50 protein-coding genes and 1 other RNA gene (2 of these 51 running past the window's edge) are annotated in these 57,671 nt (G+C 42.7%); 18 read left to right on the top strand and 33 right to left on the bottom strand.

Annotation, left to right across the window (positions count from 1 at the left end; translation table 11 throughout):
* From AC4EHK_RS07315 to AC4EHK_RS07305, 3 genes are all read right to left on the bottom strand, one after another.
* Positions 1 to 41: the beginning of an NUDIX hydrolase gene (locus AC4EHK_RS07315; protein WP_490978138.1), read on the bottom strand. It extends 448 nt beyond the left edge of the window; only the first 41 of its 489 coding nucleotides appear in the window; the start codon lies at positions 39 to 41; its stop codon lies off the left edge, out of view.
* A 90-nt stretch (positions 42 to 131) separates the two neighbouring features.
* The gene (locus AC4EHK_RS07310; RefSeq protein WP_490978137.1) at positions 132 to 476 is read right to left on the bottom strand and encodes an ASCH domain-containing protein; all 345 of its coding nucleotides are present in this window, start codon (positions 474 to 476) and stop codon (positions 132 to 134) included.
* A 73-nt stretch (positions 477 to 549) separates the two neighbouring features.
* The gene (locus AC4EHK_RS07305) at positions 550 to 1,299 is read right to left on the bottom strand and encodes a class I SAM-dependent methyltransferase (RefSeq protein WP_490978136.1); all 750 of its coding nucleotides are present in this window, start codon (positions 1,297 to 1,299) and stop codon (positions 550 to 552) included.
* A gap of 183 nt (positions 1,300 to 1,482) precedes the next feature.
* Between AC4EHK_RS07305 and AC4EHK_RS07300 the strand changes: the two genes are divergently transcribed.
* Complete coding sequence (locus AC4EHK_RS07300) at positions 1,483 to 2,697, top strand: RtcB family protein (protein WP_490978135.1); 1,215 nt, start codon at positions 1,483 to 1,485, stop codon at positions 2,695 to 2,697.
* Between the two features lie 62 nt (positions 2,698 to 2,759).
* On the opposite strand, the gene AC4EHK_RS07295 is transcribed toward AC4EHK_RS07300, so the two are convergent.
* Both AC4EHK_RS07295 and AC4EHK_RS07290 read right to left on the bottom strand, forming a co-directional pair.
* Positions 2,760 to 3,227, bottom strand: a complete 468-nt coding sequence (locus tag AC4EHK_RS07295) for an NUDIX hydrolase (protein ID WP_490978134.1) — start codon at positions 3,225 to 3,227, stop codon at positions 2,760 to 2,762.
* Positions 3,228 to 3,299: 72 nt separating this feature from the next.
* The gene (locus tag AC4EHK_RS07290; RefSeq protein WP_490978133.1) at positions 3,300 to 4,013 is read right to left on the bottom strand and encodes a nucleotidyltransferase domain-containing protein; all 714 of its coding nucleotides are present in this window, start codon (positions 4,011 to 4,013) and stop codon (positions 3,300 to 3,302) included.
* 290 nt (positions 4,014 to 4,303) lie between these two features.
* Here AC4EHK_RS07290 and AC4EHK_RS07285 point away from each other — a divergent pair, with 290 nt between their 5' ends.
* Both AC4EHK_RS07285 and AC4EHK_RS07280 read left to right on the top strand, forming a co-directional pair.
* Entirely contained in the window at positions 4,304 to 4,621 is a 318-nt protein-coding gene (locus tag AC4EHK_RS07285) for a hypothetical protein (protein ID WP_490978132.1), read from the top strand.
* A 43-nt stretch (positions 4,622 to 4,664) separates the two neighbouring features.
* Entirely contained in the window at positions 4,665 to 6,644 is a 1,980-nt protein-coding gene (locus AC4EHK_RS07280; protein WP_490978131.1) for an ABC transporter permease subunit, read from the top strand.
* A gap of 294 nt (positions 6,645 to 6,938) precedes the next feature.
* Here AC4EHK_RS07280 and AC4EHK_RS07275 read toward each other — a convergent pair whose 3' ends face one another.
* The 7 genes from AC4EHK_RS07275 to AC4EHK_RS07245 form a co-directional block, all read right to left on the bottom strand.
* Positions 6,939 to 7,349, bottom strand: a complete 411-nt coding sequence (locus AC4EHK_RS07275) for a nucleoside 2-deoxyribosyltransferase (protein ID WP_490978130.1) — start codon at positions 7,347 to 7,349, stop codon at positions 6,939 to 6,941.
* Positions 7,350 to 7,555: 206 nt separating this feature from the next.
* Positions 7,556 to 8,335, bottom strand: coding sequence for a VLRF1 family aeRF1-type release factor (locus tag AC4EHK_RS07270; RefSeq protein WP_490978129.1), 780 nt, complete (start codon positions 8,333 to 8,335; stop codon positions 7,556 to 7,558).
* 37 nt (positions 8,336 to 8,372) lie between these two features.
* Positions 8,373 to 8,846, bottom strand: a complete 474-nt coding sequence (locus AC4EHK_RS07265; RefSeq protein WP_490978128.1) for a hypothetical protein — start codon at positions 8,844 to 8,846, stop codon at positions 8,373 to 8,375.
* Between the two features lie 53 nt (positions 8,847 to 8,899).
* A complete protein-coding gene (locus AC4EHK_RS07260; RefSeq protein ID WP_490978127.1) occupies positions 8,900 to 10,069 on the bottom strand; it encodes a hypothetical protein in 1,170 nt (389 codons plus the stop codon).
* Between the two features lie 14 nt (positions 10,070 to 10,083).
* Positions 10,084 to 10,923 (bottom strand): YitT family protein, encoded by an 840-nt coding sequence (locus tag AC4EHK_RS07255; protein WP_490978126.1) that lies wholly within the window; start codon positions 10,921 to 10,923, stop codon positions 10,084 to 10,086.
* 24 nt (positions 10,924 to 10,947) lie between these two features.
* Positions 10,948 to 12,075 (bottom strand): M20/M25/M40 family metallo-hydrolase, encoded by a 1,128-nt coding sequence (locus AC4EHK_RS07250; protein ID WP_490978125.1) that lies wholly within the window; start codon positions 12,073 to 12,075, stop codon positions 10,948 to 10,950.
* Positions 12,076 to 12,090: 15 nt separating this feature from the next.
* Positions 12,091 to 13,008: a cation efflux transmembrane domain-containing protein gene (locus tag AC4EHK_RS07245; RefSeq protein WP_490978124.1), complete on the bottom strand. Its 918-nt coding sequence runs from the start codon at positions 13,006 to 13,008 to the stop codon at positions 12,091 to 12,093.
* Positions 13,009 to 14,342: 1,334 nt separating this feature from the next.
* On the opposite strand from AC4EHK_RS07245, the gene AC4EHK_RS07240 reads away from it, so the two are divergent.
* The 10 genes from AC4EHK_RS07240 (at position 14,343) to AC4EHK_RS07195 (ending at position 24,108) form a co-directional block, all read left to right on the top strand.
* On the top strand, positions 14,343 to 16,400 hold the full coding sequence (locus AC4EHK_RS07240; RefSeq protein ID WP_490978123.1) for a sensor domain-containing protein: 2,058 nt from the start codon (positions 14,343 to 14,345) through the stop codon (positions 16,398 to 16,400).
* 49 nt (positions 16,401 to 16,449) lie between these two features.
* Positions 16,450 to 18,114, top strand: a complete 1,665-nt coding sequence (locus AC4EHK_RS07235) for a sensor domain-containing protein (RefSeq protein WP_490978122.1) — start codon at positions 16,450 to 16,452, stop codon at positions 18,112 to 18,114.
* Between the two features lie 35 nt (positions 18,115 to 18,149).
* Positions 18,150 to 18,851, top strand: a complete 702-nt coding sequence (locus AC4EHK_RS07230; RefSeq protein ID WP_490978121.1) for a LuxR C-terminal-related transcriptional regulator — start codon at positions 18,150 to 18,152, stop codon at positions 18,849 to 18,851.
* A gap of 203 nt (positions 18,852 to 19,054) precedes the next feature.
* Entirely contained in the window at positions 19,055 to 19,378 is a 324-nt protein-coding gene (locus AC4EHK_RS07225; protein WP_490978120.1) for a PadR family transcriptional regulator, read from the top strand.
* Between the two features lie 2 nt (positions 19,379 to 19,380).
* The gene (locus AC4EHK_RS07220) at positions 19,381 to 19,752 is read left to right on the top strand and encodes a DUF1048 domain-containing protein (RefSeq protein WP_490978119.1); all 372 of its coding nucleotides are present in this window, start codon (positions 19,381 to 19,383) and stop codon (positions 19,750 to 19,752) included.
* Between the two features lie 2 nt (positions 19,753 to 19,754).
* Positions 19,755 to 20,096: a DUF1048 domain-containing protein gene (locus tag AC4EHK_RS07215; RefSeq protein WP_490978118.1), complete on the top strand. Its 342-nt coding sequence runs from the start codon at positions 19,755 to 19,757 to the stop codon at positions 20,094 to 20,096.
* An 8-nt stretch (positions 20,097 to 20,104) separates the two neighbouring features.
* Positions 20,105 to 20,866 carry an ABC transporter ATP-binding protein gene (locus AC4EHK_RS07210; RefSeq protein WP_490978117.1) on the top strand — a complete coding sequence of 254 codons (762 nt, stop codon included), beginning with the start codon at positions 20,105 to 20,107 and terminating at the stop codon, positions 20,864 to 20,866.
* Positions 20,867 to 21,616: an ABC transporter permease gene (locus AC4EHK_RS07205; RefSeq protein WP_490978116.1), complete on the top strand. Its 750-nt coding sequence runs from the start codon at positions 20,867 to 20,869 to the stop codon at positions 21,614 to 21,616.
* Positions 21,617 to 22,044: 428 nt separating this feature from the next.
* Positions 22,045 to 22,701, top strand: coding sequence for a potassium channel family protein (locus AC4EHK_RS07200; RefSeq protein ID WP_490978115.1), 657 nt, complete (start codon positions 22,045 to 22,047; stop codon positions 22,699 to 22,701).
* 81 nt (positions 22,702 to 22,782) lie between these two features.
* A complete protein-coding gene (locus AC4EHK_RS07195; protein WP_490978114.1) occupies positions 22,783 to 24,108 on the top strand; it encodes a TrkH family potassium uptake protein in 1,326 nt (441 codons plus the stop codon).
* Between the two features lie 467 nt (positions 24,109 to 24,575).
* On the opposite strand, the gene kdpC is transcribed toward AC4EHK_RS07195, so the two are convergent.
* The 4 genes from kdpC to kdpF are packed head-to-tail and all read right to left on the bottom strand — an operon-like array spanning position 24,576 to position 29,136.
* Positions 24,576 to 25,214 (bottom strand): potassium-transporting ATPase subunit KdpC, encoded by a 639-nt coding sequence (gene kdpC / locus AC4EHK_RS07190; RefSeq protein ID WP_490978113.1) that lies wholly within the window; start codon positions 25,212 to 25,214, stop codon positions 24,576 to 24,578.
* Between the two features lie 12 nt (positions 25,215 to 25,226).
* On the bottom strand, positions 25,227 to 27,323 hold the full coding sequence (kdpB, locus tag AC4EHK_RS07185) for a potassium-transporting ATPase subunit KdpB (protein WP_490978112.1): 2,097 nt from the start codon (positions 27,321 to 27,323) through the stop codon (positions 25,227 to 25,229).
* A gap of 14 nt (positions 27,324 to 27,337) precedes the next feature.
* Complete coding sequence (gene kdpA / locus AC4EHK_RS07180; RefSeq protein ID WP_490978111.1) at positions 27,338 to 29,032, bottom strand: potassium-transporting ATPase subunit KdpA; 1,695 nt, start codon at positions 29,030 to 29,032, stop codon at positions 27,338 to 27,340.
* Between the two features lie 23 nt (positions 29,033 to 29,055).
* A complete protein-coding gene (gene kdpF, locus AC4EHK_RS07175; RefSeq protein WP_490978938.1) occupies positions 29,056 to 29,136 on the bottom strand; it encodes a K(+)-transporting ATPase subunit F in 81 nt (26 codons plus the stop codon).
* A 265-nt stretch (positions 29,137 to 29,401) separates the two neighbouring features.
* On the opposite strand from kdpF, the gene AC4EHK_RS07170 reads away from it, so the two are divergent.
* Both AC4EHK_RS07170 and AC4EHK_RS07165 read left to right on the top strand, forming a co-directional pair.
* A complete protein-coding gene (locus tag AC4EHK_RS07170) occupies positions 29,402 to 32,113 on the top strand; it encodes an ATP-binding protein (protein ID WP_490978110.1) in 2,712 nt (903 codons plus the stop codon).
* On the top strand, positions 32,106 to 32,810 hold the full coding sequence (locus AC4EHK_RS07165; protein ID WP_490978109.1) for a response regulator: 705 nt from the start codon (positions 32,106 to 32,108) through the stop codon (positions 32,808 to 32,810). The genes AC4EHK_RS07170 and AC4EHK_RS07165 overlap by 8 nt, the downstream gene beginning before the upstream one ends.
* Positions 32,811 to 32,888: 78 nt before the next feature.
* Here AC4EHK_RS07165 and AC4EHK_RS07160 read toward each other — a convergent pair whose 3' ends face one another.
* The 3 genes from AC4EHK_RS07160 to AC4EHK_RS07150 all read right to left on the bottom strand — a co-directional run bounded on the left by AC4EHK_RS07160 (position 32,889) and on the right by AC4EHK_RS07150 (position 35,558).
* Positions 32,889 to 33,359, bottom strand: coding sequence for a FixH family protein (locus AC4EHK_RS07160; RefSeq protein ID WP_490978108.1), 471 nt, complete (start codon positions 33,357 to 33,359; stop codon positions 32,889 to 32,891).
* Positions 33,360 to 33,383: 24 nt separating this feature from the next.
* Positions 33,384 to 34,760, bottom strand: coding sequence for a PepSY-associated TM helix domain-containing protein (locus tag AC4EHK_RS07155; RefSeq protein WP_490978107.1), 1,377 nt, complete (start codon positions 34,758 to 34,760; stop codon positions 33,384 to 33,386).
* A 228-nt stretch (positions 34,761 to 34,988) separates the two neighbouring features.
* Complete coding sequence (locus AC4EHK_RS07150) at positions 34,989 to 35,558, bottom strand: DeoR family transcriptional regulator (RefSeq protein ID WP_490978106.1); 570 nt, start codon at positions 35,556 to 35,558, stop codon at positions 34,989 to 34,991.
* Positions 35,559 to 35,805: 247 nt separating this feature from the next.
* On the opposite strand from AC4EHK_RS07150, the gene AC4EHK_RS07145 reads away from it, so the two are divergent.
* On the top strand, positions 35,806 to 36,492 hold the full coding sequence (locus AC4EHK_RS07145; RefSeq protein WP_490978105.1) for a CPBP family glutamic-type intramembrane protease: 687 nt from the start codon (positions 35,806 to 35,808) through the stop codon (positions 36,490 to 36,492).
* A 377-nt stretch (positions 36,493 to 36,869) separates the two neighbouring features.
* Positions 36,870 to 37,739, top strand: a complete 870-nt coding sequence (locus tag AC4EHK_RS07140) for a cation diffusion facilitator family transporter (protein ID WP_490978104.1) — start codon at positions 36,870 to 36,872, stop codon at positions 37,737 to 37,739.
* 13 nt (positions 37,740 to 37,752) lie between these two features.
* Here AC4EHK_RS07140 and AC4EHK_RS07135 read toward each other — a convergent pair whose 3' ends face one another.
* The 4 genes from AC4EHK_RS07135 to AC4EHK_RS07120 form a co-directional block, all read right to left on the bottom strand.
* The gene (locus AC4EHK_RS07135; RefSeq protein ID WP_490978103.1) at positions 37,753 to 38,463 is read right to left on the bottom strand and encodes a hypothetical protein; all 711 of its coding nucleotides are present in this window, start codon (positions 38,461 to 38,463) and stop codon (positions 37,753 to 37,755) included.
* A 283-nt stretch (positions 38,464 to 38,746) separates the two neighbouring features.
* Positions 38,747 to 38,956, bottom strand: a complete 210-nt coding sequence (locus AC4EHK_RS07130; protein WP_490978102.1) for a hypothetical protein — start codon at positions 38,954 to 38,956, stop codon at positions 38,747 to 38,749.
* Entirely contained in the window at positions 38,953 to 39,705 is a 753-nt protein-coding gene (locus AC4EHK_RS07125) for an SDR family NAD(P)-dependent oxidoreductase (RefSeq protein WP_490978101.1), read from the bottom strand. The genes AC4EHK_RS07130 and AC4EHK_RS07125 overlap by 4 nt, the downstream gene beginning before the upstream one ends.
* Positions 39,702 to 41,279: an amidohydrolase gene (locus AC4EHK_RS07120; RefSeq protein ID WP_490978100.1), complete on the bottom strand. Its 1,578-nt coding sequence runs from the start codon at positions 41,277 to 41,279 to the stop codon at positions 39,702 to 39,704. The genes AC4EHK_RS07125 and AC4EHK_RS07120 overlap by 4 nt, the downstream gene beginning before the upstream one ends.
* 169 nt (positions 41,280 to 41,448) lie before the next feature.
* Here AC4EHK_RS07120 and AC4EHK_RS07115 point away from each other — a divergent pair, with 169 nt between their 5' ends.
* Complete coding sequence (locus AC4EHK_RS07115; RefSeq protein WP_490978099.1) at positions 41,449 to 42,759, top strand: hemolysin family protein; 1,311 nt, start codon at positions 41,449 to 41,451, stop codon at positions 42,757 to 42,759.
* A 40-nt stretch (positions 42,760 to 42,799) separates the two neighbouring features.
* On the opposite strand, the gene AC4EHK_RS07110 is transcribed toward AC4EHK_RS07115, so the two are convergent.
* From AC4EHK_RS07110 to AC4EHK_RS07065, 10 genes are all read right to left on the bottom strand, one after another.
* Complete coding sequence (locus AC4EHK_RS07110; RefSeq protein ID WP_490978098.1) at positions 42,800 to 43,729, bottom strand: sulfurtransferase; 930 nt, start codon at positions 43,727 to 43,729, stop codon at positions 42,800 to 42,802.
* Between the two features lie 3 nt (positions 43,730 to 43,732).
* The gene (locus tag AC4EHK_RS07105; protein WP_490978097.1) at positions 43,733 to 47,314 is read right to left on the bottom strand and encodes a dynamin family protein; all 3,582 of its coding nucleotides are present in this window, start codon (positions 47,312 to 47,314) and stop codon (positions 43,733 to 43,735) included.
* A gap of 670 nt (positions 47,315 to 47,984) precedes the next feature.
* Positions 47,985 to 48,743, bottom strand: coding sequence for an SDR family NAD(P)-dependent oxidoreductase (locus tag AC4EHK_RS07100; protein ID WP_490978096.1), 759 nt, complete (start codon positions 48,741 to 48,743; stop codon positions 47,985 to 47,987).
* A 94-nt stretch (positions 48,744 to 48,837) separates the two neighbouring features.
* Positions 48,838 to 50,343 carry a carboxypeptidase M32 gene (locus AC4EHK_RS07095; RefSeq protein ID WP_490978095.1) on the bottom strand — a complete coding sequence of 502 codons (1,506 nt, stop codon included), beginning with the start codon at positions 50,341 to 50,343 and terminating at the stop codon, positions 48,838 to 48,840.
* A gap of 53 nt (positions 50,344 to 50,396) precedes the next feature.
* The gene (locus AC4EHK_RS07090; RefSeq protein ID WP_490978094.1) at positions 50,397 to 52,304 is read right to left on the bottom strand and encodes an ATP-dependent DNA helicase; all 1,908 of its coding nucleotides are present in this window, start codon (positions 52,302 to 52,304) and stop codon (positions 50,397 to 50,399) included.
* Between the two features lie 49 nt (positions 52,305 to 52,353).
* Positions 52,354 to 53,490, bottom strand: coding sequence for a THUMP domain-containing class I SAM-dependent RNA methyltransferase (locus AC4EHK_RS07085; RefSeq protein WP_490978093.1), 1,137 nt, complete (start codon positions 53,488 to 53,490; stop codon positions 52,354 to 52,356).
* 467 nt (positions 53,491 to 53,957) lie between these two features.
* Positions 53,958 to 54,337, bottom strand: an RNA gene (gene rnpB / locus AC4EHK_RS07080) — RNase P RNA component class B.
* Positions 54,338 to 54,384: 47 nt separating this feature from the next.
* Positions 54,385 to 54,678, bottom strand: coding sequence for a cell division regulator GpsB (gene gpsB / locus AC4EHK_RS07075; RefSeq protein ID WP_006829902.1), 294 nt, complete (start codon positions 54,676 to 54,678; stop codon positions 54,385 to 54,387).
* A gap of 65 nt (positions 54,679 to 54,743) precedes the next feature.
* Entirely contained in the window at positions 54,744 to 55,991 is a 1,248-nt protein-coding gene (locus tag AC4EHK_RS07070) for a ribonuclease H-like domain-containing protein (protein ID WP_490978092.1), read from the bottom strand.
* Positions 55,992 to 55,997: 6 nt separating this feature from the next.
* A protein-coding gene (locus tag AC4EHK_RS07065) for a DEAD/DEAH box helicase (protein ID WP_490978091.1) crosses the window boundary here: on the bottom strand, positions 55,998 to 57,671 show its 3' portion. Its footprint extends 597 nt past the window's final position; only the last 1,674 of its 2,271 coding nucleotides appear in the window; its start codon lies off the right edge, out of view — the gene reads right to left on this strand; it ends in the stop codon at positions 55,998 to 56,000.

Genomic DNA, 57,671 nt, shown 5'->3' with positions numbered 1-57,671 from the left:
TTTACTTTTGCTTCTCCCCATTTCACATAAACTGCGTCCATTTTTCGTACCTCCTGTACCAGGTAAGCTTGCTGTTAAGTTCTGTTTTCAAAACTTTAAAAAAAAATTGAAACAAACAACTAAGTAAACGATTACCTAACCAATTGGAACCGAATCGCTAATGCTCCCCATTCCTTTTCCTGCTGCTTCGAATAAATAGCATATGTCTCTTCCATCATCGCTGCCATTGTCCATCCCGCACACCCTAAATCCGCAAAAGAAATGTCTTCAAAGATAGATTGAAAGTTTGGGTATGCCGTAACTTTTGTAACCTTCACTTGAATCTCCTCATTTTTTTCAGGAAGTTCACTAAATTCAATCACATCTCCAATATTTATCTTTTTTCTCTTTTCGTCATTCAACCGAATTTCGATTTGTTTCCTGCCCGTCTTTATTTCTTTGAAGTATTCACTATACAAACCCATTGTATGCTTCATAAGATCCTCCTAAAGGCATTGCTTCGAACGGTTTAATCCTAATTACTTACCAGGTTTAATCGCTTTTTTCAGCTCACTTAACAGCTTTAATTAAAAACCGCTTCGAGTTTGTGCAAATTCCTTTTACCGTTTGGTTGTTTTCGATAAATGCTTTCCAACTTTTCAAGTCTTTATCTTCCTGACCGAAATGAGGAATAATGGGAGTATGCTGCAGCAAAAATAATAGATCTTCCGGTCTTTCATAATATTCCAAAATGTTATAATCATAGGTTTGCACTTTTGAGAATCCAGCATTTTTTAACTCTTGCCGGTATTTTTCTTTTAACGTTCCATCTGCATCAGTGAACGATTGGCCGCGTCCGAATGCGTTTTTGATATTTTGTTTGTCGCCTTCGCTTACTTGCTGGGTCAAAAACATTCCGCCTTTTTTCAATACCCTGGCCACTTCAAGAGAACCAAATGGAGCGTGGCGGCTTGTCACAATATGAAAAGAGTCTGCTGGAAATTGTAACTCTTCAGAAGACATGTGCTGGAAATGCACATTTTTTTGCCCAGATCTCTCCAAATTTTCAATGGCTGAACCAATCATGCCAATCGATAAATCAATTCCGACTGCCTGCTTCACAAACGAGGCAATCTTCAAGAGGTTTTCACCTCCACCCGTACCTATATCCAACAGAGAATCCGTTCTATTCGAAGCTTTAATTACTTCTTCATTAAATTCCCAATCCGCTCGATCAGCCAGGACTCGTACTTGACTAAATTCCCAGCCATTTACTTTTCCCATTGCTTCATAAAATTTCTGATAGTCAAAGTCTTTCATCACTTTTCCACCTTTGGAATAAAGTCGATTCTTTCATTTTTATGCTCTCTTGAAATACTGCTTTCAGTATATTCAATGAAACACAAAATGTATATCCAATTTTTTACACAAGCGAGATAAAAGCTGATATTATGGAATTATCTTGTATGGGCATTTTCCACCAGGAGACATGAGGAGGTTAGAATGTTGAAAATAATTAACGGCAAGTACAGCGATGCGAAGGTGTTTACAACGAATATTGATGACGCGACCGCATTGCAAATTGAGACTTTTTTAAATGAAGAATTGACAGCGGGAGCTCAAGTTCGCATTATGCCCGATTGCCACGCAGGCATAGGAGCAGTCATCGGCACCACCATGAAAGTAAAAGATCGCGTTGTGCCAAATTTAGTCGGCGTGGATATCGGCTGCGGCATGTTGTGCGTAGAAGTCCAAAAACAAGACGTTGATTTTGCAAAACTTGATCTTGCCGTTCAGTCACTGGTTCCTTCTGGCCAATCGATTCGGACCGTACCGCACGACTTTATAAAAAACATAGAACTGGATCGTGTATTAGCCAATTTCTCAAAAGACGCAGCTATTCATTCTCTCGGAACACTTGGTGGAGGCAACCATTTTATCGAAATGAATGAAGCAGAAGATGGCCGTTTGTTTTTGGTTATTCATAGCGGAAGCCGTCATCTGGGTGTAAAAGTGGCGAATCATCACCAAAAGAAAGCCATTGAAAGCTTAAGCAACGACAAAGAAGGACTCAATGAATTGATCGAACAGTTAAAGACAGAAGGCCGCCACAAAGAAATTAACGGCGCCATTAAATCCTATAAATCGGTATTGCCGATCATTCCAAATGATTTGGCTTACTTAACAGGTCCACTCATGGAGGATTATTTTAATGACTTGAAAATTGCTCAGGAATACGCAAAATGGAACCGTGCAGCCATGGTGCAAGTTCTATTAGACGCAATGCAATTTACCGAACTGGGAAGAATCGACACCGTGCACAACTACATTGATCTGGAGCATATGATTTTACGAAAAGGCGCCATTTCCGCGAGAAAAGATGAAATGGTCCTGATTCCGATAAATATGCGCGATGGCTCGCTCCTCGCCAAAGGCAAAGGGAACGATGACTGGAACCAGTCCGGACCGCATGGAGCAGGCCGCATCCTTTCGCGGACAAAAGCAAAAAAACAGCTTCAATTAAATGATTTTACCGACACCATGAAGAACGTCTACACAACGAGTGTCAATCAGGACACGATTGACGAATCTCCGTTTGCCTATAAAACAATGCAGGAGATTATTGATAATACGAAAGACACCATTGAAATAAAATCCATCTTAAAACCCCTGTACAATTTCAAAGCGGCGGAATTTCAAGGTTGGAGAAAAAAATGAGAAAAGAGCAGCAAGCAGCTGCTCTTTTTTAGTCTAAGCTCTATAATAAAATTGCTTTTCTATCATTCGATAATTGGAAGTTTTCGCTTTGATAGCAAATCTTCGATGAACTTTTTATGGTCTGAAAAAATAGCTTGGGGCAATTCATCCAGACTGTAGAATTTATTATTTAAGGATTCCTCATTCTGTTCAATTAGCTCGCCATTGTACTCCTTGCAGGTAAATATAACTTGCATCTGGGCAACTTGATCTCCGTTCCCAAAGGTTTTGTCATAATCCGGACCCGAGTAGATACCAAACAGTTCAAGCTTCTTAAGCCGCAATCCAGTTTCTTCAAAAACCTCTCGTTCAGCTGTTTCTTGAATGGTTTCTTCCAGCTCCATAAAACCGCCTGGAATCCCCCATTCACCCGTATCCGAGCGCTGCTGCAGCAGTACCTGATCTTTTGAATTGAATACAAAAGCTCCAGATATGACCATGATTACTTTTTCGTGGCCCACCATGGCTCTCAAGTGCTTGATGTAATCCATACGTAGTACCTCCTGATGGCTGAACGAGTCACTCTTTCTCAATGAATTTGCTGAAACTATCATTATATAAATTTACTTTCCTGAAGAAAACCCTTGGAACAGTCTTCCTCCGAACGGCTCCAGTGACTCATCCACCAATTTTATAATTTTGCTTTTATCATCCATTTTATAAAAAGCATCAAACGCATCAAAAAAACGACCAGCAAACTCCTCGTCGTATTGCACTAAGGAACGCATTAACCATTTTGCAGTGCCAATCCACTCGTGATTTGTCCGCAATACAAATTCACTGGTTGTTTCTGCTAAGGTACCTGCTATAAAAATTGATTCTGCTCGATCGTTGCAACCGACAAAGTCTTCTAATGTATCTGTAATAAAATAGCGTTTGAAGTTGATTGTTTCGTTTGTCCATACTTTCGGCCCTCTCGCCAGCAACTCTTTCGCTTCATCTTTTATAGGAACAACGAGGTCTTTGCCTTTTATAACAATGCCCTCGGCCATCATGTTAGGCAGTGATGGCCTAGCTCTTTCGCAATCCGTCAAAAAGTAAGATTTGTAAGAACTTAAGTTATGTACAAATACTTCAACTGGCCAGCCAAAATCGATGAATGATTCTCTGTATGAAGCTGAGTACTTTTGATCGAATATGACAATGTCAAGATCTGATGTTTCTGTGTTTTCTCCACGGACTACACTCCCTGCAAGCAAGGCTCCCTGACAATCCGGAAAATATTTTTGAACAAACATTTTTGCTGCATCGATAGCCGGTAGTTTCTTGGTTTGCATTACTCCACATCCTTCCTACCAATTTCTATTCATTCTTTGATTTGGTTTCAATAAGATTTGTAAGCCTTAACTTAAAACCACTTAGCTGCGCAATTCCGGATTTTAAAATAAGTTTATCATTAAAAACCACTAACCTACTGAAAAATACAGTCACGGAAAGAGGATGGTATAGCAAATAACAATTTTAACCATACAATTTCGTTTCTAGTCGAAACCATTCACTGGCACTAACGTATAAATGATAGAAGATAATTAACATTTTATTCAAAAAATATAAAATGGAGGTACTTATGAAAAAGATATTGATTATTTTTCTAACTATTTTACTCTTGGCAATAGGAAACTGGGGAGTGGCATACGCTCTTCAAATGACTTTTCTGGACATTTCGATTCCGTTCGCGGGACTGGCACTAGCTGTGGTTTATTTCTTTAAATCCAAAGGCGGCATGGCCAGCCGGCAGTTGGACATGTCAATTCAGGGTCATACTGGCATTCGGATGGAACAACAAAGTCAGGTTTCTGAAAGATCTTATATTTTTATCGGTTCAGTACTTTATTTACTATTTGTATTTGGGTTCACCTTATTTACTTACTGGGAATATTTTTAACTTCCCCATGAACTCTCTGCCAAAGTGATAAAAGGAGGAAAATATGCGGAAAATAGTGGAGATTTTCATAAAGTTTCTTTCAGGAGTTATTGGAATCGTTTTGGTCAGTGCTGCGCCTGCCCTATTTGGAGGCTCCGTATTTTTTGACTTCCGCTCTTATCTAGCTGCTCTGAAAAATGTTTCAACATCCTTTTTAACTCCTAGTCAGTGGACCTTAAACTATACCGAACCCATGACGTTCGAAATCATTTCTATCTCTTTCGCAGATTTTTTAAGCGGACCTTATTTGTATTCTATGCCAATACTTTTTTTGGCTCTAGGCTTAGCAGGTATAGTTGCCTTTTTGTTGGCTTTGCTCGCACTGGTTGCTAATGGCACTGTAAAACGTCTCTTTTTGCAAGTGGCAAAGTTTCTTCAGTCGTTTCCAGATTTCGCCTTTGTCTTTCTTGTTCAGCTCGTTGTGTTAGCTATCTTTGACTGGACCGGCATCTTGCTTTTAAGTTTTTATAGTTTGGGAGATGAGCAGATCTATCTTGCTCCGATTCTTTGTTTAGCTATCTTGCCAACTCTGCTTTTCTTCAAACTCTTTATTTTGCTTTTCGAAGAAGAGCTGGAATGTCCATATGTTGAATTGGCGCGCTCCAAAGGGTTGGGCCGGTTTGAAGTCTTGTGGAAGCACTGCACCCCCAATGTCTTAAGAAGTACTTTTTATCAATCCAAGTCCATCGTTTGGTTAACACTTTCTTCCTTGCTGATTGTCGAGTACTTATTTGGAATCAACGGAATCCTTTACCACTTGCAGTCTGATTTCAGTCCGAAAGGCATCGCTTTTATTTTACTAACTATTTTTATTCCTTTCTTTCTTTTGTATACCGTAATTGAACTGAGCCTGGGAAAAAAAGAAATCAAACGAAATGCCGTAATGCAGAAGTTCAACTTGAAATTGTTCGATGCGCAAGAAAGTCATGCAAGGTTTACGCAACTTTCAAGAAAACGGCTTAGAAAAGCAGGGTTTTTCTCTCGTATAAAACGACTGCCCCAGTTGCTCATTCCCATGTGTGTTGTCTTAGGGCTTTTAATAATCAGCGTGTTGTATGCTTTGATCACTGGAGATCAGGTAGACCAAGTCCATTACATTTACGACAAGGAAGGGGGAATCGAAAGCAGCTCTCCCCATCCGCCTTCTGCCGAGATAGTTTTAGGGACAGACCCATATGGCTACTCGATTGCTCAACAGTTGTTAGTCGGCATCAAATACACCATCGCCCTTAGTGTGCTGGTTGCCACATTACGGGTCGGCCTGGGTTATGTGCTCGGAATTTTTCATACTTTCGTTCTCTCTACAAAAGTACGAAACATTGCCAATTCTATCGCAGATGGCATGCACTTCTTGCCTTTAACATTACTAGCCCTTGTCTTGCTCATGCCTGTCCTCGTTTCAACTGGAGAATGGAACAGCACTTTGACGGAACGTCTAATTTATCAGGTGCTAATCATGTCGATCATTGTACTTCCTATCACATCCAGTGCAATTGGGAATGAGATGAGTGAAGCTTTGAAAAAAGACTATGTTGCGGGCTCGGTGTTAATGGGTGCATCGTTAAGCTGGATTTTGACAAAACACATCCAGCCACAGCTTTGGCCAAAACTATTATTGATGTGGGTACAGCATATCGTTCAGGTATTGCAAATGTTTGTGCATTTGGGAATCTTGTCTGTATTTGTCGGTGGTGCACTTTATCAGTCTGACTCTCCACGCCTGGTACTTGAAATCTATGAGCTGTCCGGAATGATCGCCATATCCCGTGAAGTTTTTGTCACCAACCAATATTGGATGATTTTACCGCCGTTTGCTATATTCATGCTCTTAAGTTACAGTTTCACCACTATTGCTGAGCACCTCGCTTATAAAAAAGCGATTCCGAGAACGGGTGCACGTGCCTCCATTCAACAAAAAAAGGACACATCACTTGATTCTTTTGCGAGAATCCGTAAATCCCAATTGAACGAGGAAGCAAACTAAAGGTAACTCCTCCCAATACTTTTATAAAAACAGCAAGACGAAAGAATGGTTAGAAGACACAAAGAATAAACCTCACTTATTGCAATTCATTGCAGTTAGATATGTTCATTGAATACGTGAATGGCATCTCAAAGTACAACATGAATAACGAATTAAATATTTTAATTTAATTTTTTCTCAAGTGATTGAATACGCATAAAGCTACGGGTGAACCTTGTACCGAAATCGAGCAAAAAATGCTCTTCTATACTTCAGAAATAATTCAGTCTGAAATCTGATTCATTTGTATTCGTTTTAGCAATTGAATTCACATTGAATATTATTCACTAATTCATCCAATGAGCCATGACATTCTTTTACTTCTGGTAAATGGTAAAAAGTGCTGGTTTCTGCTGGATTGTTAATCGATCCGTCTTGCGAATATAGAAAAATCTTTTTTCCTCGTCCTAACGCAATGCCCATTTCGATGTGGGTTCCTTTTCCTCCTGGCAACAATATAACCACGAAATCTGATTCCATTACGGCATCTTTTTCATGCTGGCCAATTCTCGTCAAGTCCTTTAATGTAAACGATGGTTGTTCTCCTGGAGCTGTATTTTGTGTCCAATCGTATGTATGAAGAAATCCTTTAGCTGTTAATTGCTCTGTAACATAAATAACGGCATTCGAGTTTGTAAGGCCCGATGCCACGTAAAATTTTTTCATATTGTTCTACAATCCTTCCTGACTTTTATTACTATGCTTTTTCTTTATTCCCTTTTACAAGATCTTATTTCAATGTCTCCTCACTTTATCATATCTCTTCGTTAGAAAAGCCATAAATGTGCTGGCTTATACTTTGAGTAAGAACAAAATCTATGCAATGGGAGGCCGCCGACCATTACATAGATTTTTTGCGGTACTTTTAAGTTTTAGTATTCGAAAGTCGCATTCAGCACTTCTTCTTCTGAAGCCCCTCCCATGTTTTTATTGATCGTACGGCTTACATCCACTTCAATTTCGTCCAAAAGCAAGTTCGCCGTTCTTTGGTGTCCAATTATTACCAATTGGTCCCATCCGTATTCTTTATATAAACTTGAAAGTTCGTTTGAAACCTCTCGATAAAATCTCCGGATTTGTTTTTCTTTTCTACTATCGTATTGGTCTGTTTGGCTGCTCGAGGATGCATTGGCCCGCGCACTTCTTCCTTGGAATTTTCTCCAATTGTCTGTATCCAGATCCAGTTCGAATACGAAAACATCTTCAACTTCACCCAATCTGGTGTTGTATACGGTAATAATGTCCATTTGTGAGACAATGATCCCGGTTTTCGGGAAATTTTTATCCAGGGTTTCTAATTGTTCAATCTTTGGTGCATCGCTGTAAACAAATTCATTTTCCACATCCAATTGCAAGAAATGCATCTCGAAAAACCCATTTCCTCCTTCAGCGTAGATGACAATACTTCGCAAAAGCCGATGCCCCACATTTTCTAAGCTGCTCTCAACTTTTTCTCTCAATTCACTAAATGCACTGATTTTTTGTTGGTTCCCTTCTTCCTCAATTTTCTTCTCCAGCTGTTTTAATCCGTTCTTTAAATGTAGCTTCCATTGATCCCGCTCACTGGGCTTGGTACTCAACAAAATAGATAATACACCGGCTTGCGGATTTTCTATTTTTTTTAGGTGATCGATTTCCGTGTATAAGCCCACCCTAACTCCTCCTTTTTCATTTCGTGATTGTCATGCCTTACATGTCTTCATCAGTTCTCGCGACTTTCCCACCTGCTTCTTCGACCAAACCATTCAAGACGGATTCTTCGTATTCTTTTCCAATTGCAATGATGCCTGTTGTTCCCAGTTCGATATTGCCAATGGTGTTTTTAAATAACTCCTCCGTTTCTTTTAATCGTTTCACTTCTTTGCTGGCGCCGATCATCCCACCCGTCAATGTACCGAACAGCAAGCCAAAAGGGCCGCCTAAAATTCCGACAGCCATACCGATTAAAGCACCTTTTGTCGCTTTATTTGTTCCCGAAAAATCTGCAGCGTCTTTAAACGCAAATGATCCATTTTCCGCTCTTTCTATGACAACTACTTGCTGCAAATCTATTACTCCTTCAAGATTGTAGTTTTTCAGTTGGCTGAATAATTGATAGGCTCTTAAATGGTCGTCAAATGAGATGGTGATAATGTGATATGGCTGGCTTTTGTTTTTAGACATTGCAATCTCCTCCTTTTTTCGCTTTAACCTTTCACGTTTGTCAGATTATATTCTTAGTAAATAAACGCCGCTAAAATACCTGTAATAAAAACTGAGGTAATTGTCACCGTTGAAAAACCGGCAACGACCATTTTCGGCAATATCTCCTCTTCTATAATTTGGACTTCTTCTTCTGTTTCCCCAATATTTTTCGCAGCTTCTTGGCTTAAAATTAATGTTCCAGGAAATCCATAAAGAGAGGTTAACCCAATTGCGATGGCCATCGGATACGTATAACCCAGCAATTTTCCTGCAATCATCGCAAAGATTATAATACCGAGAACCCCCAAGACAAAAGCAATTAACAGGGGCACAAGCAGCTCCACAAGATCGCTAAATGACGTGGTGGCAAGTGGCCCAAAAATAATCAATAAGATGGCGAGCATCATCAAGCCGTACGCATCAATACCATTTAACACGTTTGGCTTAAGCACTCCCGTTGCCCGCAACGCAATCCCCAACAGCAAGGCAATAACGAACGTATTCAACCAGCCATTTGTTAAGCCGCTTAGGAAAATGGCAATGATGACGACAACGCCTACAACGAAAAGCGTTCCTGCAGTTGTTTGGAACGCTTCCGGCAAGATGGTTTGTTTTTCCTCTGATTTAGCTTCCTCTACGTCTTCTTTACGTGTAATGCTGCCATCCCGAACGCCGTCACGAATCCGCATGGCTTCTTTTCTCAAAATAATCGATGTTAGCGGAAAGCCAATCAGACCTTGCAGCGCAGCGATCAAGACTGGAAATACGGCGACGGAAATCAGTCCCGCATTCAATGCCTGTTCCTGAACAATGATGACCGAAATCGTTCCGCCGCTAATCGCAGCAATTGCACTGAGAACATAATTCGTGTCGAGCAGTAGTCTTCCGATCGTAAACAACAGGGCGCAAATTCCTAGAACTGCCGAAACACCAATTAAGAACGTGCGCCATTGCCGTTTGAATTCCTCCAAGCTGATTAATGTGCCCAAGTGCACGATGATCATCCCAACGATGGTTTGACCCAATGGCAACAAGGCAGAAGACTGCAATAAGTCTTCTGGAAATACATTTGTCTTAAATCCAATCAAGAAAATGATGGATGCGACAAACAATGACGACAATAATGCTTTGGTCTTTTTCGAGACATAATCACTGATCGTCCAAACAAGCATGATGATGGTAAATGCAATAATGGGTTGCATGCCTATTCCTCCCTTTATACGACCGGTTGGTAGTTGAACCCGAATCCATGAACATCGGCAATGTTGTAAACAATGATAAATGACTCTGCATCAATTTGATGGATTGCACGGACAACTTCTGCATACTCAGAGCGTTTCATCACCACCATCAGCATTTTTTTGGACTCAGCTGAAGTTGTTCCTTCAATCGCAAAAACGGTCATGCTGCGATCCAGAGTGGTTGACAACAAATAATTTCGAATCTCGTTCACCTGATTTTCACTAGTAACAAAGATGGCTTTTTTCCGCTCTAAACCAATCTCGATATACCCCATGACAAAAGTCGTAATAACTATGGAAGCAACCGCAAATAAAAACTCTTCCACACCAAAAACAAAAATATTAAAGACGACAACCGTTGCATCTGTCAAAAAATAGCCAACAGATGTGTTTAATTTAAAGTATTTATGGAAAATGAGCGGCGGAATAGTTGTTCCGCCACTTGATGCGCCTATCCAGTACAGAGAAGCGACGCCAAACGCAAAAATGACGCTGCCGAACGCAACGGAAAAAAAACGGTCCGTAACAACCATTGTTTCTGGAATGATCCCTAATGCAAGAGGAAGTACTAAACTGCCCAACACAGATTTTAAAAAGATTTCCTTTCCTAAAAAAATGAACGCAAGCAGCAGCATGAGCAGATTCAGCACAAGAACCACAATCGAACGATCAATATTTAAAACTTCTTCAAGCAAAATACCGATTCCAGTTACGCCTCCTGCTGCTACGTGGTGCGGACCTAAAAACAAGTTGATGCCAGCAGCCAGGACAAAAATCGCAAAGATGATGAGAAGACTTTCTCTGATAAGCTTCATCGGCTGGATACCTCCTTGGCTGGATCAGACGGTTTTAGGAAAAGAGGGCATCCGTTCGACTAACTGAAGTGCAAATTCAACTGCATGATCGAACTCATCAATCGGGATATACTCTTCAACCGTGTGAATGTTCTCATATCCTATAGAAACGTTGATGACGTTCTTGCCTTTTTCGTTAAATACGTTAGCGTCTGTTCCACCTCCACTGCGTTCAAATCGGACGGGCCGCTCCAATGCCTCTAAACAATTTTGAGCATGAATAAGCAAGGGATGCGTTTCGTCGAAATGGTAGCCTATTATTAGGTGCTTCGCTTCAAATTCCAGCTCTGCCCCGTACTGCTCTACTTCTTTTTCAAATGCCTGCCGCATGGATTCCACCTGATCCAGACACTTTTGATTATCAAATGACCGAACTTCTGCGACCATTTCAAGCCGGTCCATAACAATGTTCATTGCTGTTCCACCGTTAATCTGGCCAATGTTGGCGGTCGTTTCGTGATCAATGCGGCCCAGTTTCATTTGAGCAATTGCACGTGCCGCAACTTCAATTGCAGATATTCCTTTTTCAGGCTCCAGTCCAGCATGGGCTGCACGGCCCAATACGCGAATGTCCAGTCGGTACATAGTCGGGCTGGTCGTAATGATTCCGCCAACCGGTCCACCGTTATCAAGAACATAGCCGTACGTCGCTTGCAGTTTCGTCATATCCAATGCTTTTGCGCCCAGCAAGCCAACTTCCTCTCCTGGGGTCAGGACAAATTCAAGCGGGCCATGTTGAATTCCCCGTTCTTTCAGCCGCTGAATCATCTCAAGCATAATGGCAACACCCGCTTTGTCATCCGCTGCTAAAATGGTCGTCTGATCAGACTCAATACGCCCATTTTGTTCAAGCGGTTTGATGCCCTTTCCTGGCGATACCGTATCAATATGGGAAGAGAAAAAAAGTGGTTCTATAGAAGAGTCTCCTTCTAAACGGGCAATGACATTGTTCGCGCCTAATCCTGTTTCCGTGATCGTGTCATCTTCCCAAATTTGCAATCCGAGTGCTTCGAACCGCTGAATCAGTTCTCTTTGAAAGCTTCCTTCCGCAAATGATTCCGAATCGATTTGTACAAGCTCCATAAATTTGTCAGCCAACCGTTGTTTCGACATACTTATCCCTCCTGTTTATTCTGCCCACTTGCGATTTGCTGTAAAAGCAATCGTCAGCCATTTGTTTTGCGGCAGCCAAGAAAGTGCCTCGTCAATCTCCTCTCGAATTTCATCTTGCGCCAAGATGGAATCGAATTGGTATTGTTTAGGAACGATTATATCGATTTCTATGAATACAATGCTTCCGGTTTTTGAAATGCGCAAATACGTGTCTATTACACCGTAGTTGCCAACTATTGACGCTACACTTTCCTGTATGCGAAGCATCAAGTTTTCACTGGTTGACATGTTCAGCATTTCGCGCATTGCAATAACCATCTCAGTAACCGGGTAACGAATCAAAAAAAGGACAATTCCTATCAGCATGACTGGATCTACATACCGGGCAACAGCATCCATCGAAAACAAAGTTGCAATTCCTGCAATTCCGTAGCCTAAAAATGCGCCAATCCCCATAACGACAGTCAATCTCCATTGCTCCACTTCAGCAGTTGCCAAAACTGAACGTGCCTTGCGATTTACCTTTTTGAGATGCTTGTAAACTGCGATTGAAATTAATGCACTGAGGCCAAGGTAAGCAATCACCCAGCCGAGCTCGATCGAATTCCCTCCTTTTCTAACTTCATCAATAGCATTGACGAAAGCATAAATTAATAATAAAAAGACAACGAAATATTGGAAGAAAACAAGAATTGGTTCGAGTGATTCCTTGCCAAATGGAAATTGTACTTCATCTTTGACTACTATAAAGCGTCCCCCGCGTAAGGAGAGAACGCTCAGCACGACACTGAGAAGTGCATAAAAACCATCAAACAGGACAAAAGAAGAGGACAGTAAGAATCCTGCTGAAATACCCAAGACAGACAAAAAAAGAGAACAGAAAATAGATACTTGAAGGAGACGATCTTCAATGACAGGATTTTTGGTCGCCATGACAAATTCACCACCCATAATGGGAAAGTTCTCTATTTGTTATTGAAAGTATGTAAAAGTGAAAATATGCACACTCATTATTGAATGATATAAAAAGATAGAATATTATGAATACTCACTTATATTAAGTCACTTCCTCTTTTTTTTCAAGAATTTGGTTCTCATTTATTAAAATTTCATTCTTAGTTTGGAAAACCTCAGTAACAAAGTCCATGCTGCTGCGATATAAAAGAGAATTCTTATTTGTATTCACCAACAAAGAAGCCAGTCCTTATCAAACCGCCCCTTCCTCGTATATTTATCTATTTTCCCCATTGGTTCTCCACCGTTTTTATATTTATTCGATAAGAATATAACCTTTCTTTAGCCATACGACATAACCCATAGTTGATCAACTTGTTAATTTAAAGTACTGCGCTAACAAAAAAATAAGAACCAACTATAAAGATGAAGCTTCCAAATGTCTCTGGAATTTTTATTGGTCACTAAGCCAAAAACGCTCCCCTTGATTACGACTATGCAACACTCTTCGTTCTAAAGGCAGAGATATCCATTAATATTGAGTTAACGCTTGAAGTAGTTACAATCATCATGAAATTCGGCATATTCCATATCTTTCTAAACAATGTGGAGTCTATCTAGACAGCTTAAGCAGAATTTTAAAATACATATAATGGAATTTAATAAAAATAATTACATATAAATGGAATTTAATAGTAAAAAAGTTCTAAAAAATATATTTTTAAGTAAATAATTAGGTTTATTTATTTTTCTTTTGATTTTAGGCTCTTTTTACTATTAATTACTATAGTATGAAGGTACAGCAAACTTTTTGGTTACTTTTTACTAATTATGTTATTAACTTTCATGTTCAAAATAACAAAAAATTATTTAAAACAAAAAGGGGGGAATTAAAACATGTTCATCTTCGAAAGCATCTCTGCTCTCTTAAGACTTGGAATGAATGAAATAAAATTTGCAGATAAAATCATTGAGTAAACCTGTACAAATTAAGAGAGAGTTCGGATATCGAATGAGTATGATCTTGCTTTAGTTTTTCCTGGAAAGGAATGTTTGTGGGTGGATTTTTCATATCCTGTTCTTCTTACATCTTTAGAGTGATGAATAGTTTAGTGAAAATCTTTTATGTACTAAATGCACTTTCTCGAAAAAGTGATAAAGAAATCAACGATGTCGAAGAAAAAGGAAATTTTCGTTGTAGAACTTACTCGCATTTTGCAATAGCTCTTTAATGAACGTTTTCTAAGTATTTTTAAAATTTTTAGTGAAAAAACGCAAAAGGATTTATCGCTTTTAAGCTTGGGGGGGAAATATTGAATTATACAGAGATGGAAAGTAAAGAATCGATGGATACCGGAGATGAATTTCTGATAGCCATTGATGCTGATGGAATCATACTTCATATAAATGAAGCCTGGCTTAGTTTTTGCGTTTTACAAAAAGAAAAAGAGTCATCATGGCAAGTAGGTACAAATCTGTTCCATCATTTGAGAGAATATGGAAAAGAAAGTGAGATTGAGCTGCTGCTGCAAGTCTTGACTGATCAAACAAAAGAACAGAAAATCATGCATCCCCTCAAGGTCAAAAGCGGAAAAATTCAGTGGCTTCAGGGGAAAGTGAGAAGATTGATCCCTGCCCCAAACCGTCCGGTAGGGGCATTGCTATCTTTTAAGTTGGTGAGCTTAGAATCTTCTCAGCTGATTACTGCTGAACTGGTATTAGAAAGCATGACCGAAGGGTTTATTTTATTGGACAGCAATCTGCAAATAATTTATGTGAATAAAATTGCAGAAAAACTTCTTCATAAAAGCCGTGAGAATGTCATGCTTGGCAAACGCAAAAATTGGTTTTCAGAAGCATCCAATACAAGCTTTTACCAAAGTTGTAAGAAAGCCTTAAAAACTCAAGTTGTACAGGAATTCATTGATTATTTTGAGCCATTGGATAAATGGTTTCAAGTCAAAATTTGTCCCTTGAAAAATGGCAGCTTAAGCATGTACTTTCATGATGTCAGCGATCAAAAGATAAAAGAAGTCCAGATAGCAGAATCCACTTATTATGATTATGTAACCGGGCTTCCTAATCGGAGGTCTCTCTTGCTGACAGCAGAATCATTGATGAAAAAATCGAAAAAGTTTTCAATTTTTCATGTCTCCATCGAAAAGTCCAATTATATCCATGCTTTTGACCATTTTGATACAGGGGAAATACTCATCAAGACGTATGCAGAAAAACTAAAAGTATTTTCAAATGAGACTTGCCATGTTGTCAGAATAGAAGGCAATGAGTTTGTTATATTGCGTGAATCTCACTCAAAAGACAATTTAGAAGATATGGCAAAACAGATAGAAAAGTCCTTTTGCCAACCAATCAGGTTAAGCACTTCCCAAAAAATGAATGTCACTATAAATATTGGGATTGCCTGTTTTCCATTTGATGCCTCAACCATCAAAGATTTATTTTCGTGCGCCAAAGTTGCTCTGTACGAAACCAAAAAGAGTCACGGTACATCCTATTCTTTTTTCCGGCCCTGGATGAAAGCATCATACAATCGGAAACTAATTATCGAACGGGATTTATCCAACGATTTAAATACATTAGGGTTTTATTACACCTTGCAGCCACAGATAAATGAGCTTTCTGGAAAAATAGTTGGAGCTGAGGTTTTATCCCGATGGAACCATCCCGAAATTGGAGAAATTTCGCCTATAGAGTTTATACAAATTGCAGAAGATTCCGGGCAAATCGACAGACTGACACTACATTTACTTAAAGAAGTGTTCATTCAAATCAAGGACTGGCAGAAAAGGTTTACCTGGGACCAGCGTATTGCTATTAATATGACTTCTTCCCTTCTTAATAATCCGGTATTTTTTGATCGCTTCTTTGAACTATTAAGCTTGCAGGGAATACCATCCAGTCTTCTTGAAATCGAAATTACCGAACAAGTCGAATTAGTCTATTCACAGCAAACACTGGAGACTCTTCTTCTTTGCAAATCTAAAGGCATTTCCATTTCGGTTGACGATTTTGGCACTGGATTTTCGATGATTTCTTATTTGACCCACTTTCCAATTAACAAAATAAAAATAGACCGGTCTTTCATACAAAAAATTGGACAAGACCGCAAATCAGAAGCTGTATTGAAATCCTTAATATATTTGGCAACCAGCATCGAGAGTGACCTTGTTGCAGAAGGCGTAGAACGGTTAGAGGAAGTTGACTTTTTACTAGAAAACGGTTGTGAAGTCTTCCAAGGCTATCTGTATGACAAGCCAATGACCCCGTCTGATTTTGAAGCCAAGTATTTTCAAGCGGAAGTCAATTTTTCACTAGGCACAAAAACGGTTAAAAGTTCGCCAGATAATTGAATGCCTAAGCCGTGGCAAATAGGATTCAATGGAGAAAGGAAATCCACAAATGGAAAAAGATAACGTACTTCCCTTTGATAAAGCTTTCATGAGCGCAATAAAAGACATGGTATTTATTGTAAGTACTGAAAACAATTCAATACTCACTTATGCGTTTTTGAATCAAGCTGTATTTGAACGGACAACCTTAACAGCAGATGCAATCGGCAAAACGTTTCAAGAAGTCCATAATGGCCCATTGGCAGAAATATTGACAAGGAACTACGAGAAAGTGTTGACCACTCGAAAAGTCGTTGTCTATACAGATTCTTATAGTTCTCCTACAGGCGAGTTTTATTATTCCGAATCTACTTTAACACCGCTCTTGGATGACGATGGTAACTGCACGCATATCATTGGGGTTGTCAGAGATACTACTGCCGAACGGTTAGCGAAAATGGAAAGTCAGCAAGCATGGAAACGTATACAGGTGAGTCGATCCCGTTACCGGTCACTGTATGACAACAATGCCGATGCTATTCTTTCGCTAGACCTGTCAGGGCATATTCAGTCAGGCAATCAAACGGTTGAAAAGCTGACAGGGTTTTTGCCAGATGACGTTGCCGGCATCGAGTTCAGCAAATTTATTTATGGAAAAGATGCTAAAATGCTGGACTATTTTTACGAGCAAATACTGGTGGGAGGAATCGAAGATTTCAGGACAAAATTCCGAGGAAAATCGGGTCATTTGATTGGTGTATCCATCCAATTTGCACCGATTGAAGAGGATGATGAAATAGTTGGCATCTATGCCGTACTTCGAGATATGAGGGAAATCGAAAAACTAATCAGCCAATATGCTGAAAGCGAAAACCGCTTTCGAATCATCGCCGAAAATGCCCATGATGTCATTGTATTGATGGACTACAAAGGAGAAATTTTGTATGTCTCCCCTTCTATAGAACGTGTTTACGGATTTGACCCAAAAGAGTATATCGAAAAGTCGCCTTTCCACAATGTTCACCCAGAAGATATTTCGCTCGTACGAAACATCTATAAGCAAGCTGTTCAAGAAGCAAAAAATTACGTAATTGAAATACGTCTGGAGCACAAAATAAACGGCTGGCTTTGGTCTGAGCTTCAAGGAACACCTATTTACAATGAACAAGGACAATTTGTTCATATGCTGACGATTACGCGAGACGTTACGTTGCAAAAAGAGCATGAAACAAAACTTCATTATTATGCGTACCATGATTCATTGACCGGATTGCCAAATCGGCGATTTTTCAAGCAACGCTTGTCTGAAGAGATTATTACCCACCAGGACGAGACATTAGCAGTTATTTTGCTGGACATTGACCATTTCAAACAGATTAATGACGACTTTGGCCATGAGGTCGGTGATGCGGTCATTGAGGAATTTAGCAGGCGCGTCAGCCAGCCACTGCAAGTTGGAGATATGGCAGCCCGCCTCGGCGGCGATGAATTTGTCCTGTTGTTGCCGAGCGTGAAAACCCGTGAACAGGCTGAGGACTTGGCACAACACATTCAAACCGCAATGGAAGGGCCATGGTATATGCAAAATGGACCTAAAAAAGTCACAGCCAGCATGGGAGTTGCTCTGGTTTCTCTGGCTGGAGCTACGGTATCATCTATTTTAAAAAGCGCAGATCTAGCGATGTATGATGCGAAAGAAAGCGGACGAGGTACTTATCGCCTTCAAAACTTTTAAATTCAATTTAATAGCAGACAAAAAGGAGTTTTACAATGCATTACCCGAACACCGAAAGCAAACTATCTGTGTTATTGGTCGACACCAATCGTCTTTTAGCAGAAGGTTTGAAATTGATTTTAAATGATTTAGACAATGAATTTTTAATTATCGACCAACACAATGCCTTGATTAACCTTCCTACTGTTTTCGAGGATTTTAGCTCAACCATCATTTTAGCGGAATTGTTCACTAGCGACTCTCAAGGAATCACGGAGCTGCAAGATTTTTTGCTTCAGCATCCTGAAGCAAAAATTATTATTTATTCCATTTCAACTGATAAACAGCACGTTCTCGATACATTAAAGCATGGCGCTGTTGGCTACCTTTCGAAAGATGCTGAAATAGATAAAGTAATCGAAGCTTTGCGTACTGTTGCTAATGGCAATTATTATCTGGATCCTTCTCTTGCACAATTTTTAATCAGCGAAGTCCAACAATTGCATGGCAGAATTAACGGCAATGAACATTTTTCTATCCAAATCGCAGAACCTGGTCCTAAGCTCCTTACGAAGAGAGAAATGGACATCGTCCGCCTATTGGCTCAAGGCCAAAGCAATCGGTTGATTGGCGAATTGCTTGATATTAGTGAAAAAACCGTGAAAAATCATATTTCTAAAATTCTTTCCAAGTTGGATTTGGTCGATCGAACCCAAATAGTTTTAAAGGCCATTAAAAGTGGATGGGTAGCTTTATAGAAAGATTGGCACTCATCTTTATAGGAAGAGCAAAAGCTATTACAAGCTTTTGCTCTTCCTTTTTTGCTGCCTATAGTTTTAAAAATCTTAACTTACGAATACATGGTTTAAGTTTCTTGACAACCCATCTACTTAGTTATACTATATAGTGGTAGTAAGTAATACAGATTAGGTTAATTCATATATTAAAAGAGGTGAACAAAGTGGAAAACAATACCGAAATGTTAAAAGGTGTACTTGAAGGTTGTGTCCTCGAAATTATCAGCCGCGGAGAAACTTATGGGTACGAAATTACGCAAAAGTTGCGGGAACTGGGCTTTACAGATGTTGTTGAAGGAACTATTTACACCATTACCATGCGGCTCGAAAAAAATAATCTTGTGAATATCGATAAAAAAGCCTCTACTAAAGGTCCGCCCAGAAAATTCTACACACTCAACGCGGCTGGCCAAAAACATCTCGAAACTTTCTGGGGAAAATGGGAGTTTGTATCGTCTAAAATCAATCAATTAAAGGGGGAACACTAATTATGTTGGATGCAATTATTAAACTGATCATTGGCGACTTGGAAGAAAAGCGAGCCTACAAAAAACTGATGAACAGAGTTGATTCTCTGCCGCCAGATTATCGGTTTGCATTTCACAAAATTCAACATTACATGTTTAGTGTTGGTCCTGCCAACGGTGATATGACAATATTTACAGACTTGACACTATTTGCGGACTTAGCAGATTTTTTCGAAGCCAGTGCAGCCGAAGGCAAGCCAGTTCTTGAAGTTATAGGTCATGATGTCAGCCAGTTTAGTGATGACTTTATGCGATCTGTGATTCCCAACTTTGAAAGTTCTCGAAATCGCTTGAACAGAGAAGTTATGGAAAACTTTAAGGTGAAGGGGGAATAATCATGCTGGATCTAATCAAAAAAATGATTGGTGATAAAAAAGAGTATAAAAAGCAAATGGCTAGAGCTGAAGCACTTCCCGAAGACTATCGGTTTGTTTTCGAGAAAATTCATGCATACATGTGGAGTTTTGCCGGCGGTGACGGCTCTGATATGTTAAGAACACAACACGAACTACTCGAATTGTTTGAAGCCAGCGCAGCGGATGGCATGCACGTCCTCGATGTCACGGGCAAAGACGTTGCCGAATTTTGTGATGAGTTTTTAAGCGGCACACAAATGTGGACTGACGCCTATCGGCAAAAAATCAACCTCGACATGATGAAGAAATTAGGAAAGGAGTAAGATTCTCTATGAAAGAGGTTGCAATTGCAGTGAATGGTTTGAAAAAATCATTCAAAACCAACCGAGTTCTAGAACATGTAGATTTTGGCGTACAGAGCGGTGAAATTTTTGCGTTGCTGGGTTCTAATGGATCAGGAAAAACAACAATCGTTAACATTCTTTCAACTTTAATGAAACCCGACGCTGGCGAAATAAAAGTAGCTGGATTGGATGTGCTGCTGCATCCCGATCAAATCCGGCAAAAAATTAGTTTGACGGGACAGTTTTCTGCTATCGATGGCGTTCTCACTGGTCGGGAAAACCTGATTATGATTGCTAAATTACGTGGAGTTTCCAAACCGCACCAAGTTGCAGATAAACTGCTTGCCAAATTCAGCTTGTCCGATTCCGCCGATCGCCGGGCAGAGAAATACTCTGGCGGCATGAAACGCCGGCTCGATATTGCCATGAGTTTAATCGGTTCTCCGGAAGTTATTTTTCTTGATGAACCGACCACAGGGCTTGATCCGGAATCGCGACTTGAAGTTTGGCGTACGATAAAAGAGCTGGCAGGCGGAGGTGCCACGATTTTATTAACGACCCAATACCTCGAGGAAGCTGAACAGCTGGCAGACCGTATTGCCATATTGCATAATGGGAAAATCATCACAACCGGAACGCTTGCTGAATTAAAAAAGATGTTCCCCCCTGCTAAACTGGAATATGTTGAAAAACAGCCGACACTGGAGGAAGTGTTCCTGGCCATTATTAACAAAAAGGAGAGAATCTAAATGAAAAGCAAAACTGGAGTTTTGTTGGGACGCCTCATGCGTAACATTTTACGCAGTCCTGACACGATTATCACAGTAGCGATTACCCCAATCATAATGCTCTTGTTGTTTGTCTATGTCTTTGGAGGCGCAATAGATACGGGGACAACAAACTACGTCAATTATTTATTGCCGGGAATTTTGCTGATTACCATTGCATCGGGCGTCGCCTATACTTCACTGCGGCTGTATAACGATGTTCAAGGTGGCTTAATGGCACGTTTCCTTACGATGCCCATCAAACGCTCCTCCATTTTATGGTCGCATGTACTGACTTCGCTTGTTTCCAACTCGATTGCAGTCCTGGTGGTCATTGGCGCTGGCTTGTTAATGGGTTTCCGTTCAAGTGCAGGCATCTTGGAATGGCTGGCAGTAGTTGGGATACTGGGGCTATTTATGCTGGCCTTAACATGGCTGGCCATTATTCCGGGATTGAAAGCCGGTTCAATGGAAGGTGCGACAGCTTATTCCTACCCCTTGATCTTCCTTCCATTTATTAGCTCTGCTTTTGTTCCCACTGAAACTATGCCTGCCATGGTCAGGATCTTCGCTGAAAATCAGCCTGTGACTTCCATTGTGAATTCGATTCGTGCGTTATTGTATGATGGGACTGTAGGCACTGATATTTGGATGGCGCTTGCTTGGTGTATGGTTATAATGATCATCGCCTATTCCATAGCACTCAATGTTTTTAAAAACAAAGCTTGGTGACTCTAAAGAGTGCGCCGCCTGCCAAGCTACACTCTGCCACCGAGCTCATGCTATAAGTTAAATCGATTATCTATATTGCTAAAAACATTCGAGTCTTTGGTTCAGCTTGTCTATTTTTTCGGTTTGCAAAAGCTAAAAAACATTTATTGACAAGCAATATAAAGAAGCGTAGCTTGTTATTTATCGAAAATAAATATCGATCTGACTTTTATTTGCTAGTTCTTATAAACGAAGCGGACAGTATTCAATTTTCTGCAGGCTTTCTTAGGTCAAAATCGGCTTGTCTAGAGAGATGCTTACAAGTCCATCGTCTGTAAACTTTGTTTGCGTTCATGGCATGGTTCGTGAAATTGATTTACAGCACAAGCTGAGACCATTCATACCAATGGTCTCTTTTGTTGAGTAACAGATAGAAAAGAGGAAATTTAATGGAGAAACAATTTGTCGTCATCGGACTGGGCCGCTTTGGCAGCAGTGTTTGCAGGGAACTTTATGCGATGGGGCACGAAATACTGGCGATGGATCTGACGGAAGAGCGTGTCGATGCGATGTCTGAATTTGCTACACATACCGTAGTAGCTGACGGCACTGACGAAAGAGATTTAAAGGCCTTAGGGGTGCGGAATTTTGAGCATGCCATTGTCGCGTTTGGTGAAGATTTGCAGGCAAGTGTCTTGTGTACGCTTATGCTGAAAGAAATGGGTGTTCCCAATGTGTGGGTAAAGGCAAGTGATCACCAACACCAGCTCATTTTAGAAAAAGTGGGAGCTGATCGAGTCATCCAACCTGAAAAAGAGATGGGTATTCGGGTAGCTCACCTTTTGGATTCTGATAAAATTGTCGACTATATTGAACTGTCGAAAGATTATAGCATCATTGAGTTGATTGCACCTTCCAATATGTCTGGGAAAACCTTGAAACAGCTTAATATTCGTGAAAAATATGGTTGTATCATTCTAGCTATTAAACGATTTGAAGATGTCAATATTGCACCTTTGCCAGAAGATGAAGTTTTCAAGGGAGATATTTTAATCACTATGGGCCACAGAAAAAGTTTAAGGCGATTTGAAGAAAAAGGCATGTAACATAAGCAATAGTATACGTAACTAATTGTCAGCACTCAGAAATGAAGCTTTTTTATCCCTTTAATTAGGAAGTGTCCCGAAATGCCCCTGACAAAAAAGAAAAAACACCTGTCCCCTCCCATTGTCATTTCAGGGAGCTTTATTGCACTGATCTTATTTGGCACCATGTTGTTGAAGCTGCCATTTGCTTCGGTAACACCAATTACGTGGGTGGATGCCTTTTTTACGGCTACTTCAGCAACAACAGTTACAGGATTGGTCGTCTTCGATCCTGGAAATACATTGACTCTTTTTGGCGAACTGGTCTTACTGGTTCTCATCCAAAGCGGCGGAATTGGCTTAATGACCTTTGCAGTGGCGCTTTTTATGCTGCTCGGCAAAAAAGTGGGCCTACAAAATCGGGTTTATCTTCAAGAGGCTTTTAACCAAAATTCTCTGGGAGGCATTGTCAAACTTGCACGCCTGATCCTGTTTTTTGTTTTAAGCATTGAGGCTGTTGCCACACTGCTTTTGACTCTCTATTGGTTTCCCGATTACGGTTGGGCGCACGCATTTTACTTGAGTGTATTTCATGTAATTTCCGCCTTTAACAATGCTGGGTTTTCCTTGTTTGAAGATGGCTTGATTCGCTTTGCGGGAGATCCGCTCGTGAACTTACTATTATCCTCATTGTTTATTATTGGTGGGATTGGATTTACGGTAGTAATTGATATTTATCAGAAGAAATCATTCTTTCATTGGTCACTCCATACGAAACTAATGGTGACAGGAACACTAATTTTAAATGCAGCTGCAACTGTTGTGTTTTTCCTGCTGGAGTACAACAATAACAACACAATCGGTGAGTTTTCCCTTTATAAAAAAACCATTGTGTCTTATTTTAGTGCGGTCACTCCAAGAACTGCCGGCTTTAATACATTGGACTATGGCATGTTGGAAGACCCGACCTTGTTGTTTACGATGATGTTGATGTTTATTGGTGCCGGCAGTGCCTCGACGGCATCGGGTATTAAGTTAAGTACGTTTATCGTTGTTATTTTGGCAACTTTCTCTTTTTTCCGCGGACGTGAAGAACCTGAAATATTCGGACGCACGATTCGAATGCGGACCGTAATTCGTTCTTTGGCCATTACAACTTTAGGTGTCTTGACCGTGGTCATATTCTTGTTCTTGCTAACCATTTCAGAATCCATCCCCTTTCTGCCATTAGCGTTCGAAATTGTTTCCGCGTTTGGGACCGTTGGATTGTCCATGGGAATTACCGCTGATTTGAGTGATGCTGGAAAAATTTTATTGAGTGTGCTGATGTTTTTGGGCCGTGTTGGGCCGCTAACACTGTTCTTCTTGTTCCTCAAACCGAAAAAAGTGAAGTACCGTTACCCGTATGATCAAATCTTTACAGGCTGACAGCCAACGAAAAAAAGCAGAGCTATTGCATCTCTGCTTTTTGCGTTCAGACTGTAAAAAAAGGCCCAATAAATGAATAGTCATGTATAAATCCAACCGGTCCGGCCACTTCGCTTTCCGTGGGCTCAGCTTCAGCCTCCTCGTCACTTTCGTTCCTGCGGGGTCTTCAGCTTTCGCTGCCCCACAGGAGTCTTCGTGGCCAGCCAGGTTGGATTGATTAAAGAGTGCAGAGTGAAGCGACTTGAATGAGCCCCCAGGAGCTTGCAACGAGGAGGCTCAGCGCTTCGTCCTGTCTCACCTGCTGCATGACCCACATCCTGTGGGGCCAAAAGCGTCCGGCTGGAGCGAAACGCAAAACAGCTGCCGAGGTTTCTCGACAGCCTGACAAAAAGCAGAGATATTGCATCTCTGCTTTTTAAGTTGGCCTATTTGCTGTTTGCATTCTACTCTCATGAACTTCTGAAAAATTAACCTTCCTCTATTTCTTTGAAAATGGCTAAGTTTACAGCCAGCACGTTGACCGTTTCTTCTCCAAACACTCCAGCCCAACGCCCTTCCGTATTCGCTTGCACTATGCGGAGCAGTTCTTCTTTAGATATGCCGCTTTCCGCTGCTACACGATCCATTTGAATGGCAGCTGCCTCTGCGCTAATATGAGGGTCCTGCCCGGAACCTGAAGCTGTCAGCAAATCTGCAGGAATCTGCTCTTGATTCACAGTTGGGTTGTTTTCTAAAAATGCTTCAATATCAGCTGCAATTCGTTTTTCCAATTCAGGGTTGGACGGGGCATAGTTGAACGATCCAGAACTGACCCCACTATATGCCGCTTCCCCCTGATCGTTTACCAGCGCATCTTCTGCTGAATAGACATTATAATTAATGGATGAGACACGTCCGTGAAAATACTCAGGCGAGGTGAATGCCTGTCCGATTTTTTCAGAACCGACCGTTTGGCCATCCAGTTCGATCATGCTGCCATTTGCTTCGTGAGTGAAAAAAGCTTGAGCAACTGCAGTGACGGCAAATGGATACAACAATCCGCATAGTAAAAACATAACCAACGTAATCAATATGGCTTGTTTGGCGTTTTCAAAAAAAGTTTTCATCGTTCTGCCTCCCTATAATCCCATCATCCGTAAACTCGGACTGATTATTAAATCAATCAGCTTAATGCCAACAAATGGAGCGATAATGCCCCCTATACCATAAATCAGTAAATTTTTGCTTAACAACCGGCTTGCGCTCATCGGCTTGTATTGAACGCCTTTCATCGCAATTGGAATTAAAAGCGGGATGATGATTGCATTAAAAATCAAGGCCGAAATAATTGCACTGGATGGCGAATCCAGCCGCATGACATTCAAGGCTTCCATTTCCGGTACTGCAATAACCAACATTGCTGGAATGATGGCAAAATATTTAGCTGCATCATTCGCTACGCTGAAAGTTGTCAGTGCCCCACGTGTCATAAGAAGCTGCTTGCCGATTGCTACGACTTCAATAATTTTGGTCGGATTAGAGTCCAGGTCCACCATATTGGCAGCTTCTTTGGCAGCATTGGTCCCCGAATTCATTGCAATGCCGACGTTAGCTTGCGCAAGAGCAGGAGCATCGTTGGTACCGTCACCGGTCATCGCGACTACTCTTCCAAGTGCTTGTTCTTCTCTGATCAGCCTGATTTTGTCTTCCGGTTTGCTTTCGGCTACGAAACTGTCGACTCCCGCTTCTTTTGCGATTGAAGCGGCCGTCAACGGGTTATCGCCCGTGCACATAATGGTTTTTATGCCCATCGTGCGAAGCTGTTCAAATCGTTCTTTTAATCCCGCTTTTACAATGTCTTTTAAATAAATGACGCCAAGAATTTCATTGTTTTTCATCACTGCCAGAGGCGTTCCTCCAACTGATGACACTTGGTTAACCAATTGATCCAAATCGTTCGGAACAGATTTACCGGCTGCAACGGCCTGTTTTTTGATTTCATCAAAAGCCCCTTTTCGAATGCTGGTACCGTCCTGCAAATCAAGGCCGCTCATCCGGGTTTGTGCAGTAAATGGGATATGGCTGCTGTTTTTCTTAATATTTTCCTCATCTGACATGTCCAAGTTCATGGTTGCCGCAAGCGTCACGACGGACTTTCCTTCCGGTGTATCATCCGTCAGTGAACTTAACCAAGCCACTTTTGCCAACTCTTCGTGGCGAATGCCTTTGACCGGCTTGAACTCTGTCGCCATCCGATTCCCATAAGTGATTGTTCCTGTTTTATCCAGTATCAACGTATCCACGTCACCGGAAGTTTCTACGGCTTTCCCTGATAAGGCAATCACATTAAACTGGGTAACACGATCCATTCCCGCTATCCCGATAGCAGATAACAATCCGCCAATGGTAGTCGGTATGAGGCAAACCATCAATGCAATCAATGTAGAAATTGAAATGTCGACGCCCAAATACAAAGTCATGGGGTAAAGTGAAACAACTACCAGCAAGAAGATGATCGTCAAACTTACCAGTATCGTATTTAACGCGATTTCGTTGGGTGTTTTTTTGCGGCTCGCTCCTTCAATCAATGAAATCATCTTATCCAGAAATGATTCACCCGGAAGAGAAGTGATCTCCATTTTCAGCCAATCACTTGTTACACGTGTGCCACCGGTTACGGATGAAAAGTCTCCTCCCCGCTCTTTTATCACCGGTGCCGATTCGCCCGTAATGGCTGATTCGTCAACTGTTGCAATCCCATCCAGCACTTCGCCATCGTTTGGAATGATCTCGCCTTTACGGACAAGGACGACGTCACCTTTCTTTAACAGATGAGCCGGTTTCATCGTTTCCGAACCATCCGCCAGCAGCACACGGGCTTCTGTAATGGTTCGGGCTTTTTTCAAACTGTCTACTTGCGCTTTCCCTCGCCCTTCGGCTATTGCTTCTGCAAAGTTCGCAAACAAAATCGTGACAAACAACAGAAAAGCGACAATGCCATTGTAAACTCGACTTTGTCCCATACCAACCTCATTGAGTATGTCTGGAAAAATCGTCAAAACAAATACAAGCAGAAATCCAATTTCAACCACAAACATGACTGGATTTTTCATCATCCTAACTGGGTTGAATTTTTTAAAGGCATTAATCGTTGAGTTTTTCAAAATCTCTTTGGAAATAAAATGTTTGCGAGAATCTGTTACTTGTGGGTCTTCTTCTCTTAATACCGTCTGCATAGCTGTTCACCTCATCAGAAATTTAACTGCAAATGTTCAGTAATTGGCCCAAGTGCCACGGCCGGTAGAAAAGTTAATGCGCCAATCATTAAAACTACGCCTACTAGAAGGAAAGTAAACAAAGCATTATCTGTTTTTAGCGTACCGACAGAATCAGCATGCCACAATTTAACAGCTAAAAGAGAGGCGACGGCAAGCTGTAAAATCAGCGATAAGTATCGCCCAAAAAACATCGCCATTCCAGTCGTGATATTCCAAAATGCCGAGTTGTCAGCTAAGCCTTCAAATCCTGATCCATTATTGGCCGCAGAAGATGCAAACTCATACAAAACTTGGGACAGCCCGTGCGCTCCTGGATTGGTGATCCCGGAAACCCCTCCTGCTGAGACAACGGCTAGACCAGACAGCAGCAAAATGAGCGCCGGATGGATCAGCAAGCAAAGCGCGATGAGCTTCATTTCTTTTTCTTCTATTTTTTTGCCCAAAAACTGCGGCGTCCGGCCAATCATCAGGCAAGCTGCAAAGATAGTCAGAAATACATACATCATCATATTCATTAACCCAACACCTTTGCCTCCGAACACCACGTTCAGCATCATATTAAACATGGCAACAAGCCCACCGACCGGGGTCAGGGTATCGTGCATATTATTAATGGACCCGGAAGTAAAGGCTGTAGTGACAACCGTAAACAGCGATGATTGCGCTATGCCAAAGCGCATCTCTTTTCCTTCCATGCTGCCAATCTCCTGTGAAATGCCAAGCTTATCGATCATAGGATTTCCAGAACTCTCAGCCATATAGCAAACTATAACGCCTATCAAAAAAAGTATGCTCATGGCTGAAAAGATCGCAATTCCCTGTTTTCCGACAAGAGCTTTTTTCCGGCGCTGGGCGACCATCAACCCAAATGCAACCACACAGGCGCCTGGCAGCAGCATCATCGACAGCATTTCCACAATATTGGTTATGACGTTTGGATTTTCAAACGGCGTCGTCGAATTGGCTCCGTTAAAACCGCCTCCATTTGTGCCGATATGCTTAATCGATTCCAGCGAAGCAATGGGGCCGAGTGCAATGTCCTGAAGACTCCCTTCTAGGGTCTCGACAGTTTGGTTTGAGTTAAGTGTCTGCGGCACACCTTGTGAGACCAAGATCACAGAAACCACAAGCGAAACCGGCAATAGGACACGCGTAATAACGCGAATAAAATCCACAAAAAAGTTCCCTAACGTATCGGTATTGGCAACCAGCCTTCTGCAAAAAGCCATGCACGCGGCATACCCAGTTGCAGCAGATGTGAACATCATAAATGTGATGACCAGCATCTGGGACAGATAGCTCAAAGCCGACTCTCCACTGTAATGCTGAAGATTCGTATTGGTCATAAATGAAATTATCGTATTAAAAGACAGCGTTTCTTCCATGCCACTGATGTCGTTCGGATTCAAGAACAGCCACGATTGCATCCGCAGCAAGCCATATCCGATAAATACCATAAGGGCATTGGATAAAATTAAAGCCAGCACATATTGCTTGCCAGTCATATCATTTTGTTTGACACCGCTTATTTTATAAATTATTCGATCAATTGGATCAAAGATTGGATCGAACCACGTCTTTTTGTGCATCGTCACTCGATATAAATAATGGCCCGCCAATAAAACTAGCGGCAGATAAATCACCAATACAGCAGCAATTTGCAACATCTTCCCTACCTCCTACTGAACTTTTAATATTTTTCCGGAAATAACAATGCATGGCCCAAATAGCCAAATAACAAAACAATAATAATTCCTAAACCAATCCACATACGCTTGTTTCCTCCTTATTGTTCCTTTTTGCTAAAGCACCAGTTCGCCAATCCGTAAAGACTGGCAAAGCTCAGTATAAGCAGTCCGATCATGTAGACATCTGTCATGTTCCCCATCCTTTCGCTGCTGATATTTTCATCATAGGGTACTTCAACTTAATGCAGCGTTAGGAAAAACGATTTTTCACTAAGACCGCATAAAGATGGAAATCTTAACGCTGTCTTAATGGGACTAGAGGCTATAATAGAAAAGAGGTGAATATAGATGGAAGAGATGCGCCCAAGCCCTGAGGATTTTCTGGCGAAGATTAAGAAAGAAGAGTACGAAGCCAAAACCGGCAAACTGAAGATTTTTCTCGGCTATGCTGCTGGAGTTGGCAAAACCTATGCCATGCTCGATGCAGCACATGAAGCCCAAAGACAGCAGATGGATGTAGCAATTGGTTATATCGAACCTCATGCACGTCCTGAAACAGCTGCTTTGGTGGATGGCCTTGAACAAATTCCTACAAGAAAAGTCAATTACAAAGGAAAAATTATAGAAGAGTTGGATATTGATGCCGTCTTGGCTCGAAAACCCGAGCTGGTGCTGATCGACGAATTGGCTCATTCCAATGTTCCGGCTATGCGCCATTTAAAACGCTATGGTGATGTGGAAGAGCTGTTGGCTGCAGGCATCCATGTTTATACGACCGTGAATATCCAGCACATAGAAAGCTTGCAGGACTTAGTACAAGACATTACCGGAATAAAAGTACGCGAGCGCATTCCAGACTACTTGATTGATCACGCCAGCCAATTAAAACTGGTGGATATTGAACCCGAAGATTTAATTCAGCGGCTTAATCAAGGGAAAATTTACTCAATCGAACAAGCGGAAAAAGCAGTTCACTCATTTTTTAAAAAGAAAAATTTAGAAGCTCTTCGAGAAATTGCATTGCGAAAAACGGCGGATACTCTTTTTCATCAAAAAAATGTAAAAAAAGAGGCGGCCGAACAAAGGCAGCAAGTAGAAGAACATATATTGGTAGGCATCAGCAGTTCCCCGACCAACGCAAAAGTGATTCGTTCCGCAGCCCGTTTGGCACATGCACTCCCCGGAAAATTCACTGGGCTTTATGTGCAAAGCATAAAGAAAACGCACAAAAGCCAAGCTGATATTGAGCGGGTACAGCAGCACATGAAACTGGTTGAGCAATTGGGGGGCAATGTGGTCATTGTTCAGGAAGACGATGTTTCAGCAGCCATTGCCAACTATGCTTTATTCAGCGGCGTTACCAAACTTGTCATCGGCCGGACAAGTTCAACAAGCAAATGGCGGCCTTTTGATGCTAAGATCAGTGATTCATTTTCCGATTTGCTTCCGAACACTGCGATCCATATTGTACCGGACTCGGAAAAAACACCGTTGCGCAATCCAGATATTCGCTTTCGCCTGACATTCCAATGGATGGATATGCTCAAACTTTTTATCGTATTTAGTTTTGCTACTTTGATTGGTCTTTTTTTCTTAAGGTACGGAGTCAGCGAATCGAATATCATTACCATTTACATTCTGGCCATTTTGCTACTGGCCACTTGGACTTCCGGCTGGCTCATGAACTTTATCAGCTCGTTTGCTGCCGTGTTGACGTTTAACTTCTTTTTTACGGAACCCCGTTTTTCATTTCAGGCGTACCACCAGGATTACCCCATGACATTTTTTATCATGTTTCTTTCCGGGTTGATCGCAAGCAGTCTGACTCGAAAAGTACGGGAACAGGCTGTCGCTGCTGTCCAGAAATCGTACCGGATGGAAGTGCTCTTGGAAACCAATCGCAAGCTGCAGCATGCCAAGTCATATGAAGAAATTATTAAAGAAGGTATGGAGCAAATGGTTAAACTTGTTGAAAAACCCATCGTATTTTCTGAAATCCGCAATAAATTGATCGGCCAGACTGATTTTTTTCAAACCGACAATTTAAGCAGTGCTGAAAACCAACAAGCAGCGGTGGCATTCAACAATGCCAGTGAACGCGGTGTGGTGACTTGGGTAGCAAACAATAAGCAGATGGCGGGTATTTCAACGGATATTTTTCCAGAAGCGCAAGCGTATTATTTGCCGGTATTGTCCGGCAATGCTGTAACGGGTGTTATTGGCATCGGTTTGTCAAAAGAAACTCCCCTTCCTGCATTCGAACGCCATATTTTGCATGCCATCATTAATGATTTTTCGTTTGCTCTGGATAAATGGCATTTGCAAAAAGTAAATGAAGAAGTGGCCAAAGAAGCAGAACTCGAACAAATGCGGGCAAACTTATTGCGGGCTATATCCCACGATTTGCGGACACCGCTCACGAGCATTTCGGGAAATGCGGATATATTATTGACCAACAGTGAGCAACTCAGCAACCAAGAGAAAAAACGGCTGTACCAGGACATGTACAGCAATTCCAGATGGCTGGTGCAGATGGTGGAAAACTTATTGGCTGTGTCCAGACTCGAAAACGGAGAACTTGGCATCGAACTTCAGCCAGAAATTGTGCTCGAAATTATTCAGGAAGCAATTTCCCACGCAGCAGGCATACAGCAGAGCCACGAAATTATATACAATGTTGAACCCGAATTGCTGATGGCGGAAATGGATGCCCGCCTCATTATTCAAGTTTTTATCAACTTGATTGATAATGCGTTGACTTATACACCCGCAGGCAGCTGCATCGTTTTACATGCCAGTGAAAAGGACGGCAAAGTGCTGTTCAGTGTTCAAGATAATGGACCTGGGATTGACGACGCCTTAAAAGAAAAACTATTTGAACCTTTTACAACCGGAAAGATCCAGCGGAGCGACAGCCGAAGAGGACTTGGACTCGGTCTTGCCCTGTGCCAAACTATTTTAAAATTGCACGGCAGCGAACTGACCGTTGGAGACCACAAGCCGACAGGAACCGTATTTAGTTTCTCACTGAAAAAAGGGATGGTGACAATCGATGAATAAACGAATCCTGATTGTTGAAGATGACATAGCCATCGGCAATTTGATCAAAATGACCTTATCCACCCAGCAGTATGAATATGACTTGGCTGCGGATGGCAAAAGTGCGATTCAAAAAACCTTGTCCTTAAAACCTGATTTAATAATTTTGGACTTGGGGCTGCCGGATATGGACGGCGCCGATGTTATTAAAAGCATCCTCAGCTGGTCGCAAATCCCAATTATTGTCGTTAGCGCGCGCGGCGAAGAGTCCGATAAAATACAGGCTCTGGACGCAGGGGCGGATGATTATGTGACCAAGCCTTTTAGTGTTGATGAGCTGCTGGCACGCATCCGCGCGGCTTTAAGAAGAACCGCAAGCGAGCGCCATAAGGAAAATGAAAGCCCAATTTTCGTTAATGGCAAACTGGCCATTGATTACTTGGCAAATACGGTTTCCGTAAATGGCGAAGAAGTGCACTTAACGCCTATTGAATACAAATTATTGGTTGTGTTGTCTAAGCATGTCGGGAAAGTGCTGACGCACAATTTCTTATTAAAAGAAATCTGGCAAACCGTGCTTTCTTCAGATGTTCCCAGCCTGCGTGTTTTTATGGCCACTCTGCGGAAAAAAATAGAGCAGGACACTGCACATCCAGAATATATTCAAACGCATATTCGGGTAGGTTACCGCATGCTTCGGCACAGTGACCGCGATTAAAAACCATATGTAACTGTCCATCAAAAAAACCGTCCAACTAGATTCCACAGAACCAGGTTGGACGATTTTTATAGGGTACTAATGATGATGTTCAGGTGCTCCTTCTGCCGGTGCGGGTCCTTTTTGCAAACTCTCCAGCTCACTGTCTGAAAGTTCGCCGACTACAAATTGGTGCTGCGGGCTGACGAGAGATCCGTTGTTTCCAGCATGCACTTCCAAGTAGTACAAGCCATCGTTTTCAAATTCCACAGAGAGCTCATACACCCCTTCTCCTGCATTAATGGCTTCTTCCATTGGAAAACGCACCGATCCATCCCGGTTCCATACTTCAAAATGAACAAAATCGGCTGTTTCCAGCAACTCGCCTTCTTGCTGCAAAACAGCCTGCAGCACAATTTTTTCTCCTGAAACAAGTTGATCCGGCGTGTTCACTTTCACTTGGAGCGGCGATTCCTTTGTATACAAATCTGCCGCATCGCTGCGCAGCGAACAGCCGCTCAACACGGCTAATCCAATGATGATAGAAGCAACTAAACTGGCTTTTTTCATTTCAGCAATCCCCCTTTCTTGCAATCATGCATTTAACCATTTTTTAACTTTTGGAATGCGTTGAATGATCAACCAGTCAATCAGCCAGACGATGACAATTGAAAATCCTACAAGAGGAAATAGCAAGCCCAGCACGATCATAAGAACTAAAAAGGATTTTGTTTTAAAAAGTGCAAGTGCTGCCGGTGCGCCCATTCCTTTTCCTGGCTTTCTTTTCCACCATAAATAGACTCCGCTGACGGCGACGAAAATAATTCCCAGGCAGATGAAGAGGCTAAGCAGCTGATTTGCCAATCCAAATTGCGATCCTTTATGAAGCGTAATTCCCCATGCCACGACTTTCCCGATCACCCCATAATTGTCGTAACGATAATCCGCTAAAACTGCGCCCGAGTATTGGTCAATGTGCATTGTCGCCTCGTCTTGTGCTTTTGGCGGAAAAACGGACAGCGTGTAAACGCCTTCCGGTTCCTGCGGAATAAAAATAGAATAGCTTGGAAAAATCCCTTCCCGTTCTGCAATCTCCACTACCTTATCCAAAGACAGCGGAATCAGTCCTTGAATGTCCGAAATAGGAACATCCAAGGTTTCAGCAGCCCATGGCACTTCTGCGATGTCCTGTGTTTGAGCGTTGGATGACGGCGCACCGCCTACCCAAACAGATGGCGGGTAGCCTTCTCCAGTATTGGTGGTGATGGCCTGGAAATTGGCTCCCCAAAAACCTGACCACGGCAATCCGGTCATGATTAAAAACAACAAACCTGCAGAAAGCCATACCGCGGGCACAACGTGAAGGTCGCGTCTTCGCACCTTTACTCCTTTACGCAAGTGAGGGAACAACACCCCTCCCATTCCTTTTCTTTTCTTCGGCAGCCAAAGAATGAAACCGGTCACGATCAGCACGACGGCCCAGCTGGCTGCCAATTCGACAATTCGGTCGCCAAGCGTTCCAGCCATCAATTCTCCGTGAATTTCTTCGATTTTGTCCATAATGCGGTCTTCGTTGTTCAGTTCACCGATGACGGTTCCGGTATACGGATTCATAAATACCGTTAAGGATTCTTCTCCGTCCATAATTGTCACTTCACTTGATCGCGTGTCACTTTCTCCTGGACGGTATTTTGTAATAATAGCACCTGGATAAATCCGGTTTACTTCATCCATCTGTTCAGTAACTCCAACTCGCTCTTCTTGCGCCGGAACCGCATAATACTCTTCGTAGAGAACATTCTCGATTTCGGCTTTAAACAAATAAACCGATCCTGTTATGGCCAGCAGCACAAGAAGCGGCGCAAAAATGACCCCTGCATACAAGTGCCATCTCCAAACCGTTTTGTAAAACTGATTGCCATCTTCTTTTTTTGCGGCTGGAGCTGCTTGTTTCTCTGGTTCTTTTTTCATTAGTGATCCTCATTTCCCGTGCTTCGAAAGTGTGCTGGCTTTTTTGCAGGACATGACAGATGTCTATCGTGGCTTATGTAAAAGTTCTCCTGTCAGCTGCAATTCTATTTGGACAACGCAAGAAATTGTGATTTAGATTATTTCTATATCTGTGAAATTGCCTGCTTTTATTTTAAGTTCGTATCGCCGATCCTTTGCCTTTTTAACAATGCAGCAATGCCTTGTTGATTACTTTTTACAGCAAATACTGCCATTCATTTCATTAGAAATACGCTCAATCGCTTGTTCAAATCTGACAATCTCTCCGCCAAATCCTGCTTGAAATTGCTTAGCTTGAGCTGCATTATCAAATGGAATGGCTTGGGGTTGACAGCAATTGAGCTGAAGATCCGCATCAAACAAATAGACTGCCATTTTTGCGCTGATGGTGGTGTCTTTTAAGTAATCCTGGCAAATGATCTGCGCAACTTCTGATTCGATGTCCCGGTAGCGCAGCAGCCCGCAATGTGCACAGCAAGTTTGCTCTACTTGCTGTGATGTTTTGATAAGTTGAAACGCCATACGGGAGTTTGCTGGCTTCAAGCAGTAACTGCAAACTCCGGCTGGAAGAGCAGCTGGGGCAGCCAGTGCAATCCCGTTTGAAGTTTTTTGTAATTTCTGCTGATCGATTAATGGCTGAAGATCACGGTAAACTGTCATTTCAGAAACTTTCAGCCTTTTGCTTAGCTCAGAAATTTTTAAAGAACTTTCCTGCTCCAGCCACGTTAAAATTTGTTGTTGCCTTTCAATTGGCATCATATCGATCTTCCTTTCTCAACTTTTCTTATCGCTATTGGTGAATGAATGCTTTCTTATCATAGAATAAAGGATTCGCTGAAACAACAAGGTTTCGTGATTTTTTGTGAACATTTGTTGTAAAACAACAAAAAACTTCTATTCAAAAATTTTTAAATGAAGTATAACTCCGAAAGGCAGAAAGTCTTATAGACCGAAACTAAATACCTGCTATAATAATCACAAAATTACCTTTAGTGGAGGGTTTCCAATGAATAAGATCATTACAAGTTATGACTTGAAATGGATTGGTCTTGTGATTTCCCTCGTAATATTGATAGTGGTATTTTGGATAGATTTACAAGTTCCACCGAATGGATGGCTTTTCACACTCAAAATTATTGTTGTCCCGTTGCTGTCTCTCGTCGCTTTGCTTATTGGTTTTGGGGTGCAAGGAATCAAAGATCTTTTTTCAAAGCCTGTTAAACCGGTTAAAAATTTTTTTGGTTGGTTCATCATTGCAATTATCGTCAGCATGATATCTGGATTTTTATTGTCTATGATTGTTGATACGCCCCTCCAACCCAATCCAGGAGAAGAGCATTTGGTTCAAACCCTCATCTCGCTGCCATTTGTTTTGCTGTTTGAAGAAGTTATTAGCTTTTTTTTCCTGCTGGCAATAGCGAACTTGATTTTTCAAAAAACAAAAAACTTACTTTTAGCTCAGACTGTTGGGGTTGTGGTAAGTGCAATCATTTTTGGACTGCTCCACTATTCTACTTACTATAGTGGAAGTATGATTGACACATTGGCACACGTGATCTTTGTTCAAGGATTGATTCGAATATTTTTTAACTTGGCTGGATTAAAAAGCAATAGCATTATTATTCCGCTATTGATTCACATCGCTTTTGATGTTTATTCATTTGCTCTTGGCTCTCTTGGATCATTTGTGTAATTTGTTTCAGTTGGTTCGTTTAGAAACACTCTAGCTTTATTCTCTATAAACAGAGCAACGGAAAATTTCCGTTGCTCTGTTTATAGAGAATTTTTAGTTTGTATGACTTAGGCTACAAACCTTTTGCTAAGTTAGTTGCATGTAAAAAAACTTTTATATATTGTTTTTTTACTTCTCTCGTTATTCTTTTATCGTATAAAATAGCTTGTAAGTTTACACTGAATCCCATCAAACCAACAAATTTCTATGTCTTTCCTTATTGAAACTTTCTTTCCCACTCACTTTCCTTTTGTTATTTTGAAAAAACTTTTCAATAGACCCACTCGATCTTCATCTGTTACTATACTCTAATGACATTGAGAGTGGGGAAACAGATAATGGAACAAGAAAGATTCGACAACTTAAAGTTAGGTGAAAAAGGAGCGATGTTGAGCATCACTGCCTATCTTATTTTATCCGTGCTCAAATTATTTATTGGGTACACCGCAAATTCTGAAGCCCTCAGAGCAGATGGATTGAATAATGTGACTGATATTGTCGCTTCCATCGCCGTTTTAATTGGGCTGAAATTGTCTCAAAAACCCGCCGATGATAACCATCCGTATGGACATTGGAGAGCAGAGACAATTGCTTCTTTAGTTGCTTCTTTTATTATGATAGCAATAGGTCTGCAAGTCGTCTACACTGCAATCCTCTCTGTCTTTGAAGGAAGCCACGAAGCGCCAGATCTGCTCGCAGCATGGACAGGTATTTTTTCCGCTATCGTCATGTACTTTGTCTACCGGTATAACAATAAACTGGCCAAAAAAATTAATAGCCAAGCTGTCCGCGCTGCAGCTAAGGACAATCTTTCTGATGCCTGGGTAAGCATAGCTGCGGTTGTAGGGATTATCGGTGCTCAATTCAACCTTTCATGGCTTGACCCTGTAACAGCTGTGTTGGTTGGCTTTTTAATATGCAAGACTGCATGGGGAATTTTCTGGGATGCGACTCATGATTTAACGGATGGATTTGATGAAACTATGCTCGAATCGTATAAAGATATCGTTTTGGGCGTATATGGCGTCAAAGGGGTAAAAGATATCCGTGCCAGAAACTATGGCAATAGCGCAGTCGTTGATGTTGTACTTTTGGTCCGATCTGATTTAGATATACGAGTGGCTCATGATATTTCGACAAAAGTAGAAAAAGAATTGATCGCCAAGTTTGAGATTTCTTCAGTTCATGTTCACGTCGAACCAAATTAACTAACTGCCATACTCACCACTCAAAGAAAAATTTTAATGACATGGTGATAACAGAATAAACGAGAACAGCTGTTAAAAAGGTAGGAAAATGCGTTTCTTTTTCATTTGGCAGTTCGTGTTTAAATACTGTGAAAATCATTGCTCCAGACACAAGGGAAAAAATAATGGATTTAAAAAGTGGCGTTAGCTCGGTTGTTAACGCAACGATCCAACCCACCACAATTCCTAGAGCCAAAATATAGCGGCCGTATTTGGTGTATTCGACTGGAAATTTTCTCCACATATCATGGGCAACGGCTACAAAATGCGGACCGATTGCCACGCAATAAAACACAGCTTGTATAGCCGATACTTCGAAAGACAGTACTGAATAGGAGACGAGGGCGTTGTAAAGCGCATAGAACGAAATGACGGACCAAAAGGTGGATCTATTAGAAATATAGTTGTTTTGAATCATGATCTGGATGCCAACAAATAGAACAACTCCGAGAAGACCAACAAAATAAATCTCCGACTCCATCGTCAATCGGCGGTAAGGCTCCTCAATATTCGTTTGTTGTTTGTGCAGAGTCGGAAGCAAGTAAATAAAAATATACGAAACCGCCAATCCACCTGAAAATGAAAACCATTTCATCTGTTTGAGTTTTTCCGTAGGAACAAGAACACTTGCAAAGAAATGAATCAAAATGAACACTAGGCCAATTAAAAATGGAATCAACAGCATGGCTCTATCCCCCCGTCAGATAATGGCAGTTAGTTTTATATAGAAAAATTCAGGTATATTATACATCGGATACGGTTATAAATCGACAGAAATTGACGAATAAAGTAAAGGCTTACAAATCCCAAACTTCTACTTGCATGCATCCTTTATCTGCCCTATAGAATTTGGTTATAATCAGGCCTGCAAGGAAAAACGAGGAATCCAGACCAACAAAAAAGCCCGTAAATGCAAATAAACATTTTACGGACTTTCACTTTATTTGAATTTTTTAAAAAAGTAAAATTTATTTCTTCTGTTTGTACATTTCTTCGACGGCACCAGCAAACTTGTCAAAATCAAATTCCACGCTGTTTGGCTTGTAGAAGAAGAGAATAGATTCTTTTTCACCTTGGGAAAGCAAGAATGTTACAACAGCTTTAGGGCTTTTCATATCAATTCCTGCTTGGTCGGCATCAGCCAGCTTGAGCAGGATAGGTTCGGGTGTGTTGTTCACTTCAAGCTCCCCTTTTCTACTGCCGGTAGATTGCGAATATCCAAAATAACCGGCAGCTCGTTAAAATCTGGCCTTTGGGTCATTTCCATCAACAAATGTGCTGTTTCTTCCGGACTGCTAAGCATCCCGCTTTCCTTGTAATCCAAAAACTTCTCGATCAATGGAAAATCGGCAGCGTCGCTTTCGCGAATTTTTTCCTGCATACCGGTATCAATAATCCCTGGTGCTACAGAGACCACTTTAACTCCTTCGTTTTCCGTATCCAAGCAAGAACTAAAATGGTCCAGACCCGCTTTTCCGGCACAATAAGCACTCCAGCCCTCATAGGCTTTGCGTCCGGCTCCCGATGAAATATTGATGATTTTTTTGTCCGCCTGGCTGTTAATCAGTTGGCTGATAAATGCGCCACAGAGCAACATCGGTGCTGTTAAGTTGAGCACAATGCTTTGGTTTACTTGAACAGCATCGTTCGTATGTGCGAGTCCAATCGGTTCGATCGTACCGGCGTTGTTCACCAATACAATGGTTTTTATTTCTTTAGGAATTAACGCCACCGCTTGTGCAATTAAATCTTCAATTGCGTCAATTTGTATTAGATCGAACGGCAAAAAGCTATTGCCTGGCCAGTTTTCTGGTTTGGTTCTTGCGATACCAATGACCACATGCCCGGCTTCGCTAAGCTGGCGACTCCATTCAAACCCAATTCCTTTAGATGCACCGGTAATGATGTATGCTTCTTTTTCCATCATGCCTGTCCGCCCCTTTGATACATGATTTCTCCAGCCACTACTGTCATATCCGCTCGTGCTTCTAAAATTTGTTCTTCATTTCCGTTAAACAAATCCCGATCAAAGATGGTAAAATCGGCGTCAAAACCTTCACGAATTACACCGCGCACTGCTTCTTTCCCGATAGCTGCTGCACTGCCGCTGGTATACAATTGAATCGCTTCAAAGCGGGACAATTTTTCTTCCGGCTGATAGCCTTCGTGTGAGTCGTACGGCTTTCTGCGAGTGACTGCAGCGTATATCCCAAGGCATGGATCTACTTCTTCGATCGGTGCATCCGATCCTCCAGCGCAAATCAGTCCGTGGTCGAGCAGTTTTTTCCATGTATATGCCCACTCCAGACGGCTCTCCCCAAGGCGTTCAATTACCCATGGGAAATCAGATGTAACGAAGCTTGGTTGGAGATCCAACGCAACATCTATCTGTTGCATCCGTGCTACCAAATCTTCCCGGACCACCATCGCGTGTATCAAACGGTCACGCTTTCCAGTAGGGACCGGATGCGCTTCAATCGCGTCCAATGCCATTTCCAAACCTAGATCTCCGATCACATGGATTGCAACAGCCTCACCGTGTTTACGGGCGATGGAAACCAATCGCTTAAACTCCTTATCAGATTGAATGGCAACCCCAATTGTTGATGGATCGTCATTGTACGGCTTGCTCAGCAATGCCGTTCTGCCGCCGATCGAACCATCCGCAAAAATTTTCATTGGGCCTGGATCCACAAATGGCTCTGCATATGACGCATTTTCCATCATTTCTTCAAATGCACTGTGCGCCCGGAGCAAATGTGCCCGAAATTTCACTTGGCCGCCAATGACGTTTTTGAACGCCTGCAGGGGACGTGAATAATGGCCGTAGTAGCCCATATCTTCTGTATGTGCACCCGTTAAACCAAGCGACAGCAAATCATCGACTGATTTTTGAAGTGCACGCGTCAAGTACTCGACACTAACTTCTGGAACTTGATTTGCCACCAGGTCCTGTGCTGCGTCCAATAAATAGCCTGTTGGTTCGCCATCTGCATCGCGAACAATCACTCCACCTTCAGGATCTGGACTGTCTTTTGTGATGCCTGCAAGTGCCAAAGCGCTGGAGTTGGCCAAGATCGCATGGCGGCATACCCGTTTCAACATCATCGGTGAGCGGCTAATTTCATCCAGTTCGTGCCGGTGAAATATTTTTCGGTCGGCAAAATTATTCTCATTCCAACCTTCCCCAATAAACCACTCGTCAGGGTTCAGTTCTTGCGTTGACTCGACCAACTGCTCGCGCATTTCTTCTGAGCTTGCGATCTTAGATAAATCGATGCGCATTAACTTTTCACCATGACCAATCATGTGCATGTGACTGTCGACAAATCCAGGGTACATGCTTTTTCCCTGCAAATCGATTTCGGTATCCGCCTGTCCTCTTAATTCTTCGTACGTACCAATTCGTTCTATGTGATCATCAGACACCAATACCGCTTCCGCGACAGCGCCTTCTGCTTCCATTGTATATATTGTTCCCCCATGCCATAGCACTTTCATCAAACCACTCCTTTTCTCTCTTCTCATCATAAGTTTATTTGACGCTGCATTCAATACACAAGGATTGAATTTTCTTTGATTCGCCCACAAGGTAAATGGGTTGGCATCTATGTTATACTGTCCATACTTATAGAAAGCAGAGGTGAACCCTCCCAGTCGGAGGGACGTATTGGACAGTATACCCATTCTCAATTTGTTATTGGTCGCTCTATTAATCGGACTGACCGCTTTATTTGTTGGATCCGAGTTTTCAATTATTCGTGTGAGAAAATCCCGAATCGATCAACTTGTCTCAGAAGGCCATAAAAACGCCATTTTGACGCAGAAAATCATCCGCAATTTGGATTATTATTTGTCTGCTTGCCAATTGGGAATTACCGTAACGGCACTTGCTCTTGGTTGGTTAGGTGAATCAACTGTTGGACGGATTTTGCACCCGGTGTTTGAGAATTTTGGAATCGAAGGATCGACTGCATCGATTCTTTCCTTTATCATTGCATTTTCCATCATTACATTCTTGCATGTCGTAATTGGTGAACTGGCACCCAAAACGCTGGCGATCCAATATGCGGAAAAAATGGCTTTTATCTTTGTCCGTCCGCTCTATGTGTTCGGCGTCATTTTGGCACCGTTTATCTGGCTTTTGAATGGATCTGCCCGGTTGTTGCTTCGCGCTTTCGGTGTCGAGCCAGCTGTGTATGAACAAGCCCATTCGGAAGAAGAGTTAAAAATTATCATGACGCAAAGCTACCAAAGTGGTGAAATCAATCAAACGGAACTATCGTATATGCAGAACATTTTTTCTTTTGACGAACGTATGGCAAAAGACATTATGTTGCCGCGTACACAAATGGAGACCATTTCACTTGATATGACCCACGACGATTTGATGGAAATTGTACGTGAACATCAGTACACCCGTTACCCCGTCACCGAACAGGGAGATAAAGACGATATTCTCGGCTTTGTCAACGTCAAGGAAATGTTGACCAACTATACCTACAAGCAGGACTTAAACGATAGCATCGTCGTCCACGGCATTCCCTTTGTTCATGACATGGCCCCCATTCAAGATGTGCTGCTGAAAATGCAGAAAGAGCATGTCCATATGGCGATTGTCGTTGACGAATATGGCGGAACTGCGGGAGTCATCACGATGGAAGATATTTTGGAAGAAATCGTCGGGGAAATCCGCGACGAGTTTGACGAGGATGAACGCGACGAGATCAAAGCGGTCGACATCAATAATTATTTATTGAATGGCCGTGTGCTGCTTTCTGATCTGGAAGATCGCTTTGCTATCGAGTTCGATGACAGCGAAGATGTCGATACCATTGGCGGCTGGATTCAACTGCAAAACACCGATATCAATGAAGGCCAATCGGTTGAACTGGCCAATCACTCAATCACTGTACGCGAAATGGAAAATCATCAAATTATTCGTGTATTGTTGACGCGCAACACAGAGCTAACTGAATAACTAAAATTCCCCGCCAGTAAATTCGCTGGCGGGGAATTTTTTATTCTTTTTTCACTAATGATTTTTCATATTCGAACTTTTTCATCAGCATTTCTCCTGAATAGCCTTCTTCGATCAATTTTGACAAAATCTTTTTGGTTTCATCGTCAGCCGCTTCCGGATGTTCACCGCGATCAAATTCAACAACGTTTTCGGCGTCAGTAATCCAATCCGAAAAACTTCCCATATAAAGCCGCAGCTGATCGTAACCTTTTTCCGCAAGAACGACATACAGTGCAGCAGCTGTCACGCCGCTCCCACAATAAACAACTGCCGGTTCATGCTTTTGGACCACCGGGCTAATGTCCTGCTCCAACTGAAACTCGCCTTCTGAGACAAATTGTGCCCAATCCAAATTGCGTGCTCCAGGAATTCTTCCGGCAACTGGGTCAATAGGTTCTTCCAACCCTGCATAACGTGCTGCAGAACGCGCGTCAACCAGTACACCCAGTTCGTCGCCGCGAATAACGGCTTTCACATAATCTTGATCTGCAAAAATCTCTTCATTGAAATCTGGTTTGATTTGGGATGGCTGACGGCTTAGACTATCCGCAGTTACCGCAACTCCCTGTTCCTTAAGCTGGCGAAAGCCTTTTTGGCTGATGTGGACCTTTTCAAAGCCAGCGTATTTCAACAGCCACCAAGCGCGTGCTGCATAAGGCGAACCGCCCTGATCGTAAATAATGATAGAGTCTTCTAAGTTTAAACCGCTCGACTGAAACAATTGGGTCAGCTGCTCTTTAGATGGCATTGGATGCCGCCCTTGAGTTGCAGACATGTCCGACAGGTCTTTCTCAAGGTCCCAAAACATAGCGCCCGCTACATGCTGCTGTTCATACATTTTTCTGCCGGCAGACGGATCTTTCAAATCGAATCGTGCATCTATCCACCTATGGTTTTCGGTATCGGTCGTTTCAATAAAAACTGACATCGTTTACACCCTTCCATCCATTAAGTTTGAATATAATTCTTTCCACTGGGCCAATTTTTCGGATTGCTGGAGCAAGGTGCGCTCTGAATCGATCTGATCAATTGCCTGGCGAAGAATGTGTTGGCGCAGACCTTCTGCTTCCTGCTCAATCCAAAATTCCGACCAGTTAGCCAACTCTTTCTTTTCCTGTTCCAAATAGCGCAGCGCATCGGGTTCCATCATTGCTTGCAGTGCATCGCGCATCTTCTCTTTTTCGTTTTTCTCGAAAAAGCTTTTGTTGTTCTTGTAATACGATTTGACTGAGGAGTAGTCCGCATTCGTGAACGGTTTATCAATATCCAATGACTCTGCTTCTTGAACTTCGTATGGCGTAAACGAAAAATCGGCATTTTGCTCTTTCAGTTTTGCTGTATCTTCCTTAAAGCGGGACTCCAGTTTCTTTTCGATGAACTGGGTCAGCCGGAAATTGGTCACGCGCAACTCCTGCTGGAAATCAAAGCCGGTCATTTCGTTCATGTCCAGCAACGCGGTATCCAGTGCCACCTGTGCCGATTTGTTTGAAAAAACCGAGGGGTTAAAGGCTTCTTTGAAGAAATCATTAAACCGATAAAACACTCGCTGATTGACATAATACAGCAATTCATCCAGCTCCTGCAGGGCTTCCCGCTCCAACAATTTGGCAATGGATGAACCAAACAAGATGCGCAGCTGCTGCTCCAAGTGCTTGAGTTCTTCCAGCCTTTCGTCTTTTCTCAATAAGTTCTTTTCGGTTTGTTCGATCAGGCTGCGGAAACGGTTCACTGTTTTCTGCTCTTCTTCCGCCAGCGATTGGACCGCCATGCCTTTCAGTTCTTCTTTTAGGAAGTGCTGGAACGCTTCTTCGAACTCCGGCATGCCTGAATGCTGCCGGTCCCGCAGCGCCATCAAGCTGGAAACGCCAAACAGTCGTGGAAAACGAATACCGAAACGCTGCAGCTCGTCTTTGACATAGGTGACGACTGCATCTTTTTCCTGCTCGTCATTGGCCAAATCAATCGCATTGACCACAAAGAACATTTTATCCATTTCAAACGCATCTTTCACTCGTCCAAGCTGAATAAGAAATTCCCGGTCCGCCCGCGCAAATGCATGGTTGTAATAAGTGATAAACAGAATTGCATCCGCGTTGCGAATATACTCAAACGCGACATTGGTATGGCGTGCATTGATGGAATCTGCTCCAGGTGTGTCCACAAGTGTCACACCATTGCGCGTTAGTTCACAGTCGTAATAAAAATCAATTTCATCAACAAAACAGCTTTTTTCTTCTTTTGCGACGTACAAACCAAAGTCTTCACGATTGGTCCGCAAGGTTTCACCTAAACGGTCCTTGAATTCCAAATAGCCTTTGTTGAAGGCTAAAATGAATGATTTATGCACTTGCTGCTCTGTTGGGGTATTATCTGGAAGTTTCATCGACTTGGCATATGCATCGTCCAAAGAAGTGACATCAATCCCTAGAACATGGAAGGAATTTTTCACGTCTTCTGTCATTTGAGCACTGGTCTTTAAACGCACATCTGCGGTTTCGTGCGGATGCTCGTCCGAAACTGGCCGGATCCGGTTGATCGTTGCTGTTGTTGGATTTGGAGACACCGGCAAAACGTTCTCCCCCATTAAGGCATTTGAAAATGAAGACTTTCCTGCACTAAAAGCACCGAACAACGCAATAGTGAATTCCTGTCCTTCAAGCCGTCCCGCTTTTCGCTTCAAGTAAGCGGCTGTTTCTGCAAAGCCTTTGATCGGGTCGATTACTTCGGCAGTCCGCTTGGCACGCTCGAGCACAGCGATCTCGTCGAATGCTGCCACTTCAAGAGTTTCAGCCTGTTGTGTCTGTTCTTCTGGCTGAAGGTCACCTTTTTCGAGCATAGCTGGATCAAATTCGGTCATTTCTTCAATGGACACTTCAAATTCGCTCAGCCACTGTTCTACTTTATCTTCGGCAGCGGTTTTTTGTTTGGGGAGCATTGCTGAATAGGATTTTTTTACTTTATCAATTTTGCTGTCCATTTCTTCAAGCGTCTGAATTGCCAATACTTTTTTGGATAAGGTTTGTGCCTTCATGTCTATTTCCGTACTGGCATCGTCCGTCAGTCCGTCGAACTTTTCTTCCTGTGCTTTTTTCCAGCCATCCGTTTCACGGATAAACCAGCGCTGTACGGCAGTGGATATGCTATTGGCAAAATTAAGTACTGCATCCCCCGTCATCGAAGTACCAGCTGGTGCCTGTTCTTCGACCACAGAAAACGGGACATCAAAAACCATGTCGTCAATTGCCAAAGACTCACTGTCAGTCAATATGCCGGCATCTTTCAAAGAAGATTTCATCAATTTTTTTAAGTGGTTGGTAATTTGGGAAGATACAGTGGTCTTAAGGCGTTCATCCACTTCCTGGCGCCTTTTTTGTCGCTCTTCTTCAGTCTTTTTGCTGCTGAACAGCATACCGACTTTAAAGTTTGGCTGTATGGATTCCAAGTAGTTGGTCAATGCACTGCGCAGCTCATAAGGCATAATATTCGAGTTTTCCAACAGTTCTTTGCGGCTTTTTTCAAATTTGGCCTGCCAATTTTCAAAATCCTGTACAGACATTCTGCGTGATACGAGAGCGTTTTCCTTTTTCAAGTCTTCGCGCATTTCCCATTCTTGTAGATCTAGAACTTCTGAAAATGCCTGTAAACGTTCTGTTTTTTCGTCTTCTAAAAATTGAATATGTTCATCTTTTAATTGATTTAAGGCAGAATCCGATGCTTCGCCGACATGGCCCTCCCACTCTTGCATGGTTGAAGAAACGAGATCTTTGACTTGCTCAAAATCATTGTTTGGAAACTCGAAATCCTTTAGCGATGTAAAGAAAATCCCTTTCGGAACCACTCCCCACGCTGCAAACGAATCATGCACCGATTGCTGGAAATCTGCAAAACTCATTTCACTGCTTTGATGCTTATCAATTTGGTTGACAATTAAATACAAATCCGTGTATTTCTGCAATTCTTTAGTGAAATTAAAGTTCAGCTCAGATTGGACATGGTTGTAATCCATCACATAAAAAACCATGTCGGCCACATGCAAGGCGGATTCTGTCGACATGCGGTGTGCGTCGTCTGTGGAGTCCACTCCCGGCGTATCCATAACCGTGATGCCTTTTGGCAGGACAGAAGCCTGATGGCCGATGTCGATCTGCGTAACATCTCCGTTTTTGCAAAATTCTTTGACCGCGTTAAAATCATAATTTTCCGGGAAATAGACTGGCTTCTCGTTGCGCATATTGACAATGGCAAAGTCGGTTTCTGACTTTTGGACATTGACGATATTGGCGCTGGTTGGAATTGGGCTGGAAGGCAATAAGGTCTCACCTGTCAGTGCATTGATCATAGAAGACTTGCCAGATGAAAAATGGCCGGCAAACCCGATAATGAAATTATTTTTTAAGATTTTCTTTGCAAATAAATGCGCTTTCGCTTCCCGCTCGGTATCTTCATTGTCTTGAAAGATCCGGTACAGATGAGCCGTTTCAAGTAATTCTTTTTTATGATCAAGAACTGTCATTTTGAAATCTCCTTCTCCGTTACTGTTCTCTATCATATCATTTTTGTGGAAGAACGAAAAACATCCTTTCCGTTTTTGGGAAGGATGTTGCAGATTGTAGACAAAGGCTCAATAAAATGAATAGTCGTGCATACTCCCAACCGATCCGGCCACTTCGCTTTCCGTAGGCTCAAGCTTCAGCTTCCTCGTCACTGTGTTTCTGCGGGGTCTTCCGCTTTCGTCGCTTCGCTGCTCCCACAGGAGTCTTCGTGGCCAGCCCGGTTGGAGCGTGCGGCTTTGATGAAAGAGAGCAGGCTGCTCGTCAATTTCCCAATGAAACAATTTCAACTAGCCTAGTAATCTCTTCACTCAAGGATCCGAAGCGCAAGACGGCGAAGGGCAAACATGTACTCCTGCATCGCTGCGCTAGCTTCGTCGCAAAGACTTGAAGGAGACCCCGCAGGAGCTTGCGACGAGGAGGCTCAGCGCTTCGTCCGCGGCAGCCCGCACCGCGACGTCCTGTCGCGCCTGCTGCATGACCCACATCCTGTGAGCCCGAAAGCGTCCGGCTGGAGCGCAGGATTCCGTATAAAACCTGACCAAATGAGATTTTATTCTTTTGGTCTCGTAAATATTCTTTTGTCTAAAAGCTCAAACATCCTTCCCGATTTTGGGAAGGATGTTGTTTTTCTTATGAAAATCCATGGATGGACATGCCGCCATCAACAAAGAGTGTTTGGCCGGTAATATAGCTTGCTGCGTCTGATGCTAAAAATACAACTGGAGATGCTACTTCCGGCAATTCCCCAACACGCTTCATTGGAGTAACAGCCAGTATGGACTCCAAGTATTCGGAATCGCTTAGTATTTTTTCAGTTAAAGGCGTTTTGAAATACCACGGCCCGATCGCGTTGACGCGGATATTCTTCGGTCCCCATTCCATCGCCATGACCTTGGTCATCTGAATGATCGCAGCTTTGGACGCTGCATAAATAACGCCAGTTTTCAGTGCACGGTCTCCTCCAACTGAGCTGATGTTAATGATCGAGCTGCCGCTGTCCATCTTTTTGACAGCTTCCTGCGAAAACATAAAAACGCTTTGTGCGTTGGTATCCATAATTTGATGCCATTCCGCGTCAGTAGCATCCGATAACGAAGAACGAATGTTCATTCCAGCATTGTTTACCAAAATGTTAATCGCTCCAAACTGCTCAACTGTTTTTTTCACTGCAGCTTGAATATCGCTGCGTTTTGTTATGTCTGCAATTATGTATGCTGTGCGGTCATTGCCAATTTCCTGCTGGGTCTGCTGCAGATCTGATTCGGTACGCGCCACCAGCATCACATTGGCACCTGCCTCTGCAAGCGCCATGGCAATTGCTTTGCCAATTCCTTTGCCCGCTCCCGAAACAATTGCCGTCTTGCCTTCCAAACTGAATGATTTTAACATCGTTTATCGCCTCCGTCTTTATTATAATCAAACAATTCGCTAATTGTCTTACTAAATAAGAAAAACCGCCATGAAAACTCACGGCGGCTGGTGCTTATTGTTCTAACTGGTAGATTTTCGAATACTTTTCTTCTAAATAGTCGGCTAAATAATCCGGGTTTAAGCCTTCCCCAGTCACATCTTTTAAAATATCCAATGGCTTTTTGAAAGCGCCGTGTTGGTGAATATTTTTAGTCAACCACTCACGAATCGGCTGAATGTTGCGGTCCGCCAAAAGCTCATCGAAATTCGGCAAGTCTTTCAGCATCGCGTTTTTAAACTGAGCAGCATACATATAACCTAAAGCATATGAAGGGAAGTAGCCAAAGCTTGCGCCTGCCCAGTGAACATCCTGCAGTACGCCTTCTGCATCATTAGATGGGCGAACGCCCAAATATTCTTCGTATTTATCGTTCCACAACTTCGGCAAGTCGCTTACTTGAAGGTCGCCATTAAACAGACCTTTTTCAAGTTCGTAGCGCACCATGATGTGCAAAGCATACGACAGTTCATCTGCTTCAATGCGGATCAACGAAGGTTTGGACTCATTGATGGCACGCACGTAATCCACTAACTCAACGTCTGCAAACTGTTTCGGTGCATATTCTTTCAACAAGCTGAAGTTTTGCTGCCAAAAATGTTCGTTGCGGCCAATAAAGTTCTCACAAAATAAGGACTGCGACTCATGAATGCCCATAGATGCACCCGTTTCAATCGGCAAACCTGCCAATAGCTCACCCAAGTTCTGCTCATACATGGCGTGGCCGCCTTCATGAATGGTGCCAAAAACAGCTGTCCGGAAATCAGCTTCGTCGTATTTGGTAGTGACACGGGTATCCTGGCGATTGATGGAAATCATAAACGGGTGAACCGTCTCATCCAATCTTCCTGCTTCAAAGTCATAGCCTAGCTGCTCCAGCATCTGGCGGCTGAAATCCTGCTGCGCTTCTTTTGGAAAATGCTCGTATAAAAAGGCTGTCTCCGGTTTGTTTGGAGAAGCCGCAATTTTCTGCACGAGCGGCACAATGCGTTCACGCAGTTTACCGAATACTTCATCAAGTACTTCTGTGGTCATTCCAGGTTCGTACTGATCGAGCAATGTATTGTAAGGGCTGCCGTTTTTCTCGCCCCAATAGCCAATCATTTTCTTGGTCGTGCTGACCAGCTCTTCCAGATAAGGAAGAAACAACGAAAAATCTGAAGCTTCCTTGGCGTTTTCCCAAACAGATTCCGCTTTGGATTGCAGGATGATGAACTTTTTGTATTCTTCCGGCGGAATTTTCTTGCTCAAATCATATTCTTTCCGCGCTTCTTCTACAGAACGGCGAATATATGGATCAAGTGTCGCCTGTTCCGCTTCCAAAGAACTCAGCAATTCGCCAAATTTATCGGAAGTCGACAAATTGAATACTTCCTCCGACAAGGTACCGATCGTTTCAGAGCGCAATTCCACTCCTTTTTTCGGTGCACCGGTACGCAAATCCCAGTACAATAACGCAATTGCTTCATTATAGCCTTTGATCTTGCTGAAGTGTTCGGTAAACTGCTTTTCGAATGACACAAAAATCCCTCCAATGGTTGATGTGACTATTGTATCACAAGCAACCGAATCACTTAAAAGTTTTCAGCAGGAACCGGCAGAATGGTTTCCCATAAATGCTCGACACGCAATTCGTCTTCATTGAGCAATAAATGAATCTCGCCGTAATCATTTGACGTACGGATCAAACGGCCAATGCCCTGCTGGATGCGTAGCTGCATAAATGGCAAATCAATTTCTTCCAGCGGGTTGTTGCTGAATTTGCGTTTGGCATCAAAAACCGGATCTTTCGGTGGAAACGGCAAATCGACGATGATGACTTTGGTTAATGCCTCACCCGGTAAATCGAGGCCTTCCCATAGATGATAGGAACACAAAATCTGGAACTTTCCACTCTGGAATTCCTTGACCACTGTCGACAGCTCGCGGTCTCCTTCAAATTCGATGGTGTATTGATGATCCAATGGAAGCGACTTTTTGAAATTGTCCATTTCCATTTTCGAAGTGAACAGAACGAGCGACTGGTCGCCTGTGCTGAATAGGTCATAAACTCGTTCAAACTTCTGGTTTTGCTCGAGCGGGTGCTTGAAGATTTTCATAACATCCTCATAATCAAATGGCGACGGTACCGAAAACGATTGGTATTTGTCGATTCCCAAGCTGTCTGACAAGTAGGTAAAATCTTTTTGGATTGATAAAGTAGCCGAAGAAAAAATGATTGGAATCTTTCCATCAAACAATTTTTCATCCAATATATCGGTAACGAGGCGCGGCATGATAACCAGTGTCTCTATTTCATCTTTAATTTCCAGCCATGTGACGGCGTCGCCTTCTTCTACGAATAAACGCATAGAGAATGTGTATTGTTCGAAATACTCTTCAGCCAACCGCAGTTCGTATTCCGGAATGGTGAACAGCTCGCCTTCAAAGACGAATTCTTCCATCATCAAATCGATGTGGCGAATCAGCAACTTGCCGACTTGGACCAATTCCGGAGCTTTAGTGATGGCTTTGCGGTCTTCATCGCTTTTAACGGTATGAATGCGCAGCAGGCGGAAAAAATCATTGTGAAGATCGATCGTCTGCTCGATCATGTTCAAAGTTTTTTCGCGCATGCCGTCGGAAAGGATGCTTTCTGTAACGTCTTGAAGCGTGCTTTCCTGCACTTCATATGTCAATGCACGCTGGGCTGCAAATTCCAGCAAATGCCCTTCATCGAGCACAATTTGCGAGAATTCAGGAAGCAATGGCGTCTGGCCTTCGCGTTTGCGCGTTTCTTTTGTCCAAATGTGCTCCATTAGGAAATCATGCGAACAAATGACCAAATCTGTCGCTTGACGATAATGGTTGCGGTGAATGGTCTGTCCGCATTTATTGCGCATGTCGCAGGCATTGCAGTTTTGAATCGGGTGGTAATTGACTTGCTGCCATTCTTCATCCGTAACTTCCGGATAGCTCGAGCGTTCGCCATACGGATACGTGTTTTGCATTGAGTACGTTTTGTTGACGAATTCTGGCAGACTGTATTCAATGTCATCCAGAAAATCAGCATCACTGCGCTTTTTGGCCCCTTCCAGGCGTTGAAGACATAAATACTGATCGCGTGATTTCGCCAAACGGACATCCAGATTCAAATCAAATAAATCATTCAGGCGGTCGACATCTCCACCTTTTTTGACCAATTGCTCAATCAAAGTCTCGTCTGCACACGAAATAAGTGCCGGCTTGCCTGTGTAACGTGCATACGCAATGGCAGGAAGTAAATAAGCCATTGTCTTCCCGGTGCCGACGCCCGCTTCTGCAAACAGGACTGCTTTTTCTTTTAATGCCTGCTCGATTTGGAACGACATAAAAATTTGTTCATCGCGCAGGTCATAGCCTTTTTCAGGCAATTCATCGTAAAATACATCGCCGATCCAGTCATTGAGTGATTCAAAGAAAGTTTTGTCCTTTGATAAAGGAAATGGTAGTGGCTGTCTCATAAACTCTCCTCACAGAGAAACGGAAGAGCCACTGCCCTCCCGTTTCGTCTCATTTATTTTTTGAACGTTCTCCCCAGAATTGGAAAAGATCCGTACGGATAAATCCGTTGAATAATTTGCGTTTTTTCGTAGCTGGCTGTCCGTAAAGCGTTTCAAAACGCCCCATCGATGACAGCATGTATATGGACCATGTCGGATGCTTAGCAAATACACGACCCATGTCCGCAATCATTTCTTCAATAATTTCAATTTCGCCCAGACGTTCCCCATAAGGCGGGTTGCCGACAACAACGCCGTTTTCTTCTGTTGTGGTGAAATCCTTCACTTGGCGCTGTTCAAATTGAATCAAATCGGCAAAGCCGGCTTCCCGGGCATTTTCTTCCGCAATTTTCAGCATGCGGTGGTCGATGTCTGTGCCCAGAATATTTAGAGGCTGGTCATAATTTGCCAGCTCTTCCGCTTCTTCGCGAACCTCATCCCAAATTTCCTGGCCAATCCATGGCCATTCTTCGCTGTCGAAATCGCGATTGTAGCCAGGCGCCAAATTTTGGCCAATCATTGCCGCTTCAATGGCAATAGTACCCGAACCACAGAACGGATCGACGAACGGACGGTCAGGCGTCCATCTTGATAGTTTCACCAAAGCTGCAGCCAAAGTTTCTTTCAATGGGGCTTCACCTTGATCTAAACGGTAGCCGCGTTTGTGCAGCCCTGCTCCGCTCGTATCAATGGACAATTGCACTTTGTCTTTCAGAATCGACACTTCGATTTTAAAGCGCGGTCCGGTTTCATCCAAGAAGGAATTGCGGTGATAGGCTTTTTTCAAGCGCTCGACAATTGCTTTCTTAACGATCGACTGGCAGTTTGGCACACTGTGCAGCGTCGATTTTACGGATTTCCCTTGTACTGGAAATTCCGCATCCACCGGCAGGAATTTTTCCCACTCGATTTCTTTTGTGCGTTCAAACAATTCATCAAAGGTATACGCGTTGAACTCCCCAGCAATGATTTTAACGCGGTCAGCTGTCCGCAGCCACAAGTTGGTTTTGGCGATATCGCGTTCATTTCCTTCAAAAAACACTTTGCCGTTTTCAGTCTCTGTTTCATACCCTAATTCTTTTACTTCGTTGGCGACAATGGACTCCAGGCCCATCGCGGCGGTTGCGAGCAATTTAAATGTTGTCATAACGACTCCCTCTCCAGTTGTTCACTATTTCAGATTTCAATGTTTGTTTGTATTGATGGTCAATTGACCTACCTATATATTTTCAGTGTATAGGTTAATCTCTTTTTAATATTAACTCCTTTTCTGCTGTTGATATTCCGCAAACCAACTCCGCTTTCTTGCGGGCTTGCGCCGAACTAACTCGGACTTGCTGTCCGAGTGGATTTCGGCACTTCGCTATACCGCGGGAGTCTCCGTTGGCGTGCTCCATATCTTTATAAATCAGAAAAATAAGGAAGCAAATTTTATAAATCTTGTAGGTTATTCCGCAAAACATTTAAGTTTATATTCTCTGGATATCTCTTAGAAGAAAGCGTCACCCTGAAAAGACTTCTTCAAAATCTATACTTTTAACATTTCGACTCATAATATGAAGAAAAGCTCCCCGACAGGAGAGCCTTTGATAAGCATTTAAAGACCATGTGAAATTCTATAAGCCATGTTTTGTTTCCACGTACTCAAACAGTTTGCACCTCGTACTAGTGGACAGCAACCATCTATCTGCAAGCTTGCGCCTGCCTCTTCATCGGTTCATTTCCTTCAGAAAAGTGCCCCTACCATAATTTGGGTTTCTCGCTCACGGGGTTTACCTCGTTCCACCTGCATAATTTCTTATACAGCTCCGTCACTGTGGCACCTTCAGGGTATTTAGGCCATATCCGAAGACTTAGGCGTTCTACCCGCCGTCAGCTATTGCTAGCTGCCCCAGCTTATTGTTTCACTGGGCGCGAACACTACGGTCATCTCAGAACCGTGCGAGCATGGACTTTCCTCTCCAGCATAAATGCCGGAGCGATTGCCAGAATTTCAAATGGCTTTACTAGTATACGTCATTTGGCACAATAAAACAATCGTTTAGTTATTGTCCAGTTTGTTGCCGAATACATGATTTTCAAGATGGGACAAGCGGCGCAGAATATCGAAGTTTGTCGTTCCCGGTGCCGGCGTTGCCTGTTTTCTTGGCGTGTCTTCCAGTTCCATGCGCAAGCGTTTGTTTTCGTTTTCAAGTTGTTCAATCCGCTTGGCAAAAGCTTCATAATCCTGTATCACTTCATCCAGAAAATGATCTACTTCATCCTGGTTGTACCCACGCATTGCTGTTTTGAAATCTTTTTCTAAAATATCCTTTGATGTAAATTTATTGTCCATTCCAATCGTCCTTCCATAAAAAAGCTACATTACAATAAGTATATCATAAGGTGGATTTTTCGTGCTTAGTTCTCGGCAACTTCAGGACTTTTTTTACGTTTTTTCTCTTCCAGGCGCACTTGCCGCTTGCGAATGTCCAGGATCAACGACTCCCGGACTTTTGTATGCTCACTCGCTTCTTTTGCAAAACCAGCCATGATTATCGCTTGATCCAAGTCCCGCAATTGATGTTCGTAGAGTTTTGATGCGTGAATCCACGCTTCCACTTCGATGCTGCCGCGCAAGTGAGGCGCTGCTTCTTTAAACAGTTTGACCGCTTCTTCGTGCATGCCCGCTCTTTTTTTCTGGATGGCCAACAAATAACGTGCCAACGCAGAAGAAGCCCCCCGTTCCACCGTCACATGTTCCAAATACGCTGCGCTTTGGTCAAATTGTTTTAAGTCCGCGTACCACTTACCAATATTGGTATAGGCGCCACTTGTTTCCGACTCCATATCCTCCATCAGCAAATTGGATGACAGCACATACAGCGACACGAGCGAAAGAATATCCAGCTCGTTGTGGTACAGAACTTTTGCCAAACCGTCTGGAAAACCGCTCTTTACAGCATCCAAGTAGATAGCAGGAATTAAGTAGCCAGGCACATCTCCTTGCCGCGCAAATCCAAGCTTTTCTTCTTCAATGGTACTGAGCTTCATTCGGGCCAGTTCATTTTTCCAAATTCGCTTTGTGCCATGAAACAAATCAATCTGGCGCGGCACCGGCAGCTTAGGAAGAATATTTCGGTGCATGGTCCAGCGGGATGTTAGTTGCGGCCAATCGAAGCTTTTGCCGTTATAAGAAAAAATGATGGGATCATCTGTTTTCCATAAGCCCGTTTCGTATAGAAACGCAGCTTCATGCGAAGGATCCGGCATGATGTATTGCATCATTTCAAAATGGTCGCTGCGCTTGACCAACAGGCCAATCAAAAAAATGTACGCTCCGGTTCCGCTGAGGCCCGTTGTTTCGGTATCGAAAAAGACAAGGGGATCTTGTTCTTTTAGTTTAAAGGGATGTTCAAAGTCAACATTTTTCCAAGCCCTCAGCACAGGATCCAGTTCATTTAATACAACTGACCCGTGCCGGGTATCAAACGGATAAATGATTTTCTTGCGAAAAACGAAACCAAATTTATTTTCAATGAGTTCCAGCCCAATCCCATTCCACTTCTCTACGTGCAACGGCCGCTCTGCAGCTTTGGGCTGTTGTTTTTTTGCCGGCTGTTTTTTCAGCATGCCTTTCATCTGGAGAAGTTTGTTTTCAAATGACATATTCTTTCACTCCTCTTTGCGAAGCTCGTCCAATAGCCTTATCACATGGCTTTTCATGCTGATGGCCGCATCCTGCGCACCAATGCATGATGGACACCCATCGAGGCATGGACATTCCGAAATGTGCTGCTGCGCTTTATCAAGCAAAGGCTTCCACAAGTCGTAAATTCGTTCGCTGATTCCGATGCCGCCTGGATAGGAATCATGTATGAAAAACGATGGCATATCGTTATGGGGCGATTTTACTTGCGGCACCACATGAACGTCTCTACGGTCACATTGAACAAACACAGGAATAAACGATTCAATGGCGTAAGCCGCTCCGGTCATCGTATCCGACAATTCCGCTTCGGAAAAATCTTCGGGCTTGGCAAAGCTCAGCCAAGTTGACGAAGTATGAAGCTCTTCCGGCGGCAGTGAAATCGGCCCTGAGCCAATATTGTCATGCGAATCAAATCGTATTTTTTTGAAAATCGTTGGCATCGCCAAGACAGCAATATCTCCATAAAAAACTTCCGAAGCGTTCATTTGCTTGTCTTTGTCTTCGCTCATCACTTTCAGCTCTACTGCCAAGTTGGCATCGGTGAAATAATCCACGTCGACTTCTCTGACATAGGCTTTCTTTTCTTCCCAGTCCAGGATCTCTACTTGAAACTGAGTTCCTTGATGAAGGTAAATCGCTTCCTCGTGCAGCAGCGTCATTGCACTAAAGCGATCCATTTCACCAATCACGCGTGTATCGGACGGAACGGATTGATCGATGATGACGACGTTTTCCTGTGAGGCCGATCGCAAAGAGATATCGTGTGCAGGAAAGCGGTCGCTCATCCAATGCCAGCGATCCGATGTCCGCACAAGTACCCCTTCTTCTTGCAGATATTCCAGCAGTTCCTGAACTTCGAATTCTCCGTACTGATCATCAATGCGAAATGGCAGTTCAAAAGAAGCACATTTCAAATGGTCCATCAAGATGATGATGTTTTCCGGATGAATGCGTGCTTCTTCCGGCGATTGGTCCAGCAAGTATTCGGGATGGTTAATGATGTATTGATCCAGTGCAGTTGACTGCGCCACATAAATAACCAGTGACTCATCCTGACGGCGTCCCGCGCGTCCTGCCTGTTGCCAAGCACTGGCGATGTTGCCAGGATAACCGGTCATAATGCACGCTTGGAGTTGGCCAATGTCCACACCAAGTTCCAACGCGTTGGTGGACACGACACATTGAATTGAACCATCGCGCAATCCCTTTTCAATAGCGCGCCGTTCCGTCGGCAAATAGCCTCCACGGTAGCCTTTGATCGAATCATCCTGCAGTTTCATTTTCGTGATGGCCTGCAAATACGTTACCAGCATTTCAACGCGGACCCGGCTTTTGGCAAAGACTATCGTTTGAATGCCATTTTTTATCAGGTGTGTGGCCAAATCGCGAACTTCCAGTATCGCACTTCTGCGAACGCCGAAAGTCGGATGAATAATCGGCGGATTGTAAAAGACAATGTGTTTTTTGCCAGAAGGTGCACCGTTTTGATCAATCAGCTTATGTGTGCTGTTGGTCAGATTTTCTGCCAATTCTTTCGGATTGGCAATGGTGGCCGAAGTGCAGATGAAAACCGGATTACTGCCATAAAATTCACAGATCCGTTTCAGCCTGCGAATGACATGCGCCACGTGTGTTCC

Source organism: Planococcus sp. TJ-307 (assembly GCF_058268435.1).
Note: the sequence above shows the minus strand (reverse complement) of the source record. Positions and strands in the feature narration are given on the sequence as shown.

Bases quoted from the DNA above. Each gene is read 5' to 3' on its own strand.
- AC4EHK_RS07310 (WP_490978137.1), bottom strand. From the start codon at position 476: ATGAAGCATACAATGGGTTTGTATAGTGAATACTTCAAAGAAATAAAG.
- AC4EHK_RS07305 (WP_490978136.1), bottom strand. From the start codon at position 1,299: ATGAAAGACTTTGACTATCAGAAATTTTATGAAGCAATGGGAAAAGTA.
- AC4EHK_RS07300 (WP_490978135.1), top strand. From the start codon at position 1,483: ATGTTGAAAATAATTAACGGCAAGTACAGCGATGCGAAGGTGTTTACA.
- AC4EHK_RS07295 (WP_490978134.1), bottom strand. From the start codon at position 3,227: ATGGATTACATCAAGCACTTGAGAGCCATGGTGGGCCACGAAAAAGTA.
- AC4EHK_RS07290 (WP_490978133.1), bottom strand. From the start codon at position 4,013: ATGCAAACCAAGAAACTACCGGCTATCGATGCAGCAAAAATGTTTGTT.
- AC4EHK_RS07285 (WP_490978132.1), top strand. From the start codon at position 4,304: ATGAAAAAGATATTGATTATTTTTCTAACTATTTTACTCTTGGCAATA.
- AC4EHK_RS07280 (WP_490978131.1), top strand. From the start codon at position 4,665: ATGCGGAAAATAGTGGAGATTTTCATAAAGTTTCTTTCAGGAGTTATT.
- AC4EHK_RS07275 (WP_490978130.1), bottom strand. From the start codon at position 7,349: ATGAAAAAATTTTACGTGGCATCGGGCCTTACAAACTCGAATGCCGTT.
- AC4EHK_RS07265 (WP_490978128.1), bottom strand. From the start codon at position 8,846: ATGTCTAAAAACAAAAGCCAGCCATATCACATTATCACCATCTCATTT.
- AC4EHK_RS07260 (WP_490978127.1), bottom strand. From the start codon at position 10,069: ATGCAACCCATTATTGCATTTACCATCATCATGCTTGTTTGGACGATC.
- AC4EHK_RS07255 (WP_490978126.1), bottom strand. From the start codon at position 10,923: ATGAAGCTTATCAGAGAAAGTCTTCTCATCATCTTTGCGATTTTTGTC.
- AC4EHK_RS07250 (WP_490978125.1), bottom strand. From the start codon at position 12,075: ATGTCGAAACAACGGTTGGCTGACAAATTTATGGAGCTTGTACAAATC.
- AC4EHK_RS07245 (WP_490978124.1), bottom strand. From the start codon at position 13,008: ATGGCGACCAAAAATCCTGTCATTGAAGATCGTCTCCTTCAAGTATCT.
- AC4EHK_RS07235 (WP_490978122.1), top strand. From the start codon at position 16,450: ATGGAAAAAGATAACGTACTTCCCTTTGATAAAGCTTTCATGAGCGCA.
- AC4EHK_RS07230 (WP_490978121.1), top strand. From the start codon at position 18,150: ATGCATTACCCGAACACCGAAAGCAAACTATCTGTGTTATTGGTCGAC.
- AC4EHK_RS07220 (WP_490978119.1), top strand. From the start codon at position 19,381: ATGTTGGATGCAATTATTAAACTGATCATTGGCGACTTGGAAGAAAAG.
- AC4EHK_RS07215 (WP_490978118.1), top strand. From the start codon at position 19,755: ATGCTGGATCTAATCAAAAAAATGATTGGTGATAAAAAAGAGTATAAA.
- AC4EHK_RS07210 (WP_490978117.1), top strand. From the start codon at position 20,105: ATGAAAGAGGTTGCAATTGCAGTGAATGGTTTGAAAAAATCATTCAAA.
- AC4EHK_RS07205 (WP_490978116.1), top strand. From the start codon at position 20,867: ATGAAAAGCAAAACTGGAGTTTTGTTGGGACGCCTCATGCGTAACATT.
- AC4EHK_RS07200 (WP_490978115.1), top strand. From the start codon at position 22,045: ATGGAGAAACAATTTGTCGTCATCGGACTGGGCCGCTTTGGCAGCAGT.
- AC4EHK_RS07195 (WP_490978114.1), top strand. From the start codon at position 22,783: ATGCCCCTGACAAAAAAGAAAAAACACCTGTCCCCTCCCATTGTCATT.
- kdpC (WP_490978113.1), bottom strand. From the start codon at position 25,214: ATGAAAACTTTTTTTGAAAACGCCAAACAAGCCATATTGATTACGTTG.
- kdpB (WP_490978112.1), bottom strand. From the start codon at position 27,323: ATGCAGACGGTATTAAGAGAAGAAGACCCACAAGTAACAGATTCTCGC.
- kdpA (WP_490978111.1), bottom strand. From the start codon at position 29,032: ATGTTGCAAATTGCTGCTGTATTGGTGATTTATCTGCCGCTAGTTTTA.
- kdpF (WP_490978938.1), bottom strand. From the start codon at position 29,136: ATGTGGATTGGTTTAGGAATTATTATTGTTTTGTTATTTGGCTATTTG.
- AC4EHK_RS07170 (WP_490978110.1), top strand. From the start codon at position 29,402: ATGGAAGAGATGCGCCCAAGCCCTGAGGATTTTCTGGCGAAGATTAAG.
- AC4EHK_RS07165 (WP_490978109.1), top strand. From the start codon at position 32,106: ATGAATAAACGAATCCTGATTGTTGAAGATGACATAGCCATCGGCAAT.
- AC4EHK_RS07160 (WP_490978108.1), bottom strand. From the start codon at position 33,359: ATGAAAAAAGCCAGTTTAGTTGCTTCTATCATCATTGGATTAGCCGTG.
- AC4EHK_RS07155 (WP_490978107.1), bottom strand. From the start codon at position 34,760: ATGAAAAAAGAACCAGAGAAACAAGCAGCTCCAGCCGCAAAAAAAGAA.
- AC4EHK_RS07150 (WP_490978106.1), bottom strand. From the start codon at position 35,558: ATGATGCCAATTGAAAGGCAACAACAAATTTTAACGTGGCTGGAGCAG.
- AC4EHK_RS07145 (WP_490978105.1), top strand. From the start codon at position 35,806: ATGAATAAGATCATTACAAGTTATGACTTGAAATGGATTGGTCTTGTG.
- AC4EHK_RS07140 (WP_490978104.1), top strand. From the start codon at position 36,870: ATGGAACAAGAAAGATTCGACAACTTAAAGTTAGGTGAAAAAGGAGCG.
- AC4EHK_RS07135 (WP_490978103.1), bottom strand. From the start codon at position 38,463: ATGCTGTTGATTCCATTTTTAATTGGCCTAGTGTTCATTTTGATTCAT.
- AC4EHK_RS07125 (WP_490978101.1), bottom strand. From the start codon at position 39,705: ATGATGGAAAAAGAAGCATACATCATTACCGGTGCATCTAAAGGAATT.
- AC4EHK_RS07120 (WP_490978100.1), bottom strand. From the start codon at position 41,279: ATGAAAGTGCTATGGCATGGGGGAACAATATATACAATGGAAGCAGAA.
- AC4EHK_RS07110 (WP_490978098.1), bottom strand. From the start codon at position 43,729: ATGTCAGTTTTTATTGAAACGACCGATACCGAAAACCATAGGTGGATA.
- AC4EHK_RS07105 (WP_490978097.1), bottom strand. From the start codon at position 47,314: ATGACAGTTCTTGATCATAAAAAAGAATTACTTGAAACGGCTCATCTG.
- AC4EHK_RS07100 (WP_490978096.1), bottom strand. From the start codon at position 48,743: ATGTTAAAATCATTCAGTTTGGAAGGCAAGACGGCAATTGTTTCGGGA.
- AC4EHK_RS07090 (WP_490978094.1), bottom strand. From the start codon at position 52,304: ATGAGACAGCCACTACCATTTCCTTTATCAAAGGACAAAACTTTCTTT.
- AC4EHK_RS07085 (WP_490978093.1), bottom strand. From the start codon at position 53,490: ATGACAACATTTAAATTGCTCGCAACCGCCGCGATGGGCCTGGAGTCC.
- gpsB (WP_006829902.1), bottom strand. From the start codon at position 54,678: ATGGACAATAAATTTACATCAAAGGATATTTTAGAAAAAGATTTCAAA.
- AC4EHK_RS07070 (WP_490978092.1), bottom strand. From the start codon at position 55,991: ATGTCATTTGAAAACAAACTTCTCCAGATGAAAGGCATGCTGAAAAAA.